This is a genomic window from Anaerostipes faecalis, from assembly GCF_018982945.1.
Classification (GTDB): domain Bacteria; phylum Bacillota; class Clostridia; order Lachnospirales; family Lachnospiraceae; genus Anaerostipes; species Anaerostipes faecalis.
The window spans coordinates 57,672-115,342 of the sequence record NZ_JABRXE010000002.1; the positions used below are offsets into that span (position 1 = coordinate 57,672).

Annotated in this window: 56 protein-coding genes, 4 tRNA genes, 1 riboswitch and 1 other annotated feature (2 of these 62 cut by a window edge); of the genes, 6 read left to right on the top strand and 54 right to left on the bottom strand. The window is 35.7% G+C overall.

Translation table 11 applies throughout. The annotated features are described in order from the left end of the window. Together KTB61_RS03245 and KTB61_RS03250 are read right to left on the bottom strand one after the other, a co-directional pair. Positions 1-527, bottom strand: partial view of an AEC family transporter gene (locus KTB61_RS03245; RefSeq protein WP_216696788.1) — the 5' portion only. The gene continues 397 nt to the left of window position 1, outside the view; only the first 527 of its 924 coding nucleotides appear in the window; the start codon lies at positions 525-527; its stop codon lies off the left edge, out of view. Positions 528-536: 9 nt separating this feature from the next. After that, on the bottom strand, positions 537-1,361 hold the full coding sequence (locus KTB61_RS03250; protein ID WP_230973594.1) for an ABC transporter substrate-binding protein: 825 nt from the start codon (positions 1,359-1,361) through the stop codon (positions 537-539). A 147-nt stretch (positions 1,362-1,508) separates the two neighbouring features. Between KTB61_RS03250 and sigG the strand changes: the two genes are divergently transcribed. Continuing rightward, entirely contained in the window at positions 1,509-2,285 is a 777-nt protein-coding gene (sigG, locus tag KTB61_RS03255; RefSeq protein WP_143249392.1) for an RNA polymerase sporulation sigma factor SigG, read from the top strand. Between the two features lie 79 nt (positions 2,286-2,364). Here sigG and KTB61_RS03260 read toward each other — a convergent pair whose 3' ends face one another. From KTB61_RS03260 to rpiA, 3 genes are all read right to left on the bottom strand, one after another. Further along, entirely contained in the window at positions 2,365-3,312 is a 948-nt protein-coding gene (locus tag KTB61_RS03260; protein WP_216696789.1) for a magnesium transporter CorA family protein, read from the bottom strand. Between the two features lie 88 nt (positions 3,313-3,400). Continuing rightward, positions 3,401-4,366 (bottom strand): Gfo/Idh/MocA family protein, encoded by a 966-nt coding sequence (locus KTB61_RS03265; protein ID WP_075760428.1) that lies wholly within the window; start codon positions 4,364-4,366, stop codon positions 3,401-3,403. A gap of 17 nt (positions 4,367-4,383) precedes the next feature. Next, on the bottom strand, positions 4,384-4,998 hold the full coding sequence (gene rpiA, locus KTB61_RS03270) for a ribose 5-phosphate isomerase A (RefSeq protein ID WP_216696790.1): 615 nt from the start codon (positions 4,996-4,998) through the stop codon (positions 4,384-4,386). 135 nt (positions 4,999-5,133) lie between these two features. Here rpiA and KTB61_RS03275 point away from each other — a divergent pair, with 135 nt between their 5' ends. After that, positions 5,134-5,445, top strand: coding sequence for a DNA-directed RNA polymerase subunit delta (locus KTB61_RS03275; protein ID WP_075760426.1), 312 nt, complete (start codon positions 5,134-5,136; stop codon positions 5,443-5,445). Positions 5,446-5,535: 90 nt separating this feature from the next. On the opposite strand, the gene KTB61_RS03280 is transcribed toward KTB61_RS03275, so the two are convergent. The 9 genes from KTB61_RS03280 to KTB61_RS03320 all read right to left on the bottom strand — a co-directional run bounded on the left by KTB61_RS03280 (position 5,536) and on the right by KTB61_RS03320 (position 19,015). Further along, complete coding sequence (locus tag KTB61_RS03280; RefSeq protein WP_216696791.1) at positions 5,536-7,062, bottom strand: fibronectin type III domain-containing protein; 1,527 nt, start codon at positions 7,060-7,062, stop codon at positions 5,536-5,538. Between the two features lie 28 nt (positions 7,063-7,090). After that, entirely contained in the window at positions 7,091-7,972 is an 882-nt protein-coding gene (gene hslO / locus KTB61_RS03285) for an Hsp33 family molecular chaperone HslO (RefSeq protein ID WP_216696863.1), read from the bottom strand. A 27-nt stretch (positions 7,973-7,999) separates the two neighbouring features. Then, entirely contained in the window at positions 8,000-8,734 is a 735-nt protein-coding gene (locus tag KTB61_RS03290; RefSeq protein WP_216696792.1) for a class I SAM-dependent DNA methyltransferase, read from the bottom strand. 8 nt (positions 8,735-8,742) lie between these two features. Continuing rightward, positions 8,743-10,305: a cardiolipin synthase gene (gene cls / locus KTB61_RS03295; protein ID WP_216696793.1), complete on the bottom strand. Its 1,563-nt coding sequence runs from the start codon at positions 10,303-10,305 to the stop codon at positions 8,743-8,745. Between the two features lie 90 nt (positions 10,306-10,395). Further along, entirely contained in the window at positions 10,396-10,953 is a 558-nt protein-coding gene (locus tag KTB61_RS03300; RefSeq protein WP_216696794.1) for a thiamine phosphate synthase, read from the bottom strand. Between the two features lie 10 nt (positions 10,954-10,963). After that, entirely contained in the window at positions 10,964-11,596 is a 633-nt protein-coding gene (thiF, locus tag KTB61_RS03305) for a sulfur carrier protein ThiS adenylyltransferase ThiF (protein WP_075760420.1), read from the bottom strand. A gap of 72 nt (positions 11,597-11,668) precedes the next feature. Next, positions 11,669-11,863: a small, acid-soluble spore protein, alpha/beta type gene (locus tag KTB61_RS03310; protein ID WP_075760419.1), complete on the bottom strand. Its 195-nt coding sequence runs from the start codon at positions 11,861-11,863 to the stop codon at positions 11,669-11,671. A gap of 290 nt (positions 11,864-12,153) precedes the next feature. After that, positions 12,154-15,711 carry a helicase-exonuclease AddAB subunit AddA gene (addA, locus tag KTB61_RS03315; RefSeq protein ID WP_216696795.1) on the bottom strand — a complete coding sequence of 1,186 codons (3,558 nt, stop codon included), beginning with the start codon at positions 15,709-15,711 and terminating at the stop codon, positions 12,154-12,156. Beyond that, complete coding sequence (locus KTB61_RS03320; RefSeq protein ID WP_216696796.1) at positions 15,677-19,015, bottom strand: PD-(D/E)XK nuclease family protein; 3,339 nt, start codon at positions 19,013-19,015, stop codon at positions 15,677-15,679. Before KTB61_RS03320 ends, addA begins: the two co-directional genes overlap by 35 nt. Positions 19,016-19,126: 111 nt before the next feature. Here KTB61_RS03320 and KTB61_RS03325 point away from each other — a divergent pair, with 111 nt between their 5' ends. Further along, positions 19,127-19,558, top strand: a complete 432-nt coding sequence (locus KTB61_RS03325) for a hypothetical protein (RefSeq protein ID WP_075760416.1) — start codon at positions 19,127-19,129, stop codon at positions 19,556-19,558. A 27-nt stretch (positions 19,559-19,585) separates the two neighbouring features. On the opposite strand, the gene KTB61_RS03330 is transcribed toward KTB61_RS03325, so the two are convergent. The 12 genes from KTB61_RS03330 to KTB61_RS03385 form a co-directional block, all read right to left on the bottom strand. After that, the gene (locus KTB61_RS03330) at positions 19,586-20,080 is read right to left on the bottom strand and encodes a ubiquinone biosynthesis protein (RefSeq protein WP_216696797.1); all 495 of its coding nucleotides are present in this window, start codon (positions 20,078-20,080) and stop codon (positions 19,586-19,588) included. Positions 20,081-20,149: 69 nt separating this feature from the next. Further along, positions 20,150-21,514 (bottom strand): FAD-binding oxidoreductase, encoded by a 1,365-nt coding sequence (locus KTB61_RS03335; protein ID WP_330656302.1) that lies wholly within the window; start codon positions 21,512-21,514, stop codon positions 20,150-20,152. Between the two features lie 12 nt (positions 21,515-21,526). Next, complete coding sequence (locus KTB61_RS03340) at positions 21,527-22,189, bottom strand: methionine ABC transporter permease (protein WP_216696798.1); 663 nt, start codon at positions 22,187-22,189, stop codon at positions 21,527-21,529. Between the two features lies 1 nt (position 22,190). After that, complete coding sequence (locus KTB61_RS03345; protein ID WP_216696799.1) at positions 22,191-23,201, bottom strand: methionine ABC transporter ATP-binding protein; 1,011 nt, start codon at positions 23,199-23,201, stop codon at positions 22,191-22,193. A gap of 23 nt (positions 23,202-23,224) precedes the next feature. After that, a complete protein-coding gene (locus tag KTB61_RS03350; RefSeq protein ID WP_075760412.1) occupies positions 23,225-24,064 on the bottom strand; it encodes a MetQ/NlpA family ABC transporter substrate-binding protein in 840 nt (279 codons plus the stop codon). Between the two features lie 20 nt (positions 24,065-24,084). Next, positions 24,085-24,924 (bottom strand): MetQ/NlpA family ABC transporter substrate-binding protein, encoded by an 840-nt coding sequence (locus KTB61_RS03355; RefSeq protein WP_075760411.1) that lies wholly within the window; start codon positions 24,922-24,924, stop codon positions 24,085-24,087. A 1-nt stretch (position 24,925) separates the two neighbouring features. Continuing rightward, positions 24,926-26,086 (bottom strand): pyridoxal phosphate-dependent aminotransferase, encoded by a 1,161-nt coding sequence (locus KTB61_RS03360; protein ID WP_075760410.1) that lies wholly within the window; start codon positions 26,084-26,086, stop codon positions 24,926-24,928. Between the two features lie 330 nt (positions 26,087-26,416). Next, positions 26,417-26,489, bottom strand: a tRNA-Lys gene (locus KTB61_RS03365). A gap of 6 nt (positions 26,490-26,495) precedes the next feature. Further along, a tRNA-Gln gene (locus KTB61_RS03370) sits at positions 26,496-26,566 on the bottom strand. 20 nt (positions 26,567-26,586) lie between these two features. Next, positions 26,587-26,659 (bottom strand) — tRNA-Lys (locus KTB61_RS03375). 6 nt (positions 26,660-26,665) lie between these two features. Continuing rightward, a tRNA-Gln gene (locus KTB61_RS03380) sits at positions 26,666-26,736 on the bottom strand. A gap of 45 nt (positions 26,737-26,781) precedes the next feature. Further along, positions 26,782-27,066 (bottom strand): hypothetical protein, encoded by a 285-nt coding sequence (locus KTB61_RS03385; RefSeq protein WP_216696800.1) that lies wholly within the window; start codon positions 27,064-27,066, stop codon positions 26,782-26,784. A 260-nt stretch (positions 27,067-27,326) separates the two neighbouring features. Further along, positions 27,327-27,568 (top strand) — a binding site (T-box leader). A 126-nt stretch (positions 27,569-27,694) separates the two neighbouring features. Between KTB61_RS03385 and KTB61_RS03390 the strand changes: the two genes are divergently transcribed. Then, on the top strand, positions 27,695-29,353 hold the full coding sequence (locus KTB61_RS03390) for a 2-isopropylmalate synthase (protein WP_143249389.1): 1,659 nt from the start codon (positions 27,695-27,697) through the stop codon (positions 29,351-29,353). A 205-nt stretch (positions 29,354-29,558) separates the two neighbouring features. Here the strand turns inward: KTB61_RS03390 and KTB61_RS03395 are convergent, their stop codons facing one another. Next, the gene (locus KTB61_RS03395) at positions 29,559-30,215 is read right to left on the bottom strand and encodes a YigZ family protein (protein WP_075760407.1); all 657 of its coding nucleotides are present in this window, start codon (positions 30,213-30,215) and stop codon (positions 29,559-29,561) included. Beyond that, on the bottom strand, positions 30,196-30,495 hold the full coding sequence (locus KTB61_RS03400; RefSeq protein WP_075760406.1) for a DUF6514 family protein: 300 nt from the start codon (positions 30,493-30,495) through the stop codon (positions 30,196-30,198). Before KTB61_RS03400 ends, KTB61_RS03395 begins: the two co-directional genes overlap by 20 nt. Before the next feature lie 87 nt (positions 30,496-30,582). Here KTB61_RS03400 and KTB61_RS03405 point away from each other — a divergent pair, with 87 nt between their 5' ends. After that, a complete protein-coding gene (locus KTB61_RS03405) occupies positions 30,583-33,123 on the top strand; it encodes a transglycosylase domain-containing protein (protein ID WP_216696801.1) in 2,541 nt (846 codons plus the stop codon). Between the two features lie 82 nt (positions 33,124-33,205). On the opposite strand, the gene spoVAE is transcribed toward KTB61_RS03405, so the two are convergent. Genes spoVAE through KTB61_RS03435 form a run of 6 tightly spaced genes read right to left on the bottom strand, consistent with a single transcriptional unit; the run spans position 33,206 to position 36,207 of the window. After that, positions 33,206-33,562 carry a stage V sporulation protein AE gene (gene spoVAE, locus KTB61_RS03410; protein ID WP_075760404.1) on the bottom strand — a complete coding sequence of 119 codons (357 nt, stop codon included), beginning with the start codon at positions 33,560-33,562 and terminating at the stop codon, positions 33,206-33,208. Beyond that, the gene (gene spoVAD, locus KTB61_RS03415) at positions 33,562-34,581 is read right to left on the bottom strand and encodes a stage V sporulation protein AD (RefSeq protein WP_075760403.1); all 1,020 of its coding nucleotides are present in this window, start codon (positions 34,579-34,581) and stop codon (positions 33,562-33,564) included. Before spoVAD ends, spoVAE begins: the two co-directional genes overlap by 1 nt. Then, complete coding sequence (locus KTB61_RS03420; protein ID WP_075760402.1) at positions 34,581-35,042, bottom strand: SpoVA/SpoVAEb family sporulation membrane protein; 462 nt, start codon at positions 35,040-35,042, stop codon at positions 34,581-34,583. Before KTB61_RS03420 ends, spoVAD begins: the two co-directional genes overlap by 1 nt. Positions 35,043-35,044: 2 nt before the next feature. Next, positions 35,045-35,464 (bottom strand): stage V sporulation protein AB, encoded by a 420-nt coding sequence (locus KTB61_RS03425; protein WP_075760401.1) that lies wholly within the window; start codon positions 35,462-35,464, stop codon positions 35,045-35,047. Further along, positions 35,451-36,074, bottom strand: coding sequence for a stage V sporulation protein AA (locus tag KTB61_RS03430; RefSeq protein ID WP_075760400.1), 624 nt, complete (start codon positions 36,072-36,074; stop codon positions 35,451-35,453). The genes KTB61_RS03425 and KTB61_RS03430 overlap by 14 nt, the downstream gene beginning before the upstream one ends. Continuing rightward, positions 36,013-36,207, bottom strand: coding sequence for a hypothetical protein (locus tag KTB61_RS03435; RefSeq protein ID WP_143249388.1), 195 nt, complete (start codon positions 36,205-36,207; stop codon positions 36,013-36,015). Before KTB61_RS03435 ends, KTB61_RS03430 begins: the two co-directional genes overlap by 62 nt. Before the next feature lie 137 nt (positions 36,208-36,344). Between KTB61_RS03435 and KTB61_RS03440 the strand changes: the two genes are divergently transcribed. Continuing rightward, complete coding sequence (locus tag KTB61_RS03440) at positions 36,345-36,878, top strand: DUF4364 family protein (RefSeq protein WP_216696802.1); 534 nt, start codon at positions 36,345-36,347, stop codon at positions 36,876-36,878. Here KTB61_RS03440 and yihA read toward each other — a convergent pair. The 20 genes from yihA to KTB61_RS03540 all read right to left on the bottom strand — a co-directional run. Then, complete coding sequence (yihA, locus tag KTB61_RS03445; RefSeq protein WP_075760398.1) at positions 36,875-37,474, bottom strand: ribosome biogenesis GTP-binding protein YihA/YsxC; 600 nt, start codon at positions 37,472-37,474, stop codon at positions 36,875-36,877. The genes KTB61_RS03440 and yihA overlap by 4 nt on opposite strands. A 9-nt stretch (positions 37,475-37,483) precedes the next feature. After that, positions 37,484-38,419, bottom strand: a complete 936-nt coding sequence (locus KTB61_RS03450; protein ID WP_075760397.1) for a calcium/sodium antiporter — start codon at positions 38,417-38,419, stop codon at positions 37,484-37,486. 59 nt (positions 38,420-38,478) lie between these two features. Beyond that, entirely contained in the window at positions 38,479-39,252 is a 774-nt protein-coding gene (locus KTB61_RS03455; RefSeq protein WP_075760396.1) for a polysaccharide deacetylase family protein, read from the bottom strand. 107 nt (positions 39,253-39,359) lie between these two features. After that, positions 39,360-41,480: a glutamine synthetase III family protein gene (locus KTB61_RS03460; RefSeq protein ID WP_216696803.1), complete on the bottom strand. Its 2,121-nt coding sequence runs from the start codon at positions 41,478-41,480 to the stop codon at positions 39,360-39,362. A 247-nt stretch (positions 41,481-41,727) separates the two neighbouring features. Next, positions 41,728-43,392 carry a hypothetical protein gene (locus KTB61_RS03465; RefSeq protein WP_216696804.1) on the bottom strand — a complete coding sequence of 555 codons (1,665 nt, stop codon included), beginning with the start codon at positions 43,390-43,392 and terminating at the stop codon, positions 41,728-41,730. Between the two features lie 104 nt (positions 43,393-43,496). Next, complete coding sequence (locus tag KTB61_RS03470; RefSeq protein ID WP_216696805.1) at positions 43,497-45,350, bottom strand: outer membrane protein assembly factor BamB family protein; 1,854 nt, start codon at positions 45,348-45,350, stop codon at positions 43,497-43,499. Between the two features lie 30 nt (positions 45,351-45,380). Then, positions 45,381-45,995, bottom strand: a complete 615-nt coding sequence (locus tag KTB61_RS03475; protein WP_330656305.1) for an ECF transporter S component — start codon at positions 45,993-45,995, stop codon at positions 45,381-45,383. Then, positions 45,992-47,539, bottom strand: a complete 1,548-nt coding sequence (locus KTB61_RS03480; RefSeq protein WP_216696806.1) for an ABC transporter ATP-binding protein — start codon at positions 47,537-47,539, stop codon at positions 45,992-45,994. Before KTB61_RS03480 ends, KTB61_RS03475 begins: the two co-directional genes overlap by 4 nt. Continuing rightward, entirely contained in the window at positions 47,526-48,362 is an 837-nt protein-coding gene (locus KTB61_RS03485) for an energy-coupling factor transporter transmembrane component T (RefSeq protein WP_216696807.1), read from the bottom strand. The genes KTB61_RS03480 and KTB61_RS03485 overlap by 14 nt, the downstream gene beginning before the upstream one ends. A 1-nt stretch (position 48,363) precedes the next feature. Beyond that, on the bottom strand, positions 48,364-49,056 hold the full coding sequence (locus KTB61_RS03490) for a DUF4430 domain-containing protein (protein WP_230973595.1): 693 nt from the start codon (positions 49,054-49,056) through the stop codon (positions 48,364-48,366). A 176-nt stretch (positions 49,057-49,232) separates the two neighbouring features. Then, a riboswitch (cobalamin riboswitch) is annotated at positions 49,233-49,409 on the bottom strand. Positions 49,410-49,447: 38 nt separating this feature from the next. Beyond that, positions 49,448-50,230 (bottom strand): polysaccharide deacetylase family protein, encoded by a 783-nt coding sequence (locus KTB61_RS03495; RefSeq protein ID WP_230973596.1) that lies wholly within the window; start codon positions 50,228-50,230, stop codon positions 49,448-49,450. A 96-nt stretch (positions 50,231-50,326) separates the two neighbouring features. Continuing rightward, positions 50,327-51,211: a DUF445 domain-containing protein gene (locus KTB61_RS03500; RefSeq protein WP_216696808.1), complete on the bottom strand. Its 885-nt coding sequence runs from the start codon at positions 51,209-51,211 to the stop codon at positions 50,327-50,329. Positions 51,212-51,326: 115 nt separating this feature from the next. Continuing rightward, a complete protein-coding gene (locus tag KTB61_RS03505) occupies positions 51,327-52,088 on the bottom strand; it encodes an N-acetylmuramoyl-L-alanine amidase (protein WP_216696809.1) in 762 nt (253 codons plus the stop codon). A gap of 7 nt (positions 52,089-52,095) precedes the next feature. After that, positions 52,096-52,590 (bottom strand): VanZ family protein, encoded by a 495-nt coding sequence (locus KTB61_RS03510; protein ID WP_216696810.1) that lies wholly within the window; start codon positions 52,588-52,590, stop codon positions 52,096-52,098. Positions 52,591-52,592: 2 nt separating this feature from the next. Further along, positions 52,593-53,615 (bottom strand): dTDP-glucose 4,6-dehydratase, encoded by a 1,023-nt coding sequence (gene rfbB / locus KTB61_RS03515; protein ID WP_216696811.1) that lies wholly within the window; start codon positions 53,613-53,615, stop codon positions 52,593-52,595. Positions 53,616-53,627: 12 nt separating this feature from the next. Then, the gene (gene rfbA, locus KTB61_RS03520) at positions 53,628-54,509 is read right to left on the bottom strand and encodes a glucose-1-phosphate thymidylyltransferase RfbA (RefSeq protein ID WP_075760603.1); all 882 of its coding nucleotides are present in this window, start codon (positions 54,507-54,509) and stop codon (positions 53,628-53,630) included. A 30-nt stretch (positions 54,510-54,539) separates the two neighbouring features. Beyond that, positions 54,540-55,094, bottom strand: a complete 555-nt coding sequence (gene rfbC, locus KTB61_RS03525) for a dTDP-4-dehydrorhamnose 3,5-epimerase (RefSeq protein ID WP_216696812.1) — start codon at positions 55,092-55,094, stop codon at positions 54,540-54,542. 10 nt (positions 55,095-55,104) lie between these two features. Further along, on the bottom strand, positions 55,105-55,950 hold the full coding sequence (rfbD, locus tag KTB61_RS03530; protein ID WP_216696813.1) for a dTDP-4-dehydrorhamnose reductase: 846 nt from the start codon (positions 55,948-55,950) through the stop codon (positions 55,105-55,107). Positions 55,951-55,963: 13 nt separating this feature from the next. Further along, entirely contained in the window at positions 55,964-57,148 is a 1,185-nt protein-coding gene (locus KTB61_RS03535) for a MerR family transcriptional regulator (RefSeq protein WP_075760383.1), read from the bottom strand. Between the two features lie 151 nt (positions 57,149-57,299). Then, positions 57,300-57,671 carry the 3' portion of a cation diffusion facilitator family transporter gene (locus KTB61_RS03540; RefSeq protein WP_216696814.1) on the bottom strand. 801 nt of this gene lie beyond the right edge of the window, so 372 of the gene's 1,173 nt are visible here — the last part of the coding sequence; the start codon falls outside the window, past its right edge; its stop codon occupies positions 57,300-57,302.

The window sequence follows — 57,671 nt, forward strand, 5'->3', positions numbered from 1 at the left end:
AAGCATAGAATTCCAATAATAAGTGCAATAATAACTGGTGCTTTTAAAATACTTAGCAGAGATTCTTTTTTAAAACCGCCTTGCATAGAAGATACTCCATGTGACCAGATGAGAAAATTTTGTGCACACATAAATGCTGTAATGTATATAACTCCTTTATCGCCAAACATAGCCTGCGCAATAGGAACACCCATAAATCCACAATTAGGATAAATAACATGAAACCTTTCAATAATCTTATGTTCTTCATTTCTGTTTTTTACCAAAAGATAAGCGACTCCCATTGCAATCAGGTGAGCCGCAAATGCTAAAGAAAAAGAAATTAAAATATCATATAAAATTTTCCGATCATATTGTATCTGAAAGGATGTAAAAACCACACAAGGTAAAACAATAAATAATGCCACATCTGATAATGTTTTACTGCCATCTCTTGAAATAAATTTTATTTTATAACAAAAGGCTCCGATACTCATCATAATAAACATCATCAGAATCTGACGAAATACAATTAGTACAATATTCAAAGCAAACTCCTATTCATCTTTTAACCAGTTTTCTTTAAGCTTCTGATATTCTCCATTGGTATTAAGCACCTGAAGCGCTACATTGAACTGATCCAGGTATTCATACCCTTTCTTAAACATAATACCATAATTGCTTTCCTCAGAATTTAATTTCTCATCCAAAGCTTCCAGATTGGTTTTTTCATTATTCACAAGATAATAATCTACACCGGTTGAGTCATAAAGTGTAACATCGATCTTGCCTTTTTCCAAGTCTTTAAAAACCTGTTCCATAGAATCATAATACTTGATTTTATTATTCTCAGACATATAATCCTGTACATATTGTGCATTAGTCATTCCCTTTTCCACACCTATGACTTTTCCTTCGATTTCCTTTCGGTCTTTAATTCCGGTATTTCTATTTACCATAATCTTTAATGAATTTTCATAATATGCATCTGTAAATGAAAAATCTTTTTGCCGGTCATCTGTTATAGAAACAGCTCCGATTGCCAGGTCAACATCTCCATCTTGTATTTTCTGCATCATCTCTCCAATATGCATTGGATAAAGTTCATATTCAAACCCAAGATATTCACTGACTTTTTCAATCAAATCAATATCAAACCCTGTAATTTCTTTTTTTTCGGTATTATAAAATGAAAACGGTGGCATCTCATCGGATACAGAAATCTTTAATTTCATTCCTTTCATAGTTCCTTCAACCTTTGAAGCTTCAATTACCTGTTTTTTTTCTTCTTTTTGTGTCTCCTGTTTCTTCCATGGCATATTACATCCACTTAAACTTAATACAAGAGTTATCATCATTAAGGATGCTATTATTTTTTTCATAGAAATCTCCTTTTTACATTCTTTGATTCATTTATCATATCACCACAAAAAATATAAGTCAATTTCCCTGGCAATTTTTTCATTGTATAAACCTGTGGTCATTTGTAAATGATTTTACTAGAACAATTTACAAATGGAGGAATCATTATGGCACTGAATAAAGTTGAAATATGCGGTGTAAATACTTCCGCACTACCACTATTAACTAATGAGGAAAAAGAAATCCTGTTTGAACGAATTGAACAAGGTGATGAGTCTGCACGGGAACAATATATCAAAGGCAATTTACGCCTGGTATTAAGTGTCATTCAACGTTTTTCCAATAGCAGTGAAAATGCAGATGATCTTTTTCAGGTCGGATGCATCGGATTAATGAAAGCAATTGACAATTTTGATCGAAGTCTCAACGTTAAATTTTCAACTTATGCCGTCCCAATGATCATTGGAGAAGTTAAACGCTATCTCCGGGATAATAACACCATGCGGGTCAGTCGTTCACTCCGGGACACTGCATACAAAGCCATAAACGCAAGAGAGGCTCTTACAAAAAAAATGAACAAGGAGCCTTCCATTGAAGCCATTGCAGAAGAAATCCATATAAAAAAGGAAGATATTCTTTTTGCACTGGATGCAATCGCAACCCCTCTTTCCCTGTATGAACCTGTATACCAGGATGGCGGCGATACATTGTACTTAATGGATCAGGTAAAAGATAAAAAAAATCGAGAAGATTTATGGATTGAATCTATCGCATTGCGAGAAGCCATGGATCACTTGTCTGACAGAGAATATAACATTATAAAACTACGCTTTTTCGATGGAAAAACCCAGACTGAAGTTGCTGATGAAATCAGTATTTCACAGGCACAGGTCAGCCGCCTGGAAAAAAATGCATTAAAGCATATGAGAAATTATCTAAATTAAATAGAAAAAAATACTTTTCTCATGAAACAGAAAAAGCCGTTGTACAGATTTATTACCTGGTACAAACGGCTTTTGTTATTTATAACAAATTCTTCTTCTTAAGAATATATACTGCAACCAGACATACAATCAAAGAAAAAACAGATATAATTGCAAATCCAAAAGGACTCTGTGAAAAAGGCATTCCTGCTCCATTTACATTCATACCATAGAATCCGGAAATCATGGTAGGAAGTTCTACAACAATGGTTATGGCTGCCAGAAATTTCATCACCTGATTCAGGTTATTATCAATAATCGATCCAAACAGGGACATGGTACTCCTCAAAATATTATGATAAATATAAGTCATCTCCATTGCCTGCTTATTTTCTATAATAACATCTTCCAACAGTTCCTGATCTTCCTCATAATGTTTTAAACCTATATGCTTTCGCAGCTTCTCAAGAACTACTTCATTGGATTTAAGAGAAGTGGTAAAATATACCAGACATTTTTCAAGATCATACAACTGTATCAGATCACTGTTTCTGGAAGTTTCATGAAGTATTTCTTCAACCTGATTTGCCCGCTGATCAATAACTCTCAGATAATACAGGAATAATGTTGCATTGTTATATAAAATCTGATAAACAAATCTGGTTTTCATATATGTATAAAAATTAGGAACCAGACCATCGATAAACTGCTTTAGAATATTGGTTTCTTCCAGACATACAGTAAAAACTACTTTTCTGGTAATAAAAATTCCTAAAGGTATTGTTTCATACCACTTTTTTTCATCTTCTTCACGTACTACCGGAATATTCACCAGAATCATAGTATAATTATCTTCATTTTCCAAACGTGATCTTTCTTCCGTATCCAGTGCTGCCTTTAAATCATCCAAATCTATTTGATAACTATCTGAAATATTTCTCAATTCTTCTGATGTCGGATTCGTTAATGCCACCCAGGACTCCAATTCAATGGAATTTAATTCCTGTAACTCTTTTTGTCCTTCATAATTTTTAAAAATCCGAATCATATCTACTTCCTCCTGCTCCCTAGTATACCTTATCACAGGTTTTTCGTCCAGTCTGAAGGATATATAGACATTTAAAATTTTTTATCACTTATTCAAATGGATAATTCATTCCCCACTGGGTTTTAATACTTGTAAGAATATTCATTACATCATTGGTGATTTCCTGACAATCATCATCACATTCTCCTGCCACAGCTGCTTCCATAGCTTCCACCTCATATTGAAGTGCTTCTTCTGTTTTTCCTGCTTCCACTGTTTCTACTTCACCTGTTGCTGTGTTTGTAATGGTTGCCTTACATGCTCTTGGATATTCATAAACTTCTATATAGCCCTCATCACCAGTTACAACTCCTCGTTTTGGCTGTTTTGCACGCAGAGTCAGACACATAACAACCATTTGTCCTTTTGTATTCTTCATAATAACACCAGACTGTTCATCTGCACCGGTTTCAAGATATTCTACTGTTGTTAAAATGGTATTTGGCGCCTCGTCCAAAAATGTTCTTGCAAAAGTTGTAGCATATACCCCAATATCCAGTAAGGCTCCTCCTGCTGCTTCCAATGCAAAGAAACGATTGGTAGAATCATATCCTTTGTTACTTCCGAAGTTTACCTGAACCATCTTGGTCCTTCCAATAGCACCTTCTGCAATTCGTTCTTTCAATTTTTTATATAAAGGCATATGTGAAATTGTCATTGCTTCTCTCACAACGACTCCTTTTTTTTCTGCCATTTCCAGGACTTCTTTTAACTGACCTGCATTTACTGTAATCGCCTTTTCACACAGAATATGTTTTCCTGCTGCAACCGCTGCCTTCATATTTTCATAATGCATACTATGTGGAGTTGCAATATAAACAATATCAATATTTTCATCTGCAAGCATTTCTTCATATGTTGTAAACACATGTTTTACTCCATATTTTTCTGCAAATTTTTCTGCTTTCTCAACAGTACGATTACTTACTCCATAGATTTCATGTCCCATTTTCTGAAATGTCTCTGCCATTTCATTTGCAATTGTTCCACAACCTAAGATTCCCCATGTACTCATTTCTTCGTTTCTCCTTTTTATATTATTCTGATTCCATTACTTCCTGCAACAATAGCTTTTGTAGCTACCTGATAAAACAGTGATGTTTCAATAACTCCGGTAATTTCTTTTAATTCATTATCCAATGTTGCCAAATTTCTGCCTTCTCTAAAATAAGTTTCCAGCAAATGTAAATCTCTGATTTTTACACTTCCGCCCAATTTCTCTACCTGCTGTGTCACATAGTGAATAGCTTCTGGAACAATTTCTAATACAATCGGTATATCAAAACCTAATTTATCTACCACTTTAGATTCATCCACCAGTAATACATATTCTTTTGACATGCGGGCAATGATTTTCTCCAGAGTATGAATGCCTCCTCCACTTTTATAAGCATTTAAATCCGAATCCACCTGGTCACAACCGTCAAAAGCAATCTCCACAGATGATACTTCCTCTGTTGGAACAACCATAATTCCCAGTTCCTCACAGACTTTTTTAGTTGCCTCTGATGGAGTTACAACAGTAACTTCTTTTCCTGCCTCCTTTACATATTCTGCAAGATAACGAATGGTTTCTCCCCCTCCAAGACCAATCATTCCGTGATCCGGCACCAGTTGGAGTGCTTCTTTGGCACATAAACGTTTCACTTGATTCCTCCTTTATGTTGTAAAACTTAGTTTCTTTTAATTATTTTATCACGAAATTTTATTTTGTCAATCCTACATTGCTTTTTCATTTATTTCATATTAAAATATTACTAGAAAAAGCGAAAGGAGTCCATTATGAAAAAACAATTCAAGACTTTATGCAAACTTGTAACAGCAATCGCTACTATAGGCGGAATCCTCTATATCGCTCGGGATCAGATCAAAGATATCATTGATAAAATTAAAGAAGTCACTGCTTCCAGTGAACCAGAAAATGATGATTTTGATGAACCTTTTGATGATGATGATATTTTCCCTGAGCCATCTGAAGATGACCGCGACTATGTTTCCATCAATATTACTAATGACGAATCTGAGGAAGAAACATCTGATACAGATGATGAGTCTGAGGCATCTGAAGAAGAGGCATCTGATACAGTTCAATAAGTCTGCTTCAACTCTTTCCCCATCAATTTACGGAATCTTGTTGAAATTTTTAAAGATATAAAAAAGTTGTACTATTAAAGTACAACTTTTTTATATCTTTATCTTTTTAGTTTTTGATGCCTCACCAAAATATTTTTTTCCACTAATCTGCTGATAGGCTCTGATTCTAATATAATAGGTTTTTCCCTTTTTCAACTTTTTTGACGTATAAGTACGACTTCTGCTTCCAATATATTCTTTAACTTTTTGATATTTCCCTTTCTTTCCCTGCTTTATATAGAAACAATAACCTGTTGCTCTTGGAACCACTTTATTTGTAATTTTAACCCTCCGTCCAGTCTCTTTTACAGAAGCATACGCTTTTCCAGGCCTTGTTCCGGATTTGTGGGGATCAGAGTAGGTTCCATATATATTTTTAGTCCTTGTGGATCCGTTATAGTTCTTATATGTTACCGTACGGTATGGACGCACACGATAATAATAAATTGTTCCTGACTTTCTTTTTTTATCTATCCAGCTACAAGTTCTTGCAGACACTGTCTTTATTTTTTTATATCCTGTCGTTTTCTTTGAAGATCTATATATACAATATCCGCTAATGTCAGATATTTTTTTCCATTGTATTTTGATAGATGAAGTACTTCTTTTAGATGTTGTCACTGAAGTTTTCCCATAAGGTTTAAAAGACGCAGTATGCCCCAGATATATCGGGTCTATACTTCCTCCAATATAGCATCCATCTTCATATTCCACAACAAGATCATCAAAGACTACCTTTATCTGCCAGCCATCCTCATCATATGCCATCTGCTTTAGCAAATCGGATTTTAATGTCTTCAGATACTCATCCTTACACTTTAGTGATATTTGATTTACCGCTTTAGGCTGATGATTAATTTTTGTAAGAGTTGTCGTTCCATCTGCAAATGTAAATTTTCCATCCGGATTCAGATGAAAAGCTTTTACTCCCTGTTTTCCCTGTGCAGTATATTTATAGACTAAAATCGGATTTTTCTGATATACATCTACAGTTCCTGAAGTCTTACAGGTTACTCCAGATTCATAATCATATTCCCATGTTCCAGACCACGCTTCGAGAGAATTAAATCCTTCATAATGTTCATCCTGATAATATGGCGTACTATATGCAAAAGGGATTCTTTTTAACAGTATCGTTCTTTCTTCATTGCCTGACACCACTTTTTTCTTTATTAAAATTGCCTCATTCATATTGATTGAAGTTGCAACATACCGGCTGGTGAAATTAACAGATACTTCTGCCTTCTTACCATCTTCTGATATTTTATCTGAATCCACCTTTACACTGATATCTTTTTTCCCTGTTTCCGATTCCATCTCAGCAAAAATGCCATGCAAATCCGTCTCGCTTGACTGTAATAAAAAAGTCTTATCTTCGATTCTCTCAAAACTTCCATCAACAGCTCTTTCTTTTGCTGTAATAGAATATACTTTTTCTCCATTTCTCTCAAAAGGCGGATCACCTGTATAGTCTGTAATTTCAATATCATCTGCAGCAGTATCCTCAGATGCAGTTACCGGAACAGCAATAGATAACATTAAAATCACGGTCATCATCATAATAAGGATTTTTTTCATAAGCCCTCCCTTATTTTAAAGATCCGGGTTATCTTGTTGCTTCTTTTAACATTTCTTTTAATTCATCCACCGAATAATTATAATGTGTATTGCAGAAATGACAATTTACCTCTATATCTTTTCCGTCATCAATCATTGACTGAATCTCATCTTTTCCAATACTTATAACAGCCTGCTCTACCCGTTCTTTTGAACAATTACAATAAAATCTGGTTGGCATGGTTCCATAAACCTTCATTCCAAGATCACCCAGCAGTAATTCCATCATTTCTTCTGGTGTATGACCTTCATCCAGACATGCCGTAACAGATTTAAATTCAGCAATTTTCTTTTCAAGTGCACTGATGGTTTCTTCTGTTGCAAATGGCATCAGCTGAATAATAAATCCTCCAGCATGACGAACTGTATTATCTTTATTCATCAATACTCCCAATGCAACAGATGTTGGAATCTGTTCACTTGTTGCAAAATAATATGTCAAATCTTCTGCAATTTCTCCAGAAACCAGATGTGTCTGTCCTGAATATGGTTCTTTTAATCCAATATCCTTTATTACAGTCAATACTCCAAGATCCAGAGCCTTCCCAACATCAAGTTTTCCTTCTTTACTTGGAGGCAGCATAACTTCAGGATGAATAGCATATCCTTTTACATTGGCTTTTGAATCAGCTGTTACAGTAAGTCCGCCAATTGGTCCACTGCACTGGATCTGTAATGTTAATACATCACTGTCATTTTTACACATGCTTCCCATCATGGCTCCTGCTGTCAGCAAACGTCCTAAAGCTGCTGTTGCAACCGGACTGGTATCATGTTTTTGTCTGGCTGTCTCCACAACCTCTTTTGTATATGCTGCAAAAAAACGAATCTGATCATCTGCAGCAGTTCCTCTAACAATATAATCTTTCATTCTCATAACCTTTCTGTTTTTTTATTTTTACCGGGCAATGAAATACAATCTTTCTGTATCCTTCTTTGGTTTTTCCATTGTCTCAGTATCTAAAACCTGTATTTCTTCAAAACCTGCTTCTTTTAGCAGATCATATATTTCATCTGCCTCATAAGCTTTCTGATAATGAATTTCTTCAAATTTATCATATGTTCCCATTTTATTTTGGATAAACAGACTCAGCTGATATTCATTAATCCTATCGCCGGGATCATAAAAATTATCCCAGATGAAACTGGCTTCTTCTCTGTCTTCAGCAAATGTATTCTGAGCTAAAATCTTTTCATATTTATAACGGCTGTTCATATCAAACATAAATACACCCGCCACATTTAGATATTTTCTAACCTTTAAAAAAATTTCCAGCATATCCTCTGATTCCAAAATATAATTCATGCAATCACAAATACTGACTACAGCATCAGCTTTTTCAGGGAGATTTAATTGTATCATATCCTGTAATATATAAAGAATATCATCCACATGGGTATTTTTTGCGATCTCCAGCATTTCTATCGCATTATCTACAGCCGTTAACCGATATCCTGACTCCCGAAGTCTTCTTGTCATTTTTCCTGTACCACAACCAAGTTCCAGAACATGACTTCCTTCTTCAATTCCATACTTTTTAAATGTCCCTAAAATATTACAAAGCCACTGATCATAAGGAGTCTGATCCATAAATTCATCATAAACCTGTGCAAAACTTGTATAACTTTCCATAACAACTCCTATACCAATGGTGCCAAAAGCCTTAACATACTTTGTGCCAGTCTCTTCGGAAGGCTTCCTGCACACATTTCTTTTGAAATCAACTGACTTTCAGAAAATGTTCTGATCATATCATACTTCATCTCCTCAATTACTTCGCTGTCATACATAAAAACACCATTTTCAAAATGAAGATATAAACTTCTAAAATCCATGTTGATGGTTCCCACTGTTGCCACTTTATCATCACTCAAAAAGCACTTTGCATGAATAAAGCCTGGTGAGTACTGATATATCTTAATTCCTGCATCAACCAGCTGACTATAATAAGACTGTGTCAGCAGAAATACTGCTTTTTTATCAGGAATAGCCGGTGTAACGATTCGAACATCAACACCCCGTTTTGCTGCAAGGCAGAGAGCTGTTATCATCTCATTATCAACGATCAGATATGGCGTATACATATAAACATAATGATTTGATGCATTAATGATATTCAGATATACATTTTCACCAACAGTTTCTCTGTCAAGGGGATTATCTGCATAAGGTTGAATAAATCCTTTCCCAGTAAACTGTTCCATATGATGTTTATGAGGAACAAATGCACCATATCCTTCATCTGTTTTACCTATCGCATTCCACACCTGAAGAAACATTACTGTAAAATTCCATACAGCATCTCCGGTTACTTTCAAACCGGCATCTTTCCAATAACCAAATCGTTCAATACGATTAATATATTCATCTGCCAGATTCAATCCGCCAGTAAATGCGATATGTCCATCTATAACTACAACCTTACGATGATCACGATTATTCCATGCTGTAGAAACCAGCGGTTTGATTGGATTAAATGCTACTGCATTAATACCATAACGTTCAAGTTCTTTATAATATTTATACGGAAGCAGATCAACGCATCCCACATCATCATACATAAAACGAACTTCAACACCCTGATTGACCCGTTCTTTTAAAATTTCCAATATGGTATCCCACATATATCCTTGGGAAACTATGAAAAACTCCATGAAAATATAATGTTTTGCAGATTTTAAAGCATCCAAAAGATCATCAAACATTGCCTCACCAGATGGATAATATTTGGCATTGGAATTCTCATAAATAGGATATCCTCCATAATGAGTAATATACTTTGCCTGGGTGGCAACCTGATAATCTGCCTTTTCCAAATGCTCCATGACTCCGTAATCCTGTCCCAGAAGAAACTGAGTCTCTGAAATTGATTCTTCCAGACAAATCCTCAATTTTTTTGCCGGCTGCTTATCTCCAAGAATCAGATACAATAACCCTCCAAATACCGGAAATAAAAGAATCGGTATAATCCATGCCAGTTTATATGCCGGATTTTCTTCTTTGTTTACGATATAGATTGCCACCACCAGACTGAAAATCTGGAAAACCACCTGGATAACCTTAGAATATTCTCCAAGAACAATAAAAACATATGTCATCCATATAAGCTGAAGTACAATCAAAACCACAACAATTACAAGACGCCTTAATAAAAATTTTAAAATCTTAGAAATCAATTTCGCCATATTTTTGGTAAGTTTCATAACCCTCTCCCTAATTTCCAACTATCATTCCTTATACATGTTAAGGTATTTTAGTATCATAGCATAAAGTTTAATCTTATTCAAACCCTCCTATTTCATAAAACCAGACATGATACATCCTCCAGCTGCCCCTGTTTCCATGATCATATCAATATTATCTTTATTTATTCCTCCAATTCCATAAACCGGAATATCCACTGCTTCAACTACACTTTTAAGAAAGTCCAGTCCCCTTGGTTCCAATCCTTTTTTGCAATCTGTCTGGAAAATATGTCCGGCAAATACAAAATCTGCCCCTAATCTTTCCGCAGTTTTGGCTTCCTCCGGCTTATGTATGGATGTGCTGACTGATTCAAAATCTGTTAAATTTTCTGCCTCTTTTTGAAATACAGGATAAGGAAGATGAATCCTTTTTATCCCCAGATTTCTTGCAACATTAATAAAACTATGCAATGTGAGAACAGCACCTGCTTCCTGACAAATTTCCAGACATTTCCTTGCCAGATGCTCATATTCTTCTTCTGTCAGATCTTTTTCTCTTAAAACAATGGTTTTCACATCTTTTTTAGCCAAATCCTCCATTACTTCCAGAAACGGTCTCTTACATAACACCCTGCTTGTCACTGCAATCAAATTCCTATTTTCCATATAAATCCTCCTATACCTCTGTTTCTCCAAGAATCAGTCTAACTGCCATATTTGCCTCATGCCCTGCGCAAATTGATACTCTGGCGGATGTCAATGATTCTTCTTTAGAGATTCCATGTTTTTCATCTCCGCATATATATAAACGTTTCATCATTTTCTTCGTCTGAATCAGATTAGAACTATATGTCCCCGCCATCCCATTTCCAGACAAAATATATGTCTTAGGAAGCTTTTCCAAAACAGCTGTAACAAGCTCAGCCTTTGCCTGAGGATCATCAAATGCTTCACAGACAATAGGATAATTTTGAAATAATCCGGCTGCATTTTCTCCTGTAATTTTCCCTTGATAAAATTCCAGTTCTATCCACGGATTCACTTGTCTGATCAGACGTTCCATGGCTTCTGTCTTCTTCATTCCAATATGTTCTATTGTATATGCCTGACGATTAAGATTAGATATATCTACTGTGTCAAAATCTGCCAGCATCATCTTCTGAATACCTGTTCTTGCAAGCATTAAAGCAATATTAGAACCTAATCCCCCCAGTCCCGCTATTGCCACCTTCCCTTTTTTTAAACGATCCCTTATAGCCTTTGTCTGGCGTTCTTCCAGGCTCTTTTCAAATTCGTCTTTTGTTATCATTAAAACCCTCCTTTATCCAATTTATTATAAATGAAAAAAGAATCGGACACAATTATCCGATTCTCTTTTCTGCTATTTTTCATGTTCTTTCATTTTTCGATTCATAATTCCGCCGATTTTACCAGTTTCACTGGCAGATAACGACTTCCAGCCTTTTTCCATCAATCGGTCTGCCAATCCAAGCTCTTTCGCAGTTTCAAATTTTAATCTTTCATTTTCTGTCATCTCTTCAAATGACTTTTGGGTAAAATCTTTTTCTTTTGACATAAGACCATCCTTTCTGTATGCTGTAATTCAAGAACGCCTCGGCGTTCTTGCTGCGAGATGCGCGTCATGCGTTAGCATGACATAATTCTAATGCGCATCTCTGCAATCCGCCGAAGGCTTTTATCGAAGTCGGAGATTGATAATCCCACTTGATGAAATTTATCCTTTACTCACCACTTATAGAAGTGGGAGTCTTCTCCAACGAGATAAAAACAGGTAACATCCATAGCATCTCCAAAACAGACCTATCCATTCATCTGCCTAATCACAATCCTCTGATGACCCTAAAATTATAAATTAATGATTTTTTTCAGCCCTACTGCATAAATACAACATTCTTTCACCGTTTTGCCTGTAGTCTGCTCCAGTGCCCTTTTATAGTAATCCAATTGGCTTTGATATCTGTCAACCAAAATCTTTTCCTGTCCTTTTGGAATCCTATCGGTTTTATAGTCTACCAAAATCAGTTCATCGTCTTCTTCAAAATAAAGGTCTATTATTCCCTGAACTACTACATAGGAATCACCCGTACTTTCAGGATTCATTTTAGAAAAAGGAATTCCCATAACAAATTGTTTCTCTTTAAATACATGATTTCTTTTTGCCGCTTCTCTGACTCTTCTTCCCAAATCCGAGTCTAAAAATGCCATAATTTCATTACGATCAATCACAGAGTCATAATTTTGATCTATTATCTTTTTATGAATCCATTGACTAATCTGCACATCCAATTCTTCTTTTGTATATTTTTTAGCAAAGTCTAGCAATTCAAAGACTTTATGAATCACTGTCCCTCTGGATGCCGAAGAAACCTTTTGGTCTTTTTTTATAAATTTAGGAACCTTTTTTTCATCTTCACAGATTCTTTTAAATATCCGTTCTTCCTGGTCTGCCTGCTGGCTCATCCTTTTTATTTCAGACACAGAATATTTCAACTGTCCTGTTGTTTCCGGATTATTCTCATATTCATATAAAAAATTCTGTTTCATTTTCCGGATAGCTTGTTCAGGTTTATCAGATAAAAGGTTTTCCATAAACTTTTGTTTTTCTATTTTTTTATCAATTTCCTTCATTTCATGCATCCAGGTCAGTGCTTCCATTGAATATATCTTAATCTCAAAATCATCTTCAGAAATATATGGAAGAGCGCAGAAAATCCAATCCATGTATGAACTGCCTGTGAACAAATCAACATAAGAAACCATCCCATTTTTTGACCAGTCAATATCTCTCTTTTTTATTCCGGTTAAAATGAGTTTTTCCTTTGCTCGGGTCATAGCTACATAAAGTACCCTTAACTCTTCTCCCAGTGAGTCTTTTAACATTTGCCGTCGAATCATGCTTTTTAAAACGGTAGTTCCTTTTGTTCTTAACACTGGATCTATTATATCTGCACCAATATAATAATCAGGATGAAAAATCAAACTTCCACTGCTGTCTCTTAGATTAAATTTCTGATGAATTTTTGATACAAAAACAATAGGATACTCCAATCCTTTACTTTTATGAATACTGGAAATATGCACTAGATTTTGTTCTTCTCCCAGAGTATTGGCTTCTCCAAAATCCATATCATATTCCTGGCATTGTTCCATAAATCGTATAAAATGAAACAATCCTTTCATCTGATTGGTTTCAAATCCTTTTGCCTGCTCAATTAACATTAAAATATTTCCCTGACGTTTTTTTCCTTGAGGCATAGCTCCGGCATAATGATAATATCCTGTCTCATCCAGTGCCATCCATATCAGTTCTGTTAATCTTAAATATGTTTTTGCATCTCTTAGTTTATCCAGCAGTTCCAATGTTTTCTCAGCCTTCTTCATGGATGTTCGTACATTTACCAGAGAATCATATAAATACTTTTCTCCTCCATCTGCCTTGACCAATCCCAGTTCTTCTTCCGACATGCCGATCATTGGTGAACGAAGTACTGCTGCCAGATCAATATCCAAATAAATATTATCTACAACAGACAGCAAACTCAGTAAAGTTCGAATTTCAACTGTGTCAAAATAACCTTTTTCACTATTACAAAACGCCGGAACTCCTGCATTCATTAATTCTTTCTGAATAATTTCTGCATTTCCTTTCATGGATCGAAGAAGAATTACTATATCACCATATTCAGCTTTACGGAGTACACGATTTCCTTCTTCATCTTCACAAGTCACCATATAAGGATGCTCTCCATCTACCATCTCTTTAATTTTGGCTCCGATCATCTTAGCTTCAATGGTTACAGCATCATCTTCCGCTTCTTTTACCTCTTTTGAATCCACCAAAAGAATTTCCGGCAAAATATTTTCTGTTTCCGGGAAAGACATGGTAGGTACCAGTGATACCTCTTTGGTATATTCAATATTCCCAAGACTTTCATGCATAATCTGATAAAAAATACTATTTACAAAATTAAGAACTTCCTTGCGGCTTCGAAAATTATTTTGCAACTCAATCAGCTGATACTGTTCATCCCATCTCTGATAATTATAATATTTCCCCAAAAATAAATCTGGTCTGGCCAGACGAAAACTGTAAATACTCTGCTTTACATCTCCAACCATAAACATATTGTGTCCACCGGAGAATTCCTTTGAAACACTTCGAAGAATGGCATCCTGAATAAAATTACTGTCCTGATATTCATCTATATATATTTCTTCATATGATTCGGCTTTCTCCCTTGCTATCTGACTTGGTACAGGTTGTCCATCTTCGTCAAAATGATCAATTAATAGTTGCAGAGCAAAATGTTCCATATCATCAAAATCCATTAAATTCTCATCGGACTTTCGCTGAGAATATCTTTCCAAAAACCGCTCCGTTAAATCAATTAATGCTTCTAAAGGTTCTCTTAAAACACGCAGTTCTCTAAAAAGTTCTTTTTCTTCCTGATAAAAGTAAGAAGCCTGTATATCTACAATTAATTTATATGCCCTATTTCTAAGTTCTTTACATTGTTCCTGAAGCTCTGGAATAATCTGATCTGTTTTTTTCTTTCTGCCACTTAAACGAGGTTTTTTCATATTCATAAACTGATTGCATAAATCAGAAATCCCTTCTGCCTCTGTCATATTTTCTATAATTTCTGAATCCTGATCCAGTGTTTTTAAATAAAAGTATGGTCCTCCTTCCTGTAATGCAAGCTCTTTTGCTTCCCTGATCATTCTTCCTGCACTTTCTATAATATTCTTTGCATCTGTCAAAATAATCTTCACAAAAGGGGCTTCCCTAAATTCCTCCAATGTTTTCACCGAAATATTGCGTCTTGCTTCATCCAGCCATTTTTCAGGCTGTACATGACTCCTTGCATTTAAATATAATTTCCAGATATACTGACTGATCACATCATCTTTTTTTCCTGGAGAATAAGACTCTATCAGCTTGATAAATCCATCTTCACGTTTTCCATAAGCTTCTTCCAGTATTTCATCCAATACCTGCTCCCGCAAAAGAGATAACTGGCCTTCGTCCCCAGGAGACATTCCCGGATCCATTCCAATCACATAAAAATAATCACGGATCAATTCCATGCAAAAGCTGTGAATCGTGGTTATCTGTGCTTTATGTATTAAAGAAAGCTGTCTGATATAATGAGCATTTTCAGGATGTTCCTGCACCTTTAACTCCAATGCTCTGGCAATTCTTTCCCTCATTTCACCTGCTGCAGCTTTCGTAAATGTCACTACAAGAAGCTTATCCACATCCAACGGATGAGCCTCATCTGTAATTTTTTGTATGATTCTCTCAACAAGAACCGCTGTTTTTCCTGATCCTGCTGCCGCGGACACTAAAATATCGGCATCCCTCTGATCAATAACCTTTTGTTGTTCCTTTGTCCAAGGCATACTTTCCCTCCTCCAGTGACATTTTATCAATTTTATTTACAGGATCTACACCTGATTCATATGCGCAAATATTTCGAAAACTGCAATAGGTACACGGCATAGTTCCATTATATTCATAAGGTCGGATGGATACTTCTCCTTTCATCAGAGAATTCCCAAGTTCTTTCATTTTATTTTCAACAATACCTCCCAGGGTTATCATCTGATTAGTATTTAAAACAGAAGAATTTTTACTATATCCATTTTTTGTGGCAGTTACAGGTAATGAAAGAAATCCTTCCTCTCCTGGATTTTCCATCTGAGGAATCAGATTATAATCTTCATTGACAATTCCGCTCATCTTCATTGATTTTAATAACTGCACTTTTGCTTCTTCAGGATCTTTTTCTTCCACAATAGGATCATCCAGATGAAAATAAAACATTCCTGCCGGTAAAATCCTTTTATTATTTTTCTTCTCTTCCAGCTCTAGCATGGCATTCATATAAATAATCAGCTGCATTTGAAGTCCATGAAATATTTTTGCAAAGTCAAATTTCATTTTTCCAGACTTATAATCAATAATCTTTATATATTTATTTTCACTGTCCTCAATGCTGTCCATCCGGTCTACCACTCCAGAGAAGGTCATTTTTCCTCCATCATCCAGTGTAAACCGCATAGATTCGAGATGATTTTGCTCAGAAAATGCTATCTCATATTCCTCTGGTGTAAATTCCCCTCTTTGGATATAGGTTTCCATAACCCAGACTGCTCTTCTTGATATTCTTTTCATTCGATCCAGCAAATATTCATTTCGACTGGTACTGTGAAGAATTTCCCCTTGAACATCTGATACGGCTTCTTCTACTATCTTATCTACAAATGAATCTCTTGATGCATCATCTGCAAATTTCCAATCCGTCCGTTTCCCAACCAGTTCCATGGTTTTGTGAAATACCTGACCCATATCCACCGGTAATATTTCATGCTTTAACCGTTCTTTTAATCTCAACCCATACTGCATAAAATGAGAAAAGGCACATCCAGCAAATTTTTCCATTCGGGTAACACTTCCAGAAAGTGTATCTCCATAAAGTTTCTTTACAAGTTCCTGGCTGATCGGTAATGCCTCATTCTGGTAGAACTTTGCGTCAATATAAGAAACTGCAGGGGCAAAATCATCCAATGCAAAGTAAAGTGTCTGTAACTCCTGAAATGTTTCATCATCGGTATCCTGCTGTAACAACCAAACCAAATGATCCGTTGCTTCTTCCACTGAAAAACTTTCTTCTGGAACACTCTCATCCTCATAGAGTGAAATTTCAGGGAAAATTTTGCGAACACGTTCCAGTACATAAGAAGGCTGTCGATTCTCTCCTGAAGCATTCATCATACAATAAGATAAATACAATTTTTCTGATGGTTTAGACAATGCCAGATATAAATAGAACTGTTCCGTATATGCTGACATTTTCGCAGTAGGGGCCAGCATAATGCCTTGATTTCTAAGAATTTCTCTCTGATCATCGCTGACAACTCCTCCGCCTTGAGACTGCTTAGGAATGATTCCATCATTGATTCCAAGGAAAAACAGAACTTTAACTCCCTCTGCCCTTGTTCGTTCCATATCTCCAATTAAAACCTGATCCAGGCTTGGCGGAATAACCCCAACCGTCATTTCTTCCATTCCACTTTCCAGCACACTTAAGAAATCATCATAAGAAAGTTTTTCTTCTCCCAAAATGTCTGCCATCTGATCCATAAGATCCAGTATCTGACCAAAAATCTTCTCGCTGGTTTTTGCCTGGGCAATTTCTCCCCTTTCTTCAAAAATTTTCTGCTGTTCTTTCATTTTCTCTTCCAGCTGAAGTCTTTCAAAAAATTCATACAGACATGTCAGTTTATCAAGTACCGTACTCCCTCTTTTCTTAACTCCTTCTTTTAACGGTTTAATTTCCTTTATAAATTCCTGCCGGCAGGCTTCAATCCTCTGTAACTCATCTTCTTCAAAAGCTTTTGACTTAAATGGCCGGTTCCATTTTGTATATCCTCGGATCCCTGTGGCAATTACATAATTTTCAAGCAAATCTGCATCTTCCATGGACAAACATGAAAAGCCGGATTTTAAATAACGAAATACCATTTCATAAGAAAAATCCATCTGTATCATTTTCAATGCAGATAAAATTGTCTCAATACATGGATTATTTTGTAACTTTCTATTCACATCCACAAAATACGGTATCTTCAAATCCTGAAAACTTCTTTCCAGTTCACTTTGATAATTTTCCAGATCTGCTGTCAAAACTATGATATCTTTATATTGATAATTTTCTTCCCGTATCAGCCGTTCAAGCTGATGGGCAACCATCCTGCTCTCTGCTCTTGGATTCACAGCTCTTTGAATCTGAATATCTTTTGTTTGCTCCGGAAATACCCCATATGGATATCGAAACAGATTCTGTTCCATAAAACGTAATTCAGGTGAACCCTGTTTGTCTGGGTAACACAGTATATCTGGTTTTACAATTGTCCGAGTCTGTCTCGCAATCTCAATCAGCTGTTGCTTTTCATATTTAGACATAGCAAATAGCTCATATTCCCTATATGGAGTTGATACATCTTTAGCGTCTATTGTAAATGAAATATTCACCTGCTTACCCAGCTCCATTAACTGTCTGATAACTTTTCGCTGAATTGGTGTAAACCCTGTAAATCCATCAAGATAGAAAATTGCATTCCTGAGCTTTTTGGATTCCTTCATTTTTTTTGCAAGCACATCTAACAGCTGTTCAGATATGAGATATCTCTCTCCTATATAATTTTCAAAAGAATCCATTATCAAAAGAATATCATCCATTTTTGCCTGAAGTCCTGGCTTTTGTATTATATCCATCGCCTGCTCCAGCTCTTTTTTTTCAATATCATACTGGTACATTTCAGAGAAAAAAGATTTTAATTCATCAATAAATCCCTGTTTTCCCATACTGGAACCAAATACTTTCAACTCCTTTTTATGTTTCTCCATTACCTTTCGGATGACCATAGATTTTCCTTCGTCTTCTAACAACTGCTCAGGCACATAGGATAATTCCTCAAATATTCTATATGCAAGACGAAAAAAACCTACCACATCAATATTCATTGTTCCATGAGCAGGATGTCGTGTTACCAGTTCTTTTTGGGCATTTAACGTAGACTGATCAGGTACAATAAAAAAGAATTCCTGTTCCGGATGTTCTATCGATTCTCTGATCATCTTTTCATATATATAATTTGTTTTTCCAGATCTTGCAGATCCAAGAATAAATTGTAATGACATATTTTCCTCCGGTTCTTTGCTTTTGACAATTATACTACATTTCCTCAATAATGTGTTCTAAGAAAAAAAAATACCTCATATATTATAGAAGAATCTTTTTGGGAGGAAATTATGTCATCAAAAACGAAAATTGTCGTATTTAAGGCAAGAGAACTGATTTATACAGGGATTTTCGTCGTTCTGGGAATCCTGCTGATTCTTTTACTGATTTTTATGTTTATACCATCAAAAGAACAAAAAAAGACCAAACAAACTTCCGGCTACATAGATGGAACCTATACCTCGCCACTAAAACTAGGGGAAAATGAACTGGAATTACGAGTTACTGTTAAAAACCAAAAACCACAATCTGTTACTCTGAAACATTTAAATAAATCCATTAAAACCATGTATCCTTTAGTGGAACCATCCCTGGAAGAAATTAACAAACAGCTTCCAAAAATAAAAAATATTGATAATATTAAATTTGAAAAACAAAACCAGTATACAAATACCATATTAAAACAGGCCATCAAAAACGCATTAAAACAAGCGCAGGAATAAATAATCCTGCGCTTGTTTTTTAATTTCTTATTTGTATTCTTCAACCTTATTTGTATCTGTGTTTTTCTTATAAATTTTCCCAGTATCCTTATCTATATAGAAATCTCCATATTTTTTCCCAGAATCATCAGAAGTATCATATATTTCAAAATGATATCCTTTTGCACCGCTTTTATACTCTGTTACATCCTGTGATTCATTCCGGACTTCATACTGTCCATCTGTATTATCTCTTCCCAATCGATTTAATAGATAGTCTCTGGCATCACCGTAGTCACTAAAACCATTTGCAACGTCATCAACCGCATCCTGGGCTCCATCTGCAATATCATCTGCAGCATCTCCAACGTCATCTGCCAGACTGTCATTATCAGTAGCATCTGCAGATGCATTTCCTGATGCATTTCCTGATGCATTTCCCGTTGTATTATTATTATTATTATTTCCACATCCAGTGAACAAAATAGAAGTTCCCAAAATCATGACCGCCGCCATACATAAAGTCCAAATATTCTTTTTCATGTAGATTCTCCTTTTCTTCTCAACAATAATTTATAAAACTATTGTTTCCAAAGAAATAGAAAATATAAGCTATTGGAAAACTTTTTTTGGATTTAATAAATTTTTAGGATCTATTGCTGATTTGATCTGTTTCATTATTTGAAGATTTACAGATGGTGTTGCCTTCAGAAAATACGTTTTTTTACTGATACCTATACCATGTTCTCCCGATGTCAGTCCACCTAATTCATGACTTTTATCATAAATTTTTTCCATAACCTTGCTGCTTATCTGCTCCCATTCCTCATCGTTGCGATTACCACGGACAACACATAAATGAACATTTCCATCACCGGCATGTCCAAAACTTACCATTGTAACACCAGTTTTCTCTTCCAAATGATTTACATAATCAATAAATTCTGCTGATTTATCAATAGGAACTACAATGTCTACAGGAATCTGCTCTGATTTTGCTTCTACTGCTTTTACCAGACATCCACGAATCTGCCATACAGTATCTTGAATTCGGGGATCCTCCAGAACTAATGTATCCAGTGCCCCGTTATTTTTTGCAATATCTCTTATTTTATCAATTCTTTTTAGAATCTCGCCTTTGTTATCTCCATCCAATGTTAAAATAATATAAGCTTTCGCCTTTGGATAAGGAAATGACAATCCTGTATATTCTTCCCCCAATGCAATTACTTTTTTCTCTACAAATTCTATTGCCGTAGGATCTACATTTCCACGAATTACATTTAATACTGCATGGATTCCTGTCTTCAGATCTGCAAAAGGCAAAAGAACTCCTATAGAAATCTGTGGTTTTACAATAAGTTTTACCACTGCTTTTGTGATAATCCCCAAAGTTCCTTCTGATCCGATAATCAAATGCTTTAATGGCAGACCGGAACTATCCTTTACTGTTTTTGTACCTGCTGTCATTACCTGTCCATCTGGCAGTACGATTTCAAGACTTCGAACATAATCTCTGGTAACTCCATATTTTACCGCACGCATTCCTCCTGCGTTTGTGCTGATATTTCCACCAATAGTTGCTGTCTTTTCTCCTGGATCCGGAGGGTAAAATAATCCTTCTTTTTCAACAGCAGCCTGAAAATCTTTTAAGACGACTCCTGGTTCAACAGTTGCCGTAAATGTTTCTTTATCAATTTCCAGAATCTGATCCATTTGAGATACATCCAGTACAATTCCACCTTCCAATGGTACTGTAGAGCCAACCAAATTTGTTCCCGCTCCTCTTGGTGTAACAGGTATATCATTTTCATATGCATATTTCATAATTTTGCTTACTTCATCTGTAGTCTTCGGAAAAACCAATGCCTGTGCAGTTCCGGCGACTCTTCCAAGAGTATCTGTCAAATACTTTTCTTCAATATTTTCTAAAATAACACGTTTAGGGTCTTTTATAATGTCATATAATCGGTTCATTGTCATCATCCTTTATTTTCTGGTAAATGCCAATGCAATTTTATCCCCAATCCACTGTCCGAGCTGAACGATAATTATTAATACAATAACCGTAAATAGTAAAACACCTGTCTGGTAACGGTTATATCCATACATAATTGCCAGATTACCGATTCCTCCTCCACCGACAGCACCCGCCATAGCAGAATATCCTATAATGCTGACAAAGGTAACTGTCAGAGCACGGATCAATGCTGGTTTTGCCTCTACAAACAAAACTTTACGGATAATCAGCCATGTACTTGCACCTGTGGAAACAGCTGCCTCAATAACTCCTTTATCCACTTCACTAAAGACACCTTCAACCAGTCTTGCAAAAAATGCAATAGACGCAATAGATAATGATACTGATGCCGCAAGCGCTCCAATGGATGTTCCAACAAGAATCCTTGTTACAGGAATCAACACAATAATCAAAATAATAAATGGCATAGAACGAATGATATTAATAATGGTTCCTGCAATTCCATTTATGATTTTATTTTTAAAGAACAATGGGTTTGATGTTAAATGAAGTACCAGCCCTATGATAGTTCCAACAATTGCAGCAGCGATCATAGAAATCAGCACCATCTGAAAAGTTTCCAGTGCTGCCTGAGCAAACTCAGATTCAATTATTTCAATTGTCTCATTCATCTTAATTTCCTCCTAAAATTTCAAGTCTGTAAACATTTTTCTGAATATATTCCAACGCTTTTTTCCGTTCTTCGCCAGATCCTCTTAAAATAACGATTAACACACCAAATGGCTTATCATGAATATAATCTACTTTTCCATTGATAATATCCACTGTAATATCATAATTCTTTGATGCCATACTTATGACAGGATCATAAGAATCATCACCTGTATAGCTTAAACGAATCAAAGTTTCATTATCACTTATTGATAATGCCTCTGGAACATTTACATTAAGAACTCTTTCTACAAGACTTTTTGCAATTGATGATTTAGGCTCTGTAAATGCTGAATATATATCTGTTACTTCTTTCAGCTCACCCTGTTCCATAAATGCAATACGATCAAATAATTTTTTCGCAACTTCCATTTCATGGGTAATAAATACAATGGTAATTTTTGTTTTTTCATTAATTTCTTTTAATAAATCTACAATTTCTTCTGTGTTTTCAAGGTCCAATGCAGAAGTTGCTTCATCACAGAGAAGAATCTCCGGATTATTTGCCAGTGCTCTGGCAATTGCAACTCTCTGTTTTTGTCCTCCACTTAAATTTGCAGGATATGCATTTGCTTTTTCTGGTAAATGTACCATCTCCAGAAGTTCTTTCACTCTTTCTGGAATTTTATCCTTTGGATAATTATTGGCATAAAGTGAAAAAGCAACATTTTCTGCAATGGTAGAACCACTGATTAAATTAAAGTGCTGAAAAATCATACCTATATTTAATCTGACTTTCCTTAGCTCTTTACGATTTAAATTTGTAATTTCTTTTCCTTCTATAAATACCTGTCCTTTTGAAGGCTGCTGCAAAAGATTGATCACACGCACCAATGTACTTTTCCCAGCCCCACTTGGTCCAACAATCCCAAAGATTTCTCCCTTTTCGATTGTAAGGCTAACATCCTTTACCGCTTTAAAATCGTGTTTATTTTGTTGAAAAGTTACATCAATATTCTTTAATTCAATCACGTCTTTCCACCCTTTCTTGTCAACTATTTTCCATATTTTTCAATCCACCATTCCGGTTTCTGAAAGTCTTTAAATTTACTGTCCTTTTTTGTAATTGCCTCATAAAATTCTTTGGACTCAACTGCTGATTTCAAATCTTTTCCAAGCTGACTGTCAATATCATCACCTTTTACTGCAATTACATTTTTATATCCTTCTGCCAGTGTCTCAACTGCCAGTGCATCTCCAAAATCAAGATTGGCTGCATATGCATAATTTCCAGGAATTACTCCAATTGCAAGACTATCCAGATTTCTTGAAATCTGTGCTGCATCCAGTGTTTTAAACTTCAAATTCTTTGGATTGGATGCTATATCATTTTCTGTAGCCTTTGTGTCATCAATTCCACTCTTTAATGTTATCACATTCTCTTTTGCAAGAATACCTAAAGCTCTTGCCAGATTTGATGGATCATTAGGAATTCCTACTGTATCTCCATTTTTCAGATCTTTTAAAGATTTAATACTATTTGAGAAAATTCCTGCTCCAGCTGTAGGAACACTGATAACTTTTTTGATATCAAGTTTATTGTCTGATGCAAATTTTTCCAGATAAACTGTATGCTGCATTAAGTTAGCATCAATTTCTCCATTTGCCAATGCTTTATCCGGAAGAACATAATCACTAAATTCTGTTACTTTCACTTTATAGCCTTTTTCCTCAAGAATTGGTGATATTGCCTGTTTTACCATTTCTCCATAAGGTCCGGCGCAAACTCCAATAGTGATATCCTTTGTTTCTTTTTTATTTCCACACCCGGTTAATGCACTAATTGCCAATATCCCAATAATAACAACTCCCAATATTTTTTTCAATGATTTCATTTTATTTTCCTCCTTTTTCCTTAGAATAATGGAACAACTGCACCATTATAATTTTTTTCAATGTAATCTTTTACTTCATCACTTTTTAAAGCTTTTACTAATGCTTTTGTTGCATCACTTTTCTCATTTCCCTTTTTAACAGCAACAATATTTCCATAAGTTTTTGCTCCAAGTGAATCCGCATCTTCCACTGCCAAAGCATCTTTATTTACTTCCAGATCAGCCTCTAATGCATAGTTTCCATTTACAACAGCAATATCAACATCTTTTAAGGATCTTGGTATCTGTGCTGCTTCCAGTTCTTTGATTTCCAGATTTTTTTTATTTTCTACAATATCTTTTTTCGTTGCAGTTAATGCAGCACCATCCTTTAATTTAATCAGTCCCTGTGCCTCTAAAAGCAATAATGCCCTTGCCTCATTGGTTGTATCATTTGGTACCGCTACAACTGATCCTTCTTTTAAATCTTTTAATGATTTTATCTTTCCAGGAAAAATGCCAAACGGTTCATAGTGGATAACACCTGCAGATACAATGTGTGTTTTCTTTTGTTTATTGAAATCATCTAAATATGGTTTATGCTGAAAATAGTTTGCATCTAAATCCCCTGCTTCCAATGCAGTATTTGGCTGAACATAATCAGAATATTCTTTAATTACCAGTTCGTATCCTTCTTTTTTCAGCTGTTTTTTTGCAACCTTTAAAATATCTGCATGGGGAGATGGACTAGCTCCAACTACAATCCTTTTTGTTTCTTTTTCTGAACTGTCTTCTTTTTTCACTCCACATCCTGTCAATGCTCCAGTAATAAATGTTCCTGATAATACAATCGCTAACGCTTTTTTCCATAATTTTTTCATTTTATTTCACCTCATAATCTTTCAATTTTTTCAATCTTCTGATTGCCTCTTTTAGTGTTTCCTCTTTTTTTGCAAAATGGAACCGCACATAGTTATTTACATTTTCTTTAAAGAAACTGGATCCTGGAACTGCGGCAACGCCGATTTCTCTAATCATCCATTCACAAAATTCCATATCGCTGTCAAATCCAAATTTTGAAATATCAACTAAAACATAATAAGCACCTTGCGGTTCATAATATCTTAAACCAATCTCCTTTAGTCCATTTAAAAATAAATCTCTCTTTTGTGTGTACATTTCTCGAAACCGTGTATAATAGGAATCATCAAATTCCAATCCTACGGCTGCCGCCTTTTGAAGAGGTGCTGCTGCTCCAACCGTCAGAAAGTCATGTACCTTTTTACACACATCAATAATCTCCTTTGGTGCAATAACATAACCAAGTCTCCATCCTGTAATGGAATAAGTTTTCGAAAGCGAACTGCAACAGATTGTTCGCTGGCGCATTCGCGGAAGACTGGCAAAATAAATATATTCATTTGGCTCATATACAATATGCTCATACACTTCATCAGTAATCACATATGTATCAAATTCTTCGGATAATTGTGCCATATAATTAAGTTCTTCTCTATTAAACACTTTTCCTGTAGGATTTGATGGATGACAAAGAATCAGTGCCTTCGGTCTTCTTTCAAATGCTTCTCTGAGTACATCCTTGTCAAAGCAAAAATCCGGTGGATTTAAAGGTACATAAATGGGTTTTGCACCACATAAAATTGTATCAGCTGTATAGTTTTCATAAAACGGAGAAAAAATAATAACTTCATCTCCAGGTTCACAGACCGTCTCCATGGCCACCATCATTGCTTCTGTAGAACCACAGGTTACTACAATTTCTTCTTCCGGATTAATATCAAATCCCATCCGTCTGGACTGTTTCTTTGCCAGATTATTTCGGAATAATTTAGATCCCCATGTGATTTCATACTGATGCGGTCCATAGTCTGCAGTTTCTTTCAAAGCATCCAGAAGTTCTTTTGGCGGGTCAAAATCCGGAAATCCCTGTGCCAGGTTGATGGTATCTTCTGTTGATATTCTTGTCATCTTCCGAATTACAGATTCTCCAAAACCATCCAGTGATTTACTAAGCTGTTGCATATAACTTCCTCCTCTTTCCTTCCCATATCTTTTACAATAAACTTTCCTTGTTTCACAAAATAATTCCGGAATATCTGTATTCCATCATTCCTCACGAAAAAAGGAAGTCCGTTTTTAGACTTCCTAAATCATATCAGACTACTAGGTTTTTGTATAATACATGTAATCTTTAACAGGCTATAGTTTTTTTCAATACCTGATAATTTAATTATATTTCATTGCACATCCACACGGAACTTTTTTGTTACATAGGAAATTCCTTTGAACTTCCTATATAACAAAAAAAGCTATAATACCGATTCATATCAGTACTATAGCTTTATAAAAAAATGAGCGTGCGGGGATTCGAACCCCGGACAACTTGATTAAAAGTCAAGTGCTCTACCACCTGAGCTACACACCCGAGAAACTGGGGTAGCTGGATTCGAACCAGCGGTACAGGAGTCAGAATCCTGGGCCTTACCACTTGGCGATACCCCATTATATTATGCTGTCAAAAGTGAGCGTGCGGGGATTCGAACCCCGGACAACTTGATTAAAAGTCAAGTGCTCTACCACCTGAGCTACACACCCGAGAAACTGGGGTAGCTGGATTCGAACCAGCGGTACAGGAGTCAGAATCCTGGGCCTTACCACTTGGCGATACCCCATTAACTTGACAGCTCGTTTATATTACCATGACAATATGATATATGTCAACAGTTTTTTTCAATTTTTTTTATTTTTTTAGTCAAAAGATATTGAGCTCTCCAGAAATTCGCGTTTACAGGTTCCTCATAACAGAAGATAATTTTTCCATTTTCCCCTGTTTCTGACCATTTTACCCTATCCTCATTCTCTCCAACCAATATTTCTTTTATTATGATTTTACCAGAAATTTCTCCATTACAATCATATATTTTTCCCTCTTGATTTACTAAATGTTTTCCTTTCACAAATTCAACCAGCATTTCTCCGGTATCATCTTTTATTGGATACATCTGATTTATATAGGAGAGACTATCCCTTCCATTGTGAATCTCTGATATTCTATTCTTTGCCTTTTCATATTCTTCTGAAGATTCTTGTTTTTTCAGATATTCCCAGAAATGCATCATTATCCCCCTTCATTATTTCTTTTCATCAATTTTTGTATTTTTACTGTATCACAAATATCCCATAGAAAAAAAGCCTTGAAAGTATAATTTTGTATGTTGACACATACATTGAATTGTGTTAGATTGTCATTAACGAAATAATATTAAATACATGGATAAGGAATAGTAGAATATCCTAAGTATACAGAGAGCTGCTGGCTGGTGTAAAGCAGTTGCAGAAGATATTTGAACTCGCCTTTGAGTAGCATGCTGAACTGACAGTAGGTATTGCCGGTCCCAACCGTTACATTGGAGAGATATCGGTCTTAGAACCCGTATCGGTAATGAGTGCACACTAAGATTGTGTGAAATAGAGTGGTACCACGGAATTTTCTTCGTCTCTATCCCTGTGGGGATTAGATTCGAAGTTTTTTTTTGCATCACAGGATTTTATAACTTTACATAAATCATCTGTGTAATTCCTTTATCCATCTTTTATGAGATTTTATTATAAGAAAGGAGATTCATTCATATGAACCCAAAGAAATATCAGAGACAATATTTTATGCCACCAGAACCATCTATGGAGTGGGCATCCAAAGAATATATTACAAAAGCCCCTACCTGGTGCAGTGTTGATTTACGAGATGGAAACCAGGCACTGATCATTCCAATGAGCCTGGATGAGAAAATCGAATTTTTTAAATATCTTGTAAAAATCGGTTTCAAAGAAATAGAAGTTGGTTTTCCTGCCGCTTCTGAAACTGAATATACATTTTTAAGAACATTGATCGAACAGGATCTGATTCCTGATGATGTAACTATCCAGGTTTTAACCCAGGCACGAGAACACATTATCAAGAAGACCTTCAAAGCACTGGAAGGTGCAAAAAAGGCTATTGTTCACGTATACAATTCAACTTCTGTTGCCCAGAGGGAACAGGTTTTTAAAAAATCCAAAGATGAAATCCTTAAGATTGCTACCGATGGAGCAAAATTATTAAAACGTCTGGCTGATGAAACAGAAGGTAACTTCTTATTTGAATATTCTCCAGAAAGCTTTACAGGAACAGAAATTGATTATGCACTGGATGTATGTAATGCTGTTTTGGATATCTGGCAACCTCGTCCAGACTGGAAAGTTATCATTAACCTTCCTGTTACTGTTCAGTTATCTATGCCTCACGTATACGCAAGCCAGATTGAATATATGAGCAAACATATGAAATACCGCGAGAATGTTGTATTATCCTTACATCCACATAACGATCGCGGATGTGGTGTAGCAGATACCGAGCTGGCATTACTTGCTGGTGCAGACCGTGTGGAAGGAACATTATTTGGAAATGGTGAACGTACTGGAAATGTAGATATTATCACAGTTGCATTAAACATGTACACACATGGCGTTGATCCAGAGCTGGATTTCTCTAATCTTCCAGAATTAACAAAAGCTTATGAACGTTTAACACGAATGAATGTATATGAACGTCAGCCATATTCAGGACAGCTTGTATTTGCAGCATTTTCCGGTTCACATCAGGATGCTATTGCCAAAGGTATGCACTGGAGAGATGAACAGCATCCTGATCACTGGGATATTCCATATCTTCCAATCGATCCAAAAGATATCGGTCGTGAATACGAAAGTGATGTTATTCGCATTAACAGTCAGTCTGGAAAAGGTGGAATCAGTTATGTTCTGGAAGAAAACTTTGGCTTCCATATTCCTGGAAAGATGCGGGAAGATGTAGGTTACACCGTAAAAGATGTATCAGACAAACGTCATCAGGAACTGGTTCCTCGAGATATCTTAAAAGTCTTTAAAAATGTATATGTAAATGTCGATTCTCCATGCAAACTGAAAGAAGTTCATTTTGTTCAAAAAGATGGAGGTATTGAAACAGAAATCTCACTTGATAAAGCTGGAATTCCAAAACTTTACCATGGAAAGGGTAATGGCCGCCTTGATGCTGTCAGCAATGCATTAAAACGCCATAGTGATATGAATTATTCTATCGTCACATATCAGGAACATGCTTTAAATGTTGGATCCAACTCCCAGGCATGTGCTTATGTTGCCATCCAGGAACCAAACGGAACTATTACCTGGGGTGCAGGAATTCATGAAGATATCATCACAGCCTCTGTTCTCGCTTTGATCAGTGCTGTAAACAGGTTAAGCAACTAATACAATTATTTGATAAAAATTATTACAGTAAAACAAAAGGAAGTGAATTCATTCTGATTTCACTTCCTTTTTCTATTTTTTTCCAGATTGTATTTTCTAGTATTTTTTAACAAATATCTGATTGAAATTTTAGTAGTTTTTTTCTTCCCTTTTTCTTAAAAAAAAGGTTTTTCCCAATGAAATAACGAAAGCCCGCAAAAAACTATTATTCTAAAATTTTTACCTGCCCATCAATTTCTGCAAAAAATTCTTTTTCCTTTTCAATGATTGTTATTTTCCCGCTGGATACTTCAATAAACTGTTTTTTTATTCTTTCTATCTGTTCCACAGGAATCATCAATTCAAAATCAACAACTTCTGTATAATCCGTTCCAAGAAGAGGTATCTGCTCAGTGGATATCAGATACTGAATCTTCCCAGACATTGTATAATCACATTGTATTTGCATTTTCTGTCCCAGTTTTTTTGTGATAATCTTACTGTTCCTGATTCCCTCCTGTGTACTTTTTGTATATGCACGAATCAGTCCTCCTGTTCCAAGTAATGTTCCCCCAAAATATCTTGTAACAACGATTACCACATTGTGAAGTTCCTCTCCCTGTATTACTTCCAATATAGGCTTTCCGGCAGTCCCGCTAGGTTCTCCATCATCACTGCATCGAAGTACAGGCTGTTTAACCCCTATGCAATATGCCGTACAATTATGTCTGGCATCCCAGTACTGCTTTTTTATTTTTTCAATAAATTCCAGAGCCTCTTCTTCTGTTTTTGCTGGCGCAACATGTGCGATAAATCGCGATTTTTTTTCTACAATTTCTGCTTCACCGCCTTCATATACGGCTTTATAGGACTGTTTTTCCATCCATCTCCTCCATTAACAATATAGTATCTACAGCTTCAGCCAGTGAAATCGGAGTAACCTGATATTTCATCAGCAATACAACCACTTTTTCCACAAGCTGCAAAGAATATGAAATCTTTGGTATTTCCTCCACCTCAATATAATCTGTTCCTTCTTGAGATTTTTCCAAAGATATTCCATAAACTTCTTCATTGTTATCTTCCATTAAATAATAGGATACTATAAATTCCTGCATTCTGTCACCTGTTATCTGGTTTTTCCCTTTTAATTTCTTTTTCATTTTTATACTCCTTCCTCTTTTGTTATTTTCCTTTAGTTTACTTAAATATTGTTATCTGATATAATAAATAGCGCTAGGAGGTGTCTTATGAAATATACAAAAAATAATATTGAGAAAAAAAGAACTGAGTTATCTTCAGCCAAAGTCCGCAGACACGCCAAGATTTCTCTTTTTCTATTTAAGTATATTTTAATCATCTCTATTGTGTTAATCGTGACTGTTCTCGGTTTAGGAGCTGGTTTCGTTCGTGGGATATTAAAAACCACTCCACAGATATCCAAGGAATCGGTTCATTCAAAAGGTTATATCACCACAATTTATGACAATAAAGGAACTAAGATAAAGACTTTATCAAATCATGATTCAAACAGAATTTATATACCTTTATCAAAGATTCCACAGAATCTTCAGAATGCCTTTATTTCTATTGAAGACGAAAGATTCTATACACACAATGGAATTGATTTATACGGTATTATCCGTGCAACCTTCCTCGGTATAAAAACTCAATCTTTAAGTCAAGGGGGAAGTACTTTAACGCAACAATTAATTAAAAATAATATTTTAGGTATTCAGCCGGAAAAAACGACGATTGAACGAATAGAGCGAAAGATCAAAGAACAATCACTGGCTCTTGAATTGGAAAAGATTGCTTCCAAACAATATATCCTGGAAGAATATTTAAATGCAATCAATCTTGGGGAAGGTACCTTGGGTGTGCAGACTGCCTCTCAGAAATACTTCAACAAGGATGTATCTGATCTTACATTATCAGAATGTGCAGTCCTTGCCAGCATAACAAAAAACCCTACTCGTTATAACCCAATCACCCATCCGGAAAACAATGCTTCCCGAAGATTACTTGTTTTAAAAAAAATGCTTGAACATCATTATATCACAAAAGAAGAATATCGAAAAGCTGTCAGTGATGATGTATACCAGCGCATCAAAAAAAATGCAAGCAATCCATCAAACGAGAATAAACCTAATACCTATTTTGAAGATGCTCTTATTCTCCAGGTGGTAAATGATTTAAAATCTCAGCTTGGATATGACGCTACTAAAGCTTACAATGCCATTTACAGCGGTGGTCTTAAGATCTATTCTACACAGGACAGTCAGATTCAAAAGATTGCCAATGAGATATCAAACAATCCGGAAAACTACCCTGCTGGCACTAAAGTATCATTAACTTATACACTTTCTGTAAAGGATATAAATGGTACAGATGTCACATACACAGAGAATAATGTTTTAAATTATATGAAAAAACATAACCTGGGAAACAGTCTGATTTTTTCCAGTTCAAAAAAAGCGAAAGCAGTTTCAAAAAAATTCCGGAAAAGCATCCAGCGAACTGGTGCTACTATTTTAAATGAATTTATTTCAACTCCTATACAACCTCAGATTTCCATAACGATTATCAATCAGTCAACTGGAGAAGTTGAAGCACTAGTTGGAGGACGAGGTGCAAAAACAAGTAATTTAAGTCTGAATCGTGCTACACGCACTACCAGACAGCCTGGTTCTACATTTAAGGTTTTATCTACCTTTTTACCGGCATTGGATTATAGTAAAATGACTCTGGCTACTGTTTATGACGATGCTCCTTATCACTATCTGGATTCAAATCGGCCTGTTAATAATTATTACAGTGGTTATCGAGGTTTTTCAACTATTCGTGATGCTATTACAGACTCCATGAATATTGTTGCCGCCAAAACAATGGCCGATGTTACACCAAATATATCCTATAAATATTTAAAGAACCTTGGTTTTTCTACTATCGTTGCCAACAAGATTACTTCCAATGGAAAAACCTATACAGATATTAATCAATCTCTTTCTTTGGGAGGATTGACTTATGGTGTTACAAATCTGGAACTTACCAATGCTTTTGCAGCTATTGCCAACGGTGGAACATACCACGAACCATCTCTTTATACAAAAGTAGTTGATCAAAATGGTAATATACTTCTACAGTCAGATTCTAAAAGCCAGCGAGTAATGAAGCGTAGTACCGCTTTTCTTCTGACAGATGCAATGGAAGATGTTATTACTAAAGGAACCGGTACATCAGCAAGTCTTGCTTCTGGTATGACTGCTGCCGGAAAATCGGGTACTACAACCAATAATTATGATTACTGGTTCAGCGGATATACTCCTTATCATACTGCATCTGTCTGGATGGGATATGATCGAAATACAGATTTTGACTCAAATGATCTCCACAAAAAGATATGGAGTAAGATTATGGATAAAATCAGCACTACCAAAAATGAGAAGAAAATCTCTTTTAAGAAACCTTCTTCTATTGTGACAGCAAATGTATGTAAAAAATCAGGTAAACTTGCTATTGACGGCGTCTGTGATCACGACCCTCGTGGAAACATGATCGTAACCGAATATTTTGAAAAAGGTACTGTTCCGACTCAGACCTGTGACACTCATGTTGCTGTAGAAATATGTAAAAAATCCGACAGCCTTGCCAATAAACACTGTCCAGAAAAATATCGCAAACAAAAGGTTTATATTGTACGACAGAAAAACAGTCCCGGAATAACGGCAGACACACCATATCTGCTCCCTGAAAAATATCGTAACCAGGTTTGCAAGGCCCATAAATAAAATATTCACTATAAAGAAGTCATGTGCAATATGCACATGACTTCTGCTATATGAAAAGCAATGACAAAGTATTTCTTTGCCGCTACTTTTTCATCTTTGGCTGAAAAATCAATGAAGCGATATAAGAAAAAATTAATGCTGCTGATGTTCCTACTGCTGCTGCCGTAAATCCACCTTCAAATAATCCAAGAAATCCATGCTGATCGATTGCCTCCTTCATTCCTTTCCACAAGCTGAATCCAAAACCTGATAAAGGAACTGTTGCACCACATCCTGCAAATCGTTCTATTTTCTCATATACTCCCAAAGCCCCAAGGACTACTCCGGAAATTACCAGAATTACCATAATTCGTCCCGGCTGGAGTTTTGTGTTATCCATTAGAATCTGTACCAGAATACAAATAAAACCTCCTACTAAAAATGCTCTTAAATATTCCATCAGCACTGCTCCTCCTTCTCCAGTAAAATTGCATGAGCAATTCCTGTCACGCTTTCTCCCTCATTAAAACTGGTTTTGGACATCAATGCCCCTGTTGGAACAAACAGCAATCTCTTCCAGTTTCCATTTATAAAATTTCTAACCAGCTTTGCCGCCAGCACTACAGCACTGCAGGCACATCCTGAGCCACCTGAATGGGTATCCTGAGCTTCATTATGATAAACCTCCAGTCCACAGTCTCCATGAACCTTTGAAATATCGTATCCATTATCCTTAAGCAATTTAATCAAAATGTCTTTTCCAACCTGGCCCAAATCGCCTGTATAAATGGCATCGTAATCTTTTGGTAACAATGAATAATCTTGAAAATGCTGATATATGACCTGTGCCGCTGCCGGTGCCATACATGCTCCCATATTCATTGGATCTTTCATTCCATAATCAACAATCTTTCCTGTGGTAATCCCCCTAATCTTTATAGGACTTTTCTTTTTTGATACAATAAACCCACCGGAACCGGTAACAGTCCATGTTGCTGACAAAGGTCTCTGATTTCCATATTCCAATGGAAAACGGAATTGTTTCTCCGCACTTCCAATATGACTGGATGCCACTGCCAAAACGTGTTCTGCAAAGCCTCCTGCCACTGTAATAGATGCCAGAGATAAAGCTTCTCCAGCTGTAGAACATGCTCCAAACAGCCCAAACAATGGAAGCTCCAGATCTTTTAAACCATAGGATGTAGCTGTATTTTGCTCCAGTAAATCTCCTGCAAAAGCATATCGAATATCCTTTTTGGTTAAACCTGCTTTCTGAATTGCAAGTAAAGCGGCCTGTTTCATAAATCTTCCTTCCGCCATTTCCCACGTATCTTCACCAAAGAAAGGATCATCTATCACCTGATCAAAAGAATCTCCCAATGGTCCCTCTCCTTCTTTTTCAGCTGTTACAGATGCCCAGGAAAGAAGATATGGCGGCTGTTCAAATTCAATACTTTGCTTTCCCTTGATAACTTTCATCACATCCACCCCCATTGTTTTGCAAGAAAATATATAACTCCAATGACAAAAGATGAAAAAATACCAAATAGGATAACTGGACCTGCAATGGTAAAGATTTTAACTCCGATTCCAAAAATCTGACCTTCTTTTTGATATTCAATTGCTGGTGATGCAACAGAATTTGCAAATCCGGTAATAGGAACCAAACCTCCTGCTCCACCAAACTTTGTAATTTTACCATACAGATTGAATCCTGTCAGAATAATACTTAATAAAATCAGTTCAATGGTCACATACAGTAAAGCATCCTTTTTCCCAATTCCCCAATATTTCATCATAGTTTTTTTCATTATTTCTCCTAAAAGACAAAATCCACCACCTACCAAAAAAGCTTTCACACAATTTAAAAAGCAATTATGTTTTGGTGTTATGTCTTCTACCATCTGACAATATTCCTGTTTGCTAGGTTCATTTTTCATGATTATTTCCTTTCCAGATAAAATTGAATATAGCATCCAAATATTTTACCTAATGCAATTGCATAAACTATATAAGGAATCCCATCCCTAATAATCAGTCTCCTTGAAAATATAGGTAAACTTTTTAACATTTCTGCCAGTGCGCCTACGAGACACCCGACAAAAATTCCTCCAAATAATCCATAAATTATCAGGATCGGCCATCCTAAAGGAATATGCCATCGATAAATATAAACTGCAGTTCCAAGAATTCCTCCTAAAGCAATACAATTTTCATAAGTTCTGGCATATTTTATAGTTTTTGTAAGACCTGCCAATCGCGGTATCACACCTATCATACTTAGAAATGCTAAGAAACTGGCTGCAATCAATGCACCTGCTGCTAATCCATAAACCATAAGAATCACACTACGAATCAACATCCTCTTCCTCCTTTTTCCGGTCTGCATCCATCATTAAAGTATCATTTACATCTCTTTCATATAAACGCATTTGTACCTCAAACGGAGTTGGGTCATCTGACAATTTAATCTTTCCTGCATGATTGAAAAATACGATAATGCCTATGGCTAGTCCAATAGTATAAGATAAATGCAAAAGATTAGGTCCCTGAGGCGGCTCTCCCATTACAAGCTGATATACCTTAAAAAACAAGTCATCAATACCGACGTCTGTGTTATAGGACATGATTGAAAAACTTGCACCAAGAAAGGCAGTCAGTGCAACTGCCGCAATTTTCAATTTATTCATCCACGTTTTTTCTGTTCTTTTTTGTTTAAAGTAAACAATAAAGTCTTCTGGCCCCATATTAACTATTTCAGCATTTTTATCAACTTCTTTTATTACTTCTACAATCTTCAGAACAGAAAATATCTTTCTTTGATTCCCTTTGCTGGAAAAACGATATAATTTTGCATGTTTCATTTTATATGTCAGATCATTGTCTGAACAATACAAAGATATTACATCCTTAAGCTGTACGCTGGGCTGATTCAAACAGACACTGTCTTCCGCCTTGATATAAACCGTCATCCTTCCATGTCCTTTCCAATACTAATGTTCCATCTTCCAGCCGGTCTTTTTTCTGTCCATCCAATATCCATAGTGCTAAAATTACAAATACAATCAAAAAAATACAGATAAACCATTGAATATTATGTTTCATTATCATCACCTCGGAATTATTATCTGTATTTTTTTCTATTTCATTCATAAGTTGCAAGAAAAGGCTGTAAATGTTATGATTTAAAAGATATTTAACAGAAAACGAAACACCTGTTTCTATTAGAAAAGGAGTTATATATGGAACAAAATCAGTTAACTTTATATAAATTGATGATATTATATTTAATCGGTAAAGTTGATTTCCCATTAAGTAATTCTCAAGTCTCAGAATTTATTATTGAAAAAGGCTATACAAACTATTTCAATGTTCAACGTGCCTTTCATGAACTTGAGGAAGAGGAAATGCTTCGAATAAAAACAATTCGGAATATGAGCCATTATTCTTTAACAGAAGAAGGAAAAGAAGCTATTGATATGTTTGAATACCAGATTCCAAATTCCATTAAAGAAGACATTGGTCAATTTCTAGACGAAAAAGAATACGAACTGAGAAAAGAAACGGATCTTGAGGCAGACTTTTTTCCTGCAAAACGAGACGAATATACTGTTCATTTAAGGATTAAAGAAAAAGACAGCCTGCTTCTTGAGCTAAACTTGAATGTTGTCTCAAGAGAACAAGCTGTCCATATTTGTGATCACTGGAATCAGATGCATTCAGAAATCTATTCAACTCTGATTCAAAAATTATTATTTGATGATCCTCAATCCTAAACTTCTTCAGAGTTTAGGATTTTTTCTTCTATAAAATTCCAGATTTCTTCTCTGCCTTGTTTTGTCAATGCAGAAAAAGGAAATACCGGTGTTTCTTTATTCATTTGAAGTTCTTCTCTGATTTCTTTTACGTGTTTTGCCACCTGGCTTCTCTTTAATTTATCCAATTTTGTGGCAATGATCACAGGATGGTATCCATTATGTAAAATCCAGTCATACATCATAACATCATTTTTTGAAGGTTTGTGACGAATATCTATTAATAAAAATACCAATCGAAGCTGTTTTGATGTCTGGAGATAATTTTCAATCATGTTTCCCCATTTTTCCTTTACGGCTTCTGTTACTTTTGCATAACCATAACCTGGAAGATCCACATAATACAGCTCATCATTTATATTATAATAATTGATAGTCTGAGTTTTCCCAGGCTGTGCAGAAATTCTTGCATAAGCTTTTCGATTCATCAGCGCATTGATCAGCGATGATTTTCCAACATTGGATTTTCCAGCAAAAGCAACTTCAGGAAGAGTATTTTCAGGGAGCTTGCTGGTAATACCACAAACAGTTTCCAAATTTACACTTTTTATTATCATAATAATCTCCTATCTAAAAATCAGCTGTGTCAGATATACCCCATAGCATACAAGCATGATAATTCCGGCACCTCTTCCCAATTGTCTGTCTTTAACGGAACAAAGCCATAAGATAATTGCTGAACCAATTGCCACAACAATATCCGGAATAAAATTGACAGAAAATGGGATTGGGTGAATTACCGAAACAGAGCCCACAACAAATAAAATATTAAAAATATTGCTTCCTACAATATTTCCCACTGCCAGATCTGCTTTTCCTTTTAATGCTGCTGTTACAGATGTAACCAGTTCTGGAAGAGAAGTTCCGAAAGCCACTACAGTTAATCCAATAATACGATCTGATACACTTAATACTTTTGCAATAGCAGTAGCCGCATCAACTGTAAGATTGCTTCCATATACGATTGCCGCCAAGCCTCCGGCTGTGTATAGCAGCATTTGAAAAATACCCATCTGATGAAGAGGTTCTTCATCTGGAACATTATCTTTTTTTGTTAGATAGATCAGATAACCGAAAAATCCAATAAAAAAGATCCAGAAGATTCCCCCATCGATTCTTGACAAATCACCACCTATAATTCCCAATCCAAGCAATAAGCATGTTATGACAATAACAAAAGGCATCTCAACTTTTACTGTTCCTTCTTTTATTGGTACTTTTGTAAGAAAAGCTGTTAGTCCAAGAATCAGTAATATATTCATAATATTACTTCCTACAATATTTCCTATGGTAATTCCAACAGTTCCCTTAAAAGCTGCTGAAATACTAACTGCAGCCTCTGGAGCACTTGTACCACATGCTACAATCGTCAGTCCGATTACAATCTGCGGAATTCCAAATTTACTGGCTATCATCGATGCTCCTTCTACAAAATAATCTGCACCTTTCATCAGCAGTACAAATCCCACAATCAAAAATACTAGCTGTAATAATATTTCCATATAATTCCCCATTTCTATTCTTTTTTATATTAATAAAAAATATTCTACGTTACATGCCTTTATTTGTCAACGGATACATGATGTATCTGCTTTGTATTCCGGGTAATGGGCAAAATCTGATATCCCTCTTTCTTTAAAATTTTAATCAGATTATCAAGGCCTGCAACAGTATTTTTTGTTTCATGGAGATCATGCATTAAAACAATACTGTTTTTTTGTTTTCGAACATCTTTTAAGATATTCTCATTTAACTTTTCAGAACTAATACTAAAATCCAACGCATCTCCACTTAATGCATTCCAGTCAAAATATAACAATCCGTGGCTGTTGACATACTGAATGAATGGTTTAATATTCTTGGCACAAGTATTGCTGCTTCCTCCAGGAAATCTATAAATAAACGGCTTAATTTCCGTAACATGATATAAATAGTCCTGGAGCATTTTTAAATCTTTTCCAAATGCTTCAACTGAAGAATAAATCTGATCATAATTATGGCTATAAGAATGCATTGCCAGCGTATGCCCTTCTAGAACAATTCTCTGATATTGTTTCTGAGCCTTTTTTGTTTTCTTTCCCACAACAAAAAATGTTGCTTTAACCTGATTTTTTTTTAATATATCCAGAATCTCATCGGTGTGATCAGATGGTCCATCATCAAAGGTAAGATATACTTTCTTTGAATAGATAGAGTTATTAGCCAGCATTCCGCTTTCTCCATCTTCCTGTCCCGCAATTCCCAATGGATTCACTTTTTCATAAGAACAAATCTGACTGAAAAATCCTAATGCAAACAATAAAACCATAACAAATCCAGCTGTTCTTCTCTTCATGTTTTTCCCTCACTTTATCATAGTTAATGTATTAAAAGTAGCATGTGAAAAATAAAAAAAAAGATACCGGTAAAATCCGGTATCTTTTTCAAAAATTTATATATTTTTTATACTTCAAAAATTAAATCTCCATAGCTTGGGAATGGCCAGTCTTCTTTTGCAACTAACATCTCCAGTTTATCAGCTGGTTCACGAACGGCATTCATTTCTGTAAAGATTGTATCATGATAGAATCTTGCCTGTGCCTGTGCTTCATCTATTGCCTGTGCTTTTGCAGTATCTGCTTCCAGTACTCCGATTGCTGCAAACATAGCTTTCAGATTTTCTGTAATATCAGCAAGTAAATCTTCCTGTACAGAAGTATCTACACCTGTTTCTTTTAATACTGAAACAGAATCTGCCAGTTTCTTCTGGTATTTCATAACTGCTGGAACAATCTGTTTCTTAGCAATATCTAAAGTTGCTAAAGCTTCAATATTAATTGTCTGTGCGTACTGTTCAAATAAGATTTCTGCACGGGATTCCAGTTCGTCCTTTGTAAATACTCCAAATTTTTCGAACATTTCAACTGATTTATCTGTTACTAATGTAGGAATTGCATCTACCATGGATTTTAAGTTTGGAAGACCTCTTCTTTCAGCTTCTTCAACCCATTCATCAGAATAACCATTTCCATTGAAGATAACTCTCTGATGATCTGTCAGCATCTGTTTTGTTAATTCATGAGCTTCCATTGCAACAGCATCTGCTCCACCTTCAACTTTTTCAAGCTTATCACATACGTCTGCAATTGCATCTGCAACGATTGTATTCAATACAACGTTTGGATCAGAAATAGACTGTGTAGAACCTACCATTCTGAATTCAAATTTGTTTCCTGTAAATGCAAATGGTGATGTACGGTTACGGTCTGTTGCATCTTTTTCGAATTCTGGTAAAGAATGTACTCCAGATGCCAGCTTGTCACCTTTCTTAGAGCTTGTAGCTTCTCCTCTTGTTACCAGCTGTTTTACAACATCTTCTAACTGTTCTCCAAGGAAGATAGAAATGATTGCTGGAGGTGCTTCATTTGCTCCAAGTCTGTGATCATTTCCTGGTGTAGATGCAGACATACGAAGTAAGTCAGCGTGTTCATCAACTGCTTTGATGATTGTTGCCAGGATTAATAAGAACTGCTGGTTTTCATGAGGTGTTTTACCAGGATCTAACAGGTTTTTACCTTCATTTGTTACCATAGACCAGTTGTTATGTTTTCCAGAACCATTAATTCCTGCAAATGGTTTTTCATGCAGTAAACATTTTAATCCGTGTCGTCTTGCAACACGTCTCATTGTTTCCATTAATAACTGATTGTGGTCTGTTGCCACGTTATTAGAATCATAAATTGGTGCTAATTCATGCTGTGCTGGTGCCACTTCATTATGTTCTGTCTTGGCACTGATTCCAAGCTTCCATGCTTCAATGTTCAGATCTCTCATGAAACCTTCGATTCTTGGCTTGATGATTCCAAAGTAATGATCATCCATTTCCTGTCCTTTTGGAGGCATTGCTCCAAACAGTGTACGTCCTGTAAAGATCAGGTCTTTTCTCTGTCTGTATTTTTCTTCATCAACTAAGAAATATTCCTGTTCAGGACCTACAGATGTATTAACTTTTTTAACACTCTCATTTCCTAACAGATGAAGAAGTCTTGTAGCCTGAATATCCAAAGCCTGCATAGAACGAAGTAATGGAGTTTTCTTATCCAGCGCTTCTCCTTTATAAGAACAGAAAGCTGTTGGAATACATAAGATTGTAGCACTTGGTGTTTCTTTAATAAATGCTGGAGATGTACAATCCCATGCTGTATATCCTCTTGCTTCAAATGTTGCTCTTAATCCTCCAGAAGGGAAAGAAGATGCATCTGGTTCACCTTTGATTAATTCTTTTCCAGAGAACTCTAATAATACTTTTCCATCATCTGTTGGATTAATGAATGCATCATGCTTTTCAGCTGTAACACCTGTCATTGGCTGGAACCAATGTGTATAATGTGTTGCACCTTTCTCAATAGCCCATTCTTTCATCTCGTTTGCAACTACATCAGCAATTGCAGGATTTAATTCTGTACCTTCTTCAATTGTCTTTTTTAAGTCTTTGTAAACTGCTTTTGGTAAACGAGCTTTCATAACACTGTCATTAAACACGTTTGAACCAAAAATTTCTGCTACATTGATTTTTTCCTTCATAGGTTTTCTTCCTTTCTTTGATAGCATTTGAAGCATTATTATAATCGTTGATTATATAAACAAAAAAATGGGCGACAAACAATATGAACCTAATTGTTTGACGCCCTTGTCAGTAACTTCATTGGTTATAGAATACAATCATTCTTTATAAAAATCAAGTGTTTTTTTGTATTTTATCAAATACGGTACATATTTTTTAATTATATTAAGCAATTATCACTCTTTTTCCTGAAAATCACTTTTTTGGCTAATCTGGAATTAAATTAATTCCATCATCACTCTTTTCATACCTAATCCTAATCTTCATTCCCGGTTTATACTTAATGGACGCCTCATTTTTGGAAAATTCCTGTTTATACACCTGACCATCACGATCCGTAATATAAACATAAGTATTTCCATCAATTGGAATAAATTTTATATCCGCAACAGTAATTTCTTTTGTCTCCTCTGATTCAGTACCAGCTTCTTTTGAAGAAATCAATCCTTCTTCTTTCAGTAATCTCTTATATTCCTTCAACACACCTTTTTGTGTGGTTGATGTTGCCACAATGTTGTATTTCTCAACGTTAACCATTGCATACATTTTGACAAGGCCACCTTTGTCTTTAAGAATCATAACATAAGTTGGCTTTCCTGAAACATTAATCAGTGACGGAAATGCTGATGAATAACCTAAATGCTGCACCTGACCTTCTGCAGCTTCCATTGCAGACTGTTCATTTGCACCAGATACCGGATAGTATTTTGACTGGGCAGTTCTCATATTCATCATTACAAATGCAATATTTGAACTGTCTCCATTTACGGATGTTACTCCGGTAAACGCCCATACATCTCCATCGATCACACGATATCCATAATCATCTGTTGCAACCTTACAGCCCTTTTTGCCAAAAATACTGTTAATATATCCTCCGGATAATAGTCCTTTCCAGTTATATTTTTTCAGCAAAAGTTCTCCATCATAAACATGATCCACCCACTGAGGAATATCTTTTACATCATAATACCTGCTGTTTCCTATAACCGGATCACAAATTACGGCACCCTTCACATCTTTTGCTCCAAAAAGTCCTGAATATGCTTTCAAAACCGGACAGATATAATAAGGGTTTCCCTGATTATCAATTTCAAAATAATAGCCTTCAAACATCGCTGTAGGATACTGAAATCTCAAATGTCGTTTCAGATTTTTTGAAAAATATGCAGATGGTGAGTATTTCATTGGATTCTTTAGTTTTACATATTTTGCTTCATTGGTAATCGGATCTACCTGTACATAACCTGGAATTCCAGCTTTCCGATTATTCATATATCGAATAAAACTTGCATAATACAATGGTGCCACTTTCATCGGTTTACCATCATAATCAATCTGACTGTAGGAATCGCTGACTTCGTACTGACTGACAACGTCCGACAGAGAACCAATAGCTCTGTCACCTATGATTCTTGCTCCAGCAGTATCCATCAATGCAATATCTGTAATACGTTCTGTTTCTTTCATATCCTTTTCAAAGGCTTTGTTTTCAACTTTCAGTCTACCAGCATATTTTTTTGAAGAAATAATCTGGGATGATAATAACATTCCAATTGCAAAAGCACCAATTGTAATAACCAGCATAATACTAGATATTTTAAACAGTACCTTTGCTTTTTCCTCTCCTTGAATACCTCTTTCAATTGCAAAAATTACCGTCAATAAGATCAGTATGGTAATAAGTACACTCCAGAATCCTGTTTCCTGATAATTAACTGCAGGCAAAGCAATATAATAATAAATACCAATAAAAATCAAAGCAATTAAAAGAAGAAAACTTATAGTTTTTTTCCCTGGTTTCTTTACTTTGGGACCAGATCTACCAGAACCAAATCCATCGAAATTACCAAAATCAAATTGAAACTGCATAATACTCTCCCTTTATTTTATAAATAATGATTTATGTCTTTTAAATATGGTAACATAAACATTTTTTTGTGTAAAGTAAAGGAGAATATCGGATTTTCAAATCTTTAGATTGTTTTTACTTTCAAAGTTGTATACACTTTTTTACCGTTGACTGTTTTGTATCCTTTTAACCTGAAAGAATATGTTTTTCCAGTCTTAGCCTTGCTCTTTGTATAAGTAATGGTTCCTCCTTTTGTTGTTGTTTTTACTTTTTTATAAGAACCTTTCCCTTCTTTCAGATAAATTACATAACCCTCATATCCTTTAACATTACGATATGTTGCTTTCACTGTTTTGGATCCATTTTTACCTTTTGCCTGATAAGATTTCCAGTATTTACGAACCTTTTTCTTCCCTTTTTTCACATATTTATATGGTCTGACTTTAAATTTATAAGAATATCCTGATTTCAAAGTTACAGTCTTTGATGAAACCTTACCGGCTGTTGTAATTTTCTTATATTTCCCTTTACCTGCTTTAGCATAAATCACATAGCCTTTTGCGCCAGACTTTTTCTTCCAGGAAACTTTAACTTTTCTTGTAGAGGTTTTTTGATATGTAACCGGCTTGGAAGATACAACTGGTGTTGATGGTTGTGATGGTGTTGATGGTTCTAATGGTTGTGATGGTTCTGAAACTTTCTTTCCCACAGAAAAAATATAATTTGAATCATTTTTATAATAAAGAGTTCCATCTTCATCAGCAATAATATCACTCATACAATAATTTTGTCTGTTATCATCAGGAATATATAGTTCTTTTACCGTCCCGTTTAGTGCACCTTCACAATCTGTCATATAATATATACATCCCGGTTTATTATTTGCAGTGAAATATACGATGACCTGATTTTTATTATTTGCAGTTGCATATGCACTTGTTACCAGAGGCTGACTCTGTACATCTGCTGGTACATCAACTTTATATTCCAGATTCAATGTGTCAGTGTCTACCACAGCCAGAAATCCGTTTGATCCATATCCTCCCGTTCTTCCACCCACATATAATCTTCCATTATATATAGTTGGCGTATTAGAAGAGTATCCTCCCTCTACCAGTGTTTTTGGATTGCCTATCTGATCTAATTTTCCTGTATTCTTATCTATAGTAAATTTATATAACGTTGTTTTGTTAGTAATCAGATATAATTCATTGGAATTCTCATCACAAGTTATTCCTCCACTGACTCCTCCATCTAGTGCAATCGAATCATCTGATTTTCCATTTTTTCGATTAATAACCATTAATTTTCCATTACCTTCTGCGACAACAATATAATTTCCAATGACCGTGCCTTGATTCCAGTAATGATTTTCTTTTTCCTGATCTTTTGGAGAATGAATCCATTGAACGGCTCCATCTTCTGTAGATAAAGCAAAGTAATGACCACTTTCATCTGCTTCCATTGTTCCTGCGTACAAAACACCATCAGCATAGGTCAGCTTTGAAGTAATAGTTCCATCAAGATAATCACTTGTCCATACTACCTCTAATGTATCTTTATCAAATGCCTTAATCTTTCCGTTATCCAAAGGAACAAATATTTTCCCATCTCCATAGCAGATATTAGCGATCCAATACAAAGAAGCAGAGCCATCTTCATCTAATTTTCCATTTTCTTCGTTTACACGAGTTCCATCTTTTGTTAATTTCACTAAATATCCACTATTACTATCTGCTGCATAGATATAATCTCCAACAATGATCGGTGTTGTTTCTGCATACCACCCTTCTTTTGGCTGATATGACCATTTTAATTCCGCCTCATTTTCATTTTTCGGTGTCTGATAATTTACCACTGCACCATAGCTGCCAGACTGTGACCAATCTGCAGCTTTCACCATATCAACAGATATATTTCCTGTAATTGTCATTATCAGCACCAAAAGCATCACTGCTGTCTTTTTTAGTAACTTCATACATTTCCTCCTTATTTCTCCGTGTTCTTATTACTGAATTTCCCTTTCATCGAAAAATCCATATTTATATTTCACCCTGCTTAATTTTTTTATTAATACAGGGGTCAATATCCATAAAAATATTACATTTGATACACAATACTCTACTGTTACAGGTATTGATGTTGCCAGTATTGCTATATATCGTGTCCATTGAAACTCTTCTCCTGCAGCAAGAACAGTCCAGACATCCATAAGCATAGAAAAGAATATTCCTGCCAGAATTCCATAAATCATCAGTGCTAATCTGTTTTTTTCTAATATTTGTTTCCGATTTAAAATACCGGCAATCCATCCAATCATTCCCCATGAAAACATCTGAAACACTGTCCATGGACCTTGTCCAAAAAAGAAGTTAGAAACAAACGCACTCATGGAGCCGCATACAAATCCTGACCCTCTGCCAAAAACCATACCACATATGATTACCATGGCACTGACCGGCTTAAACCCTGGTATTATTCCAAAAATAATTCTGGACATAACTGTTAATGAAACCATAACTGCCAAAACTACTGTCTCCCTTGTCTGTGGCTTTCTGGATTCATATTTAAAGTAATATGGAATACAGGATATTCCTGCAAATGCTATCATCACAATATTCACAGGCACCTCACATTCTCCGGCAATACTACCGTTTTATCCATATCTCTTGTTATCTTTGCAGAAGCAGTGGTATAAAAATAATTCTCCTGAAAAAATTTCTCCGGTACATCTACACTTTCAATCTTTCCATTGAACATCATTCCTATTCGATCCGCAAACTCTGCACAAAATTCCAGATCATGGGTTACACATAAAATAGTTACACCCTCTTCCTGTAATTCAAAAAGAAAATGCCCAAATCGCCTCACATGCTGCCGATCCATTCCTTTGGTAGGTTCATCAAGCAAAAGAATTTCCGGATTGCCCAAAAGAACTTTGATCAAAGCCGCCATCTGTCGTTGTCCTCCGCTAAGGTCATAAGGATGACTCTGAAGCTTTTCCTTTAATCCACTATTCTCTAAAAGCTTATCCATCCTTTCTTCCTGCCCTTCACCTGTTTCTTTCAAATCATCTATAAGACGTTCTTTCACAAACACTACTGTCGGATCTTGAGGCAGATATACTATTCTCTTTTTACACTTTACTTTTCCATCATAAGACATTTGTCCTGCAATACATTTTAGAAGAGTGGATTTTCCACTTCCATTGGCTCCTGCTACCGCAAATATCTCCTGATTTTTTATTTTTAAGGATAAGTTATTAAGTACTGAATCTTTCCCATATCCTGCATACAGATGGGCTATTTCCATAGCAATTCCATTTCCCTGTTTTTCCTTTACCAGCACATCATAAGAACAATCCTGTATGGCATTTCTCATTTTCATCATAGAAAATGTTGGCTCTATATGAAATTTTCCTGCCAGACGAATCATCTGGGGAAGATACTGTACCATTGCTGATTTTTTGTGAATCAAATCTTCAATAACCGCTTTTGCTGTTCCCTGAGTAAAAACCCTTCCATCTTTCATGAAAATACACTGATCTGCCATTTCCATTACATCTTCCAGATTGTGTGCTGCCATAATGATCGTCATCTGAAATTCTTTTTGAAGTTTTTCAACCATTGCTAGAAAATTTTTCCTGCCAATGGGATCAAGCTGTGCCGTTGGTTCATCCAGTACCAGTACCCTGGGATGCATTGCAGTCAATGCCGCCAAGTTTACCATTTGCTTTTGTCCACCGGATAATTCATCCGTTCTGCTGTTATATATTTCCTGCAAATCAAAATAATTCACAATTTCTGCCACAGTCCGTTTCATCTGCTGGTAATGCATTCCCAGATTTTCAAGTCCAAAGGCAATTTCATGCCATACAGTATCCATTACCATCTGACTGGAAGGATCCTGAAATAAATAACCAATTTCACCCACAGATTCCTCTGGCTTTAATTGTTCTAATGGTTTTCCTTTATAAAAAACCTCACCTTTTCTTTTCCCTTTCGGCATCAGTTCCTTTTTTAAATGACGCAGCAGGGTTGTCTTTCCACATCCGCTTGGTCCTGCAATTAAAACCATGGTTCCTTCCTCAATATTTAATGAAACCTCTCTAATTGAATTTTCCTTTGCAAGTGCATACCGGAAGGAAAGATTTTTAATCTGATACATAATTCCCATCCCTCCACAAAAATGGCAATAAAATCTGTATTGCCATCAAAATTATAAAAATACAATCTACATTTTTTACTGGATTCCAGATAATCATTGGATAAAAGAAAAACCTGGAATAATATTTTACATATCCGTATCCGTTAAATGCTGCCAGGAGAAGGATTTGCACCAGCCGGAACATATCCTTTCGTTCAAATTGGAACAAATGAAAATGCGAGCGTTTTTTCATTCCGTATCCTCTGGCATTCATTGAATCCAGCTGGTCCATAGAATTTTCAAAAGCCCAGGTTGTTTCCATAGAAAAAACTTTCATTACCCTTCGGAACATGAACTCTTTTTTTAAATTTTTCTGTGCCTCCATCATAAGACCTGCCTGTTTTTTATATTTAGGAATCAGTCCCATAGCCATAGACAAGATAACACCTGTTTGGGGGAATACTGATCCGGATATATAAATCCAATGTTCCCTTCGAAAATATCGATTCATAATAGAAAACATCCATAATACATTAACAAGAAGACATCCATAATGAATTCCATAAAGGAACGCTTCCCAGGTAATACGTATATTTCCGATATAGAACAGAATCGTCCGTCCCCTTTGTACAAACAAAGGATTTGTTATTGCTGCCAGACAGAAAACCCCTCCATAAGGTAACAATTTTTTAATGTTTTTTTGATGGTATAAATACATGGTGCACAAACAAACGGTCTGAATACCGGTCATCCATGGATGTCTGCTCCATACGACTGCCACAAAATTCACCAGAAAATAAACCAGAAGTACTGCTGGATGCGTTCGTTCCAGTACTTTTTTCATACTATAAATCCCCTTTTTCACAGGTATACAACCATTGTACTTCATCTCCATCGTCGAGCTTATACTGTGATGCTCCTACATTAGGAAAGTTCCCGTTGACTTTATACATCCATCCGCTATTTCTTCCACAGTCAAATTCATATAATCCATCAATGCCCTGAACATAACCCTTAGATGTGTCAATTTCCACACCGGTTTTTCTAAGAACCGTCATAGCTGTATCCCCCTCTTCAATCTTTATTTTCCCACTGTAAATTCTTCCACCAGATGGGATTTGATAATTAGACTGAAGCTGTTCTTTATGATTTAGTACAGTTTTACAGCTGATCACTATCTGACAATAATGTTCATCCTTTGCACTTGTAGTATTGGCGGTGGTACTTTGTTCTTTCTTTTTCTCGGTAGTTTTTGTTTCATTTTTTGTTGTAGATTTCTTTTCAGATTTCTTTGTCTCTGTTACCTCTTGGTTTTTTCCCGTTTTCTTTGACTTTTTCTTTTTTTGTGTTTCTTTTCCTTTTTTCTCTGACTTAGCCTGCTTTTTTTCCGTACTCTTTTCTTTCTTCGTTTCTGTTGATAAGGTCTTTTGTGTTGCAGTTTCCTGCTTTGCCTGATTTTTGCTTTCATCTTCTTTGGTGCAGGCTGTAACAGAAATCATCATCATTACGATCAACAGCCATGTAATAATTTTTTTCATAAAAAATAGATCCTCCATGCTTATCATTTTGCATTTAAGGATCTACTTTAGTACACAGAACAAACCACATCTTCAATCCAAAGAAAAATTATAGTATCCATGTACTGATCCTTCTTTGCACAAAAAAGATATGGCATTATTATTTGCATCAAGAGAACGACTCTATTCATCGTAAAGTATATCCTTAGATAATGGCAAGTATTCCGGCTCTGATTCAACGTCTTGGCACCTTCCCAGTTTCCCAGTGGTATCTTTGCTTTGACTCCTCATCACGGCGGCGGGACCGCTCAGGATTCACACCTGATTCCAATTTCATGCTCCATTACAGAACAACCATTAAATTATGCAATTTGTTTATTTTTTAATATTATCCCTATTTCTCTGTTTTTTGTCAATAGCTATACTTTTTCTGTTTTCCTGTTGGATCTATCCGATAACCTTTGCGATAAATCAATTGAGACACCGGTACAAATTTATAGCCTTTTTTCTTCAAATCCTGAATCATTGGCTGCAATGCTTCTTTCGTACATTTTGTTCCTGTATGCATCAAAATGATAGCTCCATTTTCCAGTGCCTTATGATTGCATACCTTATTAATAACTTCATCTACTCCCGGTTCCATCCAGTCCAGGCTGTCTACACTCCATTGAATACTGTAATACCCCATTTCTTCCGCATTTTTTATAACTTCAGAATTATAGTCACCATATGGCGGACGAAACAAATCCATTGAAATTCCCAGCAAACCCTTTACTTTATCATGAGCTCCCTGAATTTCTTTTTGCTGTTCCTCTTTGGATAATTTAGTCATATATTTATGATTATCACCATGATTTCCAATATCATGACCTTCTTTAAATACCTTCTTCACATCTTTGGGATATCTGTTTATCCAGTCACCAGAAAAGAAAAATGTGACCTTTACCTTCTCATTTTTCAGTATCTGAAGAATATCATTCATATCTTCATTTCCCCATGCCACATCAAAAGTAAGACTTAAAACCTTTTCTTTGGTATCTACACAGTAAATAGGAATTTTCCGTTCTTCTCTCTCATCCCAGACATAAATATTTTTCTGAAGAAATTCCTGCATATTTTTAAACACACCGAACACAGAGAGACAAAAAATGATAATAACCGTTATTTTGGATAAAATCTTATGATAAGGCTTCAAAAAATCATTCCCAATCTTTTTTAACAGTCTATGCTTTTATTTACATAATTTTTCCATCTTATTGGCAACAAGCTGAAAATGCCCATTGGAAGTCTGTTAAATAAATACATTCAATATTCCAATCACAAATCCTATGATAGCACCTAGATTTACAATCATTCCAAGTTCATTTTTCATCACTGACATAACCAGTTTTTCCAGTTGAATAGCATCCATATCATTAATCTTGGATTCTACAATTTCCTGTATTTTAAAATGTTTCATAATAATAGTAATATTTCCTTTGACCAGACGATCATACATTTCTTTTATTGATTCCTTCATATGCTCCTTAACACTATCATTAAAAACATTTTCCATTCCCATTGTCTCTATTCTCTGGATTTCAATTGATATGCGCTCTTCAATCAGCTCTTTCCCCTCATTATTAATATATTCTTTTATTTTTTCTCCCAAAGGCTGTGTGATCATCTGAATAGTATCTTCATTTATAAACATTGCCAGCATACCGCCCATCTGACTCAGTACCGCTTGTCCTTTCTGTGCAAGCAAAGTTCCGATATCAATATCAGATATTGCATTTACGACTCTTTCTGTTGCATAATCTTTTAATTTTTCTCTTTTTCCCTGATATTTTTCTTCCTCTATAACTCCCTGAAGAAATTCTTCTATATTTTTCCCATGAATCTCTGCTTCAAGAGAGTTCATGATTCCTTCTGTAATTGTATCTTTCATTTCTTCTGAAATCAGAACCTGTTCCAGATCTTCTGTACGAAGCAAAGAATTTCCCACCGCTTTTCCAACTGCTTTTGCAAGCTCTGGCTTTCTTTTTGGAATAATTCCAGGAGTAAATGGCAGTTGAATTCCTCCAATCATTACAGGTTTTAACGGGCGAAACAGCATTTTCACTGCAATATAGTTGGTACAATATCCTATCAATGCTCCAATAAAAGGACCTGACAACATCTGTATAATTTCCATTTTTCTCATCTTCCTTTCTCTCAGACATTCTCAGCAAGCATTATAACAAATTATATTTTTATTGAATAGAGCCTTATTTCATAATTTTTGAAATAAGGCTCTTTGTTTTAAATATTTACTTTTTTACAACCAACGTATCATATCCTTTTTGCTTTAGCTGATTTTCCAGATTTACAGCTTCATCTAATGTATCAAATTCTCCCAGCTGAACTGCATAATAAGGTGCTTCATATACAATATCTCCATCAAATCCCTGAGCAACTGCCTCGTTTAACGCATACTGCGCATTGGAAAAATTTCTGTATAACCCAATCTGCACCCGGTAAATACCACTTAAAGGCATCTGTCCCGTTCCTATGGCTTCCATAATTCCATCAGCAATTGCCTGAGCAATATCCTGGAATCGTTCATCAAATCGTTCATTATCCTGATCAGAATTTATAAATCCCGTTTCAATTAGCACTGCAGGAATATTAGTCCTTCGAAGTACTGTTAAATTCGGCCTTGTCTGCACTCCGATATTTCGAAACCCAATATTCTCCAGCTGTGCATTTATATTCCTGGCCATCTCTGCTTTTCTTCCACTGTCATCAAACACCAGCGTTTCCACTCCATGATACTGGTTGGCATTGGGACTGGAATTCCGGTGAAATGAAATAAAATAATCTGCTCCACTGGCATTTCCAATTCTTGCCTTTTCCGATGGAGACTGATAAATATCACTTTGTCTGGTATAAGAAACAGGTATTCCATTTCGGGCAAGAATCTCTCCAACTGCAAGAGTCAGACGAAGATTATCATCTTTTTCTCTTCTTCCATTATATTGGGCTCCATTGTCAAAACCACCATGCCCCGCATCTAAAATTACTCCTGGCATAAAAACCTCACATTGATTCCTTGTGATATTCTATGTACTGAAACAGAAAATGTGCCAGAATAATTCCAGTCAACGCCCCAAAACTATCGATGCCCACATCAAATACCTTTCCTTCTCTTCCTGGAACAAAAATTTGATGAATTTCATCTGTTATGGCATAACTTGTGCAAAGTATCTGAGCCGTAATGACTGATTTTTTAGAATTTGGCAGATCACAGGTGATTGCCTGATAACTAAAAAATCCCAGCACTGCATATTCTGTAAAATGTGCCATTTTTCGCACAAAGGTATGAACACTTTCTGCATGCATCATCAGCAATGCCGGAGTAGAAACATCAAAAATGCCAATTCGTCCAAGAAGTTTCGCTAATACTTTTGCATATCCAATGCTCATTTTCGAAGATGAATCTCCTGTTTTGGCAGAAAATAAAAAAATAACTATCATAAGAACGACTGTTATACCCCAGTATAACAGCCGTTCCTTTCTTTCATATATCATCATATTTATAAACGATTTCCGTACATCTTGTCAAAATAATTTGCATATTCTCCGGATAAAATGTTCTGCCACCATTCTTTGTTATCCAGATACCATTGAATAGTCTGTTTAATTCCAGTATCAAAATTGTACTGCGGTTTCCATCCAAGCTCTGTTTCCAGTTTCGTTGGATCAATAGCATAACGCATATCATGTCCTGGACGATCTGTAACAAACTTAATCAGACTTTCCGGTTTATCCAGCGCTTTAAGGATTGTTTTAACAACTTCCAGATTTGTACGTTCATTATGTCCTCCAACATTATAAACTTCACCAACTTTTCCCTTGTGAATAATCAGATCAATGGCTTCACAGTGATCTGATACATGAAGCCAGTCACGTACATTTTCACCCTTTCCATAAACAGGGAGTTCTTCATCTGCCAGTGCACGGCTGATCATTAAAGGAATCAGTTTTTCTGGAAAGTGATATGGTCCATAGTTGTTGGAACATCTGGAAATCGTCACTGGCAATCCAAAGGTTCTATGATATGCAAGAACAAATAAATCTGCACTTGCTTTGGAACTGCTATATGGACTTGAAGTATGAAGAGGGGTTTCTTCTGTAAAGAATAAATCTGGTCGGTCCAATGGAAGATCTCCGTATACTTCATCGGTAGATACCTGATGATAACGTTTCACACCATATTTTTTTGCTGCATCCAAAAGGACCACAGTTCCTTCAACATTAGTTTTCACAAAAATAGATGGATCTTCTATGGAACGATCCACATGACTTTCTGCTGCAAAGTTTACTACAATATCAAATTTTTCTTTTTCAAACAAATCCATAATAAACGGACGGTCTGCAATATCACCTTTTACAAATTTATAATTGGATTTATCTTCCACTGGTTTTAATGTTTCCAGATTTCCTGCATAGGTCAGAAGATCCAGATTTACGATTTCATCATCAGGATATTTGTTTACCATATGATGAACAAAATTTCCGCCGATAAACCCGGCTCCACCTGTTACTAATATTTTCATTAATACTTCTCCTTACTTATCCAAAAATTTTCCTGCCATTACATCCAAGAGATATTGTCCATACTGATTTTTCTTTAACGGTTCGATATCTGTCATCAACTGATCTTTTGTAATCCAGTGATTTAAATAGGCGATTTCTTCCAGACAGGCTATTTTTCTATGCTGATGTGTCTCTACCGTTTTTACAAAGTTAGTTGCCTCCACAAGAGATTCATGAGTTCCTGTATCCAGCCATGTGAATCCCTGCCCCAGAAGTTCAACTTCCAGCTCTCCATGTTCCAGATAAATCTTATTTAAATCTGTAATTTCCAATTCTCCACGAGCTGACGGTTTCAATTGTTTTGCATATTCTACAACACGGTTGTCATAAAAATATAATCCTGTCACACAATAATTTGATTTAGGTTTTTCTGGTTTTTCTTCAATAGATACTGCTTTCCCATCGGAATCAAATTCTACAATACCAAATCGTTCCGGATCATCCACATAATAGCCAAAGACTGTTGCCCCCTGCTTTTTATTAGCTGCACGAAGCAAACGTTTCTTTAATCCATGCCCGTGGAAAATATTATCTCCGAGAACCATGGCAACGCTATCATCCCCGATAAATTCCTCTCCGATAATAAAGGCCTGCGCAAGTCCGTCTGGAGAAGGCTGTACTGCATATTGGAGATTTATTCCAAACTGATGTCCATCTCCCAGAAGAGCTTGAAATCTTGGTGTATCGTCTGGTGTGGATATGATCAGAATTTCACGAATTCCTGCATTCATCAACACAGAAAGAGGATAATATATCATAGGTTTATCATAAATTGGAAGCAGCTGTTTAGATGTTACCATTGTCAGTGGATACAATCTTGTACCAGATCCTCCGGCAAGTATAATTCCTTTCATTGGCAGTTCACCATTCCTTTCTTTTTCCATTTAAAACTTAAATGTTTCACTTAAACCTTTCCATTTCTGGTCTTTTTCTGAAATAATCAGATCAACTCCTTCTTCCAGAGGCCAGTCTACACCGATTTCCTCATCACTCCAAAGAAGTCCACCTTCATCTCCCGGATGATAAAAATCAGTACATTTATAACAGAATTCTGCTTCGTCTGAAAGAACCAGGAATCCATGTGCAAACCCTTCTGGAATGTAAAACTGTTTCATATTTTCAGCAGACAATTCTACACCAAACCATTTTCCGTAAGTTTTAGAATTTGATCTTAAATCCACTGCAACATCAAACACTTTTCCCCTGACCACACGAACCAGTTTTCCCTGAGGATACTGTTTCTGAAAATGAAGACCTCTTAAAACACCTCTGGTTGACATGGACTGATTATCCTGTACAAATACCATATCAAGTCCGGCTTCTTTCATATCATTTTGATTGTAAGTTTCTACAAAATATCCTCTTTCATCTTTAAATACTGTTGGTTCAATAACATAAAGTCCTTCGATTTCACAAGGTGTGACTGTGATTTTTCCCATGATTTTCCTCCTAATATTCAATCTCTTTTAAGTATCTCTTTAAAGCATCCTGCCATTCAGGTAACTGCTGAAATCCGTTTTCTGCTAATTTACTCTTATCCATCCGACTGTTTGCCGGACGTTTTGCTTTGGATGGATATTCATCACTTGTTACCGGTGATACAGAAACATCCATTCCTGCCTGTTTAAAAATCTCACAGGCGAACTCATACCAGGTACAAAGCCCTTCATTGGTTGCATGATATCTTCCATATTTTTCTGTCTGAATCATATCAACCAAAAGTCTTGCCAGATCATAAGTATAAGTCGGAGAACCTGTCTGATCATTGACAACCGTCAATTTATCATGTGTTTTCCCCAGGTTCAGCATTGTTTTAATAAAATTCTTTCCATTAATTCCAAATACCCATGCAATACGGACGGTAAAAAATTTCTTTACATATTTTTCAACTGCCAGTTCACCTTCATATTTGGTCTGTCCATAAACATTTAATGGTTCCCTTTCATCGTCTGGCTCCCATGGTCTTTCCCCTTGTCCATTAAATACATAATCAGTACTAATGTACATCATTTTAATGTCCAATGTTTCACATACTTTTGCAATATTTTCTGTTCCCTGTGCATTAACTTTTCGGCAAATATCCACATTTTCTTCTGCTGCATCCACTGCTGTATAGGCTGCACAATGAATCACGGCATCCGGTGCCGCATCTCTAATTACTTTTTCCACCTGATCTGCATCTGTAATGTCCATTTCATCAATATCCACACCAATGGCATGAATTTCCCGCTTTTTCAACTCATTCATTACATCATGACCAAGCTGACCTTTTACACCTGTTACAAAAACTTTCATATCTTTTCCTTTCTTATTTGCAAATAAAAATTCCTGCAGATTTGGTTATTCTCATAATTTTTTCTGTTGCAATTTTTTTTCGGACAAATTCTTTAAACTCCAGATATCTGTGATTTAAATATTCATGCTGATTTCCATGACAGGATAAAATATAAGAAATCAACGGTTCCGGCTGATCTACCAGAAGTTCATCCTGATAATCAATTTCTTCTACTTCCGTAAAAACCTGTCTTAACTGCTTTTCTCCATTTTCCAGTCCAAACACATCATATAATGTATTGGCAGATAATATAATTCTCTTATCAAATTCTTTTACCAGCTGAGTAATTTCCTGCATATGCTGTGATCCATATGTACTACAGATAAAACAGCCTCCCGGCTTTAAAACCCTATGCACTTCCCGAAATACTTTCTGCCGATCCGGAAGATAGAACAGCACATGATTAGCTATAACTTTATCAAATTTATGATTTTCTTTTGGAATTACATTACAGTCAAATGTCTCATAGGAAAACATTCCAGAATCATCATTTATATTCTTTTTAGCATCTTCAACCATTCCTTTAGACTGATCAGATAAAATAATCTTTACTCCTTCTGGAATCTCTTTCCCGTGTCCTTTCCACAGTTCTCCTGTACCGCAACCAAGCTCTAGAACTTTTTCTCCTTTTTGCAAATGAATCTGCTGAAAAATCCAGTCAAACCATGGAACCGGGTTCTGTGAATATTTCTGATGAAGTCCAATCCGAATATTTAAATTAGAAGAATTCTTATATTGTTCCACCAGACTCTTTTCCATATTAGTTACATGCAGTAAGTTGATGACCTCATTCCAATCAATTTCTTCCGCATTCTCCATACGTTTCGCTGTATCCTTCAGGGACTGTTCTACCATCTTTAAATGTTCCATCTTTTTCTGTACCAGATTCAACTGAAGTCTTATGGATTCTTTTATATAATCTCTGTCATTATCGTTAATTGTCATTGTCATGATTTCTTCCAGAGAAAATCCAAGATACTTTAAAGACAGAATTTTCTGAAGCTTAGCAAAATCAGCATCTGTATATAGACGATATCCGTTATCTGCAACTTTACTGGGTTTTAAAATCCCCTGCCGATCATAATAACGAATCGTGCGAAGAGTTACATTCGCCTTTCTGGCAAACTCCCCGGATGTATAATATCCATCTTTGGTCATGGCCATACCTCCTGATTCTCTCTTTAGTCTATCATAAAGGGTAACGTAAGGGAACTGTCAAGAAAAAAAAGAAAAAGACAGATTATATACCAATCTATCTTTTCTTTTTCTCTTTATTTTCTGAATAAAATTTTTGTTTTTTCAATTTTCACTACATCACCATATTTCGATCAACCTTAATCACTGCAAAATGATTTCCCGGCAGCTCCTGCTGAATTTTTTGTCGGACATCTTTCACAATTTTATTTACCTGATAATTTTCCCCATATGGGATTACCATATCAAAAATTACATTTGTATGAGTCTTTCCTTTCACCATACGAAAATCATGAATGGATAATGTCTCATCGTAATTATGAATCAAGGTTTCCACAAGCTGTTTGCTCTTAGTAGTTTCTTCATCGTCTATTACAACCGGATCCATATGAATTGTTGCCTCGCATCGATATTCCTGCATCAGACGCATTTCCACATGATCGATCAGATCATGAGCTTCTAAAATATCAACATTATATGGAACTTC

Excerpts from the sequence above, each read along its gene's own strand:
- KTB61_RS03275 (WP_075760426.1), top strand. The coding sequence starts at position 5,134 with ATGAAAAAACAATTCAAGACTTTATGCAAACTTGTAACAGCAATCGCT.
- KTB61_RS03405 (WP_216696801.1), top strand. The coding sequence starts at position 30,583 with ATGAAATATACAAAAAATAATATTGAGAAAAAAAGAACTGAGTTATCT.
- KTB61_RS03480 (WP_216696806.1), bottom strand. The coding sequence starts at position 47,539 with ATGTATCAGATTAAAAATCTTTCCTTCCGGTATGCACTTGCAAAGGAA.
- KTB61_RS03385 (WP_216696800.1), bottom strand. The coding sequence starts at position 27,066 with ATGTATCCAATAAAAGATGATACCGGAGAAATGCTGGTTGAATTTGTG.
- KTB61_RS03460 (WP_216696803.1), bottom strand. The coding sequence starts at position 41,480 with ATGAAGGAAAAAATCAATGTAGCAGAAATTTTTGGTTCAAACGTGTTT.
- KTB61_RS03400 (WP_075760406.1), bottom strand. The coding sequence starts at position 30,495 with ATGAAAAAGAAATTAAAAGGGAAAAACCAGATAACAGGTGACAGAATG.
- KTB61_RS03330 (WP_216696797.1), bottom strand. The coding sequence starts at position 20,080 with ATGAAAAAGAATATTTGGACTTTATGTATGGCGGCGGTCATGATTTTG.
- rfbB (WP_216696811.1), bottom strand. The coding sequence starts at position 53,615 with ATGAAAATATTAGTAACAGGTGGAGCCGGGTTTATCGGCGGAAATTTT.
- KTB61_RS03335 (WP_330656302.1), bottom strand. The coding sequence starts at position 21,514 with ATGAACCGATTATATGACATTATAAAAGACCCTAAACGTGTTATTTTA.
- KTB61_RS03430 (WP_075760400.1), bottom strand. The coding sequence starts at position 36,074 with ATGACGGTTTATATCAAGGCGGAAGACAGTGTCTGTTTGAATCAGCCC.
- KTB61_RS03450 (WP_075760397.1), bottom strand. The coding sequence starts at position 38,419 with ATGGAAATATTATTACAGCTAGTATTTTTGATTGTGGGATTTGTACTG.
- addA (WP_216696795.1), bottom strand. The coding sequence starts at position 15,711 with ATGCCTTGGACAAAGGAACAACAAAAGGTTATTGATCAGAGGGATGCC.
- rfbA (WP_075760603.1), bottom strand. The coding sequence starts at position 54,509 with ATGAAAGGAATTATACTTGCCGGAGGATCTGGTACAAGATTGTATCCA.
- KTB61_RS03320 (WP_216696796.1), bottom strand. The coding sequence starts at position 19,015 with ATGTCATTACAATTTATTCTTGGATCTGCAAGATCTGGAAAAACAAAT.
- KTB61_RS03435 (WP_143249388.1), bottom strand. The coding sequence starts at position 36,207 with ATGAAACATAATATTCAATGGTTTATCTGTATTTTTTTGATTGTATTT.
- KTB61_RS03390 (WP_143249389.1), top strand. The coding sequence starts at position 27,695 with ATGAACCCAAAGAAATATCAGAGACAATATTTTATGCCACCAGAACCA.
- KTB61_RS03500 (WP_216696808.1), bottom strand. The coding sequence starts at position 51,211 with ATGGAAATTATACAGATGTTGTCAGGTCCTTTTATTGGAGCATTGATA.
- KTB61_RS03350 (WP_075760412.1), bottom strand. The coding sequence starts at position 24,064 with ATGAAATCATTGAAAAAAATATTGGGAGTTGTTATTATTGGGATATTG.
- KTB61_RS03510 (WP_216696810.1), bottom strand. The coding sequence starts at position 52,590 with ATGATGATATATGAAAGAAAGGAACGGCTGTTATACTGGGGTATAACA.
- KTB61_RS03505 (WP_216696809.1), bottom strand. The coding sequence starts at position 52,088 with ATGCCAGGAGTAATTTTAGATGCGGGGCATGGTGGTTTTGACAATGGA.
- rfbC (WP_216696812.1), bottom strand. The coding sequence starts at position 55,094 with ATGGGAAAAATCACAGTCACACCTTGTGAAATCGAAGGACTTTATGTT.
- KTB61_RS03355 (WP_075760411.1), bottom strand. The coding sequence starts at position 24,924 with ATGAAAAAATTATGGAAAAAAGCGTTAGCGATTGTATTATCAGGAACA.
- KTB61_RS03485 (WP_216696807.1), bottom strand. The coding sequence starts at position 48,362 with ATGAAAAAAGTACTGGAACGAACGCATCCAGCAGTACTTCTGGTTTAT.
- cls (WP_216696793.1), bottom strand. The coding sequence starts at position 10,305 with ATGAAACTTACCAAAAATATGGCGAAATTGATTTCTAAGATTTTAAAA.
- hslO (WP_216696863.1), bottom strand. The coding sequence starts at position 7,972 with ATGAAAGATTATATTGTTAGAGGAACTGCTGCAGATGATCAGATTCGT.
- KTB61_RS03420 (WP_075760402.1), bottom strand. The coding sequence starts at position 35,042 with ATGAAAAATGAACCTAGCAAACAGGAATATTGTCAGATGGTAGAAGAC.
- KTB61_RS03325 (WP_075760416.1), top strand. The coding sequence starts at position 19,127 with ATGTCATCAAAAACGAAAATTGTCGTATTTAAGGCAAGAGAACTGATT.
- KTB61_RS03425 (WP_075760401.1), bottom strand. The coding sequence starts at position 35,464 with ATGTTGATTCGTAGTGTGATTCTTATGGTTTATGGATTAGCAGCAGGT.
- KTB61_RS03465 (WP_216696804.1), bottom strand. The coding sequence starts at position 43,392 with ATGCAGTTTCAATTTGATTTTGGTAATTTCGATGGATTTGGTTCTGGT.
- KTB61_RS03250 (WP_230973594.1), bottom strand. The coding sequence starts at position 1,361 with ATGAAAAAAATAATAGCATCCTTAATGATGATAACTCTTGTATTAAGT.
- yihA (WP_075760398.1), bottom strand. The coding sequence starts at position 37,474 with ATGATAATAAAAAGTGTAAATTTGGAAACTGTTTGTGGTATTACCAGC.
- KTB61_RS03265 (WP_075760428.1), bottom strand. The coding sequence starts at position 4,366 with ATGAGTACATGGGGAATCTTAGGTTGTGGAACAATTGCAAATGAAATG.
- KTB61_RS03260 (WP_216696789.1), bottom strand. The coding sequence starts at position 3,312 with ATGATTCGGATTTTTAAAAATTATGAAGGACAAAAAGAGTTACAGGAA.
- KTB61_RS03310 (WP_075760419.1), bottom strand. The coding sequence starts at position 11,863 with ATGTCAAAAGAAAAAGATTTTACCCAAAAGTCATTTGAAGAGATGACA.
- spoVAD (WP_075760403.1), bottom strand. The coding sequence starts at position 34,581 with ATGAAAGTTATCAAGGGAAAGCAAAGTATTGAATTTGAACAGCCGCCA.
- spoVAE (WP_075760404.1), bottom strand. The coding sequence starts at position 33,562 with ATGGAATATTTAAGAGCATTTTTAGTAGGAGGTTTTATTTGTATTCTG.
- KTB61_RS03280 (WP_216696791.1), bottom strand. The coding sequence starts at position 7,062 with ATGAAAAAAATCCTTATTATGATGATGACCGTGATTTTAATGTTATCT.
- sigG (WP_143249392.1), top strand. The coding sequence starts at position 1,509 with ATGGCACTGAATAAAGTTGAAATATGCGGTGTAAATACTTCCGCACTA.
- KTB61_RS03290 (WP_216696792.1), bottom strand. The coding sequence starts at position 8,734 with ATGGAAAGTTATACAAGTTTTGCACAGGTTTATGATGAATTTATGGAT.
- KTB61_RS03470 (WP_216696805.1), bottom strand. The coding sequence starts at position 45,350 with ATGAAGTTACTAAAAAAGACAGCAGTGATGCTTTTGGTGCTGATAATG.
- KTB61_RS03535 (WP_075760383.1), bottom strand. The coding sequence starts at position 57,148 with ATGACCAAAGATGGATATTATACATCCGGGGAGTTTGCCAGAAAGGCG.
- KTB61_RS03300 (WP_216696794.1), bottom strand. The coding sequence starts at position 10,953 with ATGGAAAATAGGAATTTGATTGCAGTGACAAGCAGGGTGTTATGTAAG.
- KTB61_RS03340 (WP_216696798.1), bottom strand. The coding sequence starts at position 22,189 with ATGAATGAGACAATTGAAATAATTGAATCTGAGTTTGCTCAGGCAGCA.
- rfbD (WP_216696813.1), bottom strand. The coding sequence starts at position 55,950 with ATGAAAGTTTTTGTAACAGGTGTAAAAGGTCAGCTTGGTCATGATGTA.
- KTB61_RS03490 (WP_230973595.1), bottom strand. The coding sequence starts at position 49,056 with ATGAAAAAAATTATTACATGGCTGTTGATCGTAATGATGATGATTTCT.
- KTB61_RS03440 (WP_216696802.1), top strand. The coding sequence starts at position 36,345 with ATGGAACAAAATCAGTTAACTTTATATAAATTGATGATATTATATTTA.
- thiF (WP_075760420.1), bottom strand. The coding sequence starts at position 11,596 with ATGATAACAAAAGACGAATTTGAAAAGAGCCTGGAAGAACGCCAGACA.
- KTB61_RS03395 (WP_075760407.1), bottom strand. The coding sequence starts at position 30,215 with ATGGAAAAACAGTCCTATAAAGCCGTATATGAAGGCGGTGAAGCAGAA.
- KTB61_RS03360 (WP_075760410.1), bottom strand. The coding sequence starts at position 26,086 with ATGCAACAGCTTAGTAAATCACTGGATGGTTTTGGAGAATCTGTAATT.
- KTB61_RS03455 (WP_075760396.1), bottom strand. The coding sequence starts at position 39,252 with ATGAAGAGAAGAACAGCTGGATTTGTTATGGTTTTATTGTTTGCATTA.